The organism is Klebsiella sp. HMSC25G12, assembly GCF_001807705.1.
Classification (GTDB): Bacteria; Pseudomonadota; Gammaproteobacteria; order Enterobacterales; family Enterobacteriaceae; genus Klebsiella; species Klebsiella variicola.
In genome coordinates, this window is record NZ_KV789891.1 from 173,015 (window position 1) to 220,169 (window position 47,155).

38 protein-coding genes and 1 pseudogene (1 of these 39 only partly in view) are annotated in these 47,155 nt (G+C 58.4%); 19 read left to right on the forward strand and 20 right to left on the reverse strand.

From position 1 onward, the window contains the following. Positions 1-370: the 3' portion of a thiamine ABC transporter ATP-binding protein ThiQ gene (gene thiQ / locus HMPREF3096_RS14120; protein WP_032731611.1), read on the forward strand. The gene continues 332 nt to the left of window position 1, outside the view; only the last 370 of its 702 coding nucleotides appear in the window; its start codon lies beyond the left edge, outside the window; it ends in the stop codon at positions 368-370. Here thiQ and HMPREF3096_RS14125 read toward each other — a convergent pair. Together HMPREF3096_RS14125 and araC are read right to left on the reverse strand one after the other, a co-directional pair. Further along, positions 357-1,124 (reverse strand): DedA family protein, encoded by a 768-nt coding sequence (locus HMPREF3096_RS14125; RefSeq protein ID WP_008807458.1) that lies wholly within the window; start codon positions 1,122-1,124, stop codon positions 357-359. The genes thiQ and HMPREF3096_RS14125 overlap by 14 nt on opposite strands. A gap of 128 nt (positions 1,125-1,252) precedes the next feature. Continuing rightward, complete coding sequence (gene araC / locus HMPREF3096_RS14130; protein WP_004204301.1) at positions 1,253-2,098, reverse strand: arabinose operon transcriptional regulator AraC; 846 nt, start codon at positions 2,096-2,098, stop codon at positions 1,253-1,255. Between the two features lie 336 nt (positions 2,099-2,434). Between araC and araB the strand changes: the two genes are divergently transcribed. The 6 genes from araB to rluA all read left to right on the forward strand — a co-directional run bounded on the left by araB (position 2,435) and on the right by rluA (position 12,761). Next, a complete protein-coding gene (gene araB, locus HMPREF3096_RS14135) occupies positions 2,435-4,144 on the forward strand; it encodes a ribulokinase (RefSeq protein ID WP_012968947.1) in 1,710 nt (569 codons plus the stop codon). Positions 4,145-4,154: 10 nt separating this feature from the next. Beyond that, positions 4,155-5,657, forward strand: a complete 1,503-nt coding sequence (araA, locus tag HMPREF3096_RS14140) for an L-arabinose isomerase (RefSeq protein ID WP_008807461.1) — start codon at positions 4,155-4,157, stop codon at positions 5,655-5,657. 137 nt (positions 5,658-5,794) lie between these two features. Then, positions 5,795-6,490, forward strand: a complete 696-nt coding sequence (gene araD, locus HMPREF3096_RS14145) for an L-ribulose-5-phosphate 4-epimerase (protein ID WP_012968949.1) — start codon at positions 5,795-5,797, stop codon at positions 6,488-6,490. Between the two features lie 148 nt (positions 6,491-6,638). Next, complete coding sequence (gene polB / locus HMPREF3096_RS14150) at positions 6,639-8,996, forward strand: DNA polymerase II (RefSeq protein WP_032731610.1); 2,358 nt, start codon at positions 6,639-6,641, stop codon at positions 8,994-8,996. A 186-nt stretch (positions 8,997-9,182) separates the two neighbouring features. Next, complete coding sequence (rapA, locus tag HMPREF3096_RS14160; RefSeq protein ID WP_008807464.1) at positions 9,183-12,089, forward strand: RNA polymerase-associated protein RapA; 2,907 nt, start codon at positions 9,183-9,185, stop codon at positions 12,087-12,089. A 12-nt stretch (positions 12,090-12,101) separates the two neighbouring features. Further along, positions 12,102-12,761 (forward strand): bifunctional tRNA pseudouridine(32) synthase/23S rRNA pseudouridine(746) synthase RluA, encoded by a 660-nt coding sequence (gene rluA, locus HMPREF3096_RS14165; RefSeq protein WP_032731609.1) that lies wholly within the window; start codon positions 12,102-12,104, stop codon positions 12,759-12,761. Between the two features lie 42 nt (positions 12,762-12,803). On the opposite strand, the gene citX is transcribed toward rluA, so the two are convergent. Beyond that, positions 12,804-13,343: a citrate lyase holo-[acyl-carrier protein] synthase gene (citX, locus tag HMPREF3096_RS14170; protein WP_008807466.1), complete on the reverse strand. Its 540-nt coding sequence runs from the start codon at positions 13,341-13,343 to the stop codon at positions 12,804-12,806. A gap of 179 nt (positions 13,344-13,522) precedes the next feature. Then, the gene (locus HMPREF3096_RS14175; RefSeq protein WP_008807467.1) at positions 13,523-14,887 is read right to left on the reverse strand and encodes a 2-hydroxycarboxylate transporter family protein; all 1,365 of its coding nucleotides are present in this window, start codon (positions 14,885-14,887) and stop codon (positions 13,523-13,525) included. A gap of 323 nt (positions 14,888-15,210) precedes the next feature. Between HMPREF3096_RS14175 and HMPREF3096_RS14180 the strand changes: the two are divergent. After that, positions 15,211-16,835 (forward strand): annotated as a pseudogene (locus HMPREF3096_RS14180) (ATP-binding protein). Beyond that, positions 16,825-17,523, forward strand: coding sequence for a response regulator (locus HMPREF3096_RS14185; RefSeq protein WP_008807469.1), 699 nt, complete (start codon positions 16,825-16,827; stop codon positions 17,521-17,523). Before HMPREF3096_RS14180 ends, HMPREF3096_RS14185 begins: the two are co-directional and overlap by 11 nt. A gap of 32 nt (positions 17,524-17,555) precedes the next feature. Here the strand turns inward: HMPREF3096_RS14185 and djlA are convergent, their stop codons facing one another. After that, positions 17,556-18,383: a co-chaperone DjlA gene (gene djlA / locus HMPREF3096_RS14190; RefSeq protein WP_008807470.1), complete on the reverse strand. Its 828-nt coding sequence runs from the start codon at positions 18,381-18,383 to the stop codon at positions 17,556-17,558. Between the two features lie 243 nt (positions 18,384-18,626). On the opposite strand from djlA, the gene lptD reads away from it, so the two are divergent. Genes lptD through apaH form a run of 6 tightly spaced genes read left to right on the forward strand, consistent with a single transcriptional unit; the run spans position 18,627 to position 25,362 of the window. Beyond that, positions 18,627-20,975, forward strand: a complete 2,349-nt coding sequence (gene lptD, locus HMPREF3096_RS14195) for an LPS assembly protein LptD (RefSeq protein ID WP_008807471.1) — start codon at positions 18,627-18,629, stop codon at positions 20,973-20,975. A gap of 54 nt (positions 20,976-21,029) precedes the next feature. Further along, on the forward strand, positions 21,030-22,316 hold the full coding sequence (surA, locus tag HMPREF3096_RS14200; RefSeq protein ID WP_008807472.1) for a peptidylprolyl isomerase SurA: 1,287 nt from the start codon (positions 21,030-21,032) through the stop codon (positions 22,314-22,316). A 5-nt stretch (positions 22,317-22,321) separates the two neighbouring features. Beyond that, complete coding sequence (gene pdxA / locus HMPREF3096_RS14205) at positions 22,322-23,311, forward strand: 4-hydroxythreonine-4-phosphate dehydrogenase PdxA (protein WP_032731608.1); 990 nt, start codon at positions 22,322-22,324, stop codon at positions 23,309-23,311. Further along, positions 23,308-24,129 carry a 16S rRNA (adenine(1518)-N(6)/adenine(1519)-N(6))-dimethyltransferase RsmA gene (gene rsmA, locus HMPREF3096_RS14210; protein WP_008807474.1) on the forward strand — a complete coding sequence of 274 codons (822 nt, stop codon included), beginning with the start codon at positions 23,308-23,310 and terminating at the stop codon, positions 24,127-24,129. The genes pdxA and rsmA overlap by 4 nt, the downstream gene beginning before the upstream one ends. 2 nt (positions 24,130-24,131) lie before the next feature. Beyond that, positions 24,132-24,509, forward strand: coding sequence for a Co2+/Mg2+ efflux protein ApaG (gene apaG / locus HMPREF3096_RS14215; protein WP_004204274.1), 378 nt, complete (start codon positions 24,132-24,134; stop codon positions 24,507-24,509). A 4-nt stretch (positions 24,510-24,513) separates the two neighbouring features. Further along, entirely contained in the window at positions 24,514-25,362 is an 849-nt protein-coding gene (gene apaH / locus HMPREF3096_RS14220; protein WP_008807475.1) for a bis(5'-nucleosyl)-tetraphosphatase (symmetrical) ApaH, read from the forward strand. Positions 25,363-25,654: 292 nt separating this feature from the next. On the opposite strand, the gene folA is transcribed toward apaH, so the two are convergent. From folA to HMPREF3096_RS14250, 6 genes are all read right to left on the reverse strand, one after another. Beyond that, on the reverse strand, positions 25,655-26,134 hold the full coding sequence (folA, locus tag HMPREF3096_RS14225; protein WP_008807476.1) for a type 3 dihydrofolate reductase: 480 nt from the start codon (positions 26,132-26,134) through the stop codon (positions 25,655-25,657). A gap of 174 nt (positions 26,135-26,308) precedes the next feature. Next, on the reverse strand, positions 26,309-28,174 hold the full coding sequence (gene kefC / locus HMPREF3096_RS14230; RefSeq protein WP_070544509.1) for a glutathione-regulated potassium-efflux system protein KefC: 1,866 nt from the start codon (positions 28,172-28,174) through the stop codon (positions 26,309-26,311). Then, positions 28,167-28,700 (reverse strand): glutathione-regulated potassium-efflux system oxidoreductase KefF, encoded by a 534-nt coding sequence (kefF, locus tag HMPREF3096_RS14235; protein ID WP_008807478.1) that lies wholly within the window; start codon positions 28,698-28,700, stop codon positions 28,167-28,169. Before kefF ends, kefC begins: the two co-directional genes overlap by 8 nt. 95 nt (positions 28,701-28,795) lie before the next feature. Then, positions 28,796-30,100, reverse strand: coding sequence for an MFS transporter (locus HMPREF3096_RS14240; RefSeq protein WP_008807479.1), 1,305 nt, complete (start codon positions 30,098-30,100; stop codon positions 28,796-28,798). 70 nt (positions 30,101-30,170) lie between these two features. Continuing rightward, complete coding sequence (locus HMPREF3096_RS14245) at positions 30,171-31,121, reverse strand: 2-hydroxyacid dehydrogenase (RefSeq protein WP_022066144.1); 951 nt, start codon at positions 31,119-31,121, stop codon at positions 30,171-30,173. A gap of 210 nt (positions 31,122-31,331) precedes the next feature. Beyond that, positions 31,332-32,324, reverse strand: a complete 993-nt coding sequence (locus HMPREF3096_RS14250; protein WP_012968956.1) for a LacI family DNA-binding transcriptional regulator — start codon at positions 32,322-32,324, stop codon at positions 31,332-31,334. 236 nt (positions 32,325-32,560) lie between these two features. Between HMPREF3096_RS14250 and idnO the strand changes: the two genes are divergently transcribed. The 3 genes from idnO to HMPREF3096_RS14265 are packed head-to-tail and all read left to right on the forward strand — an operon-like array spanning position 32,561 to position 34,335. Next, positions 32,561-33,325: a gluconate 5-dehydrogenase gene (gene idnO / locus HMPREF3096_RS14255; RefSeq protein WP_032731607.1), complete on the forward strand. Its 765-nt coding sequence runs from the start codon at positions 32,561-32,563 to the stop codon at positions 33,323-33,325. A gap of 15 nt (positions 33,326-33,340) precedes the next feature. Then, on the forward strand, positions 33,341-33,871 hold the full coding sequence (locus HMPREF3096_RS14260) for a gluconokinase (RefSeq protein ID WP_008807483.1): 531 nt from the start codon (positions 33,341-33,343) through the stop codon (positions 33,869-33,871). Next, a complete protein-coding gene (locus HMPREF3096_RS14265) occupies positions 33,868-34,335 on the forward strand; it encodes a NanQ anomerase/TabA/YiaL family protein (protein ID WP_008807484.1) in 468 nt (155 codons plus the stop codon). Before HMPREF3096_RS14260 ends, HMPREF3096_RS14265 begins: the two co-directional genes overlap by 4 nt. Positions 34,336-34,382: 47 nt before the next feature. Here the strand turns inward: HMPREF3096_RS14265 and HMPREF3096_RS14270 are convergent, their stop codons facing one another. The 9 genes from HMPREF3096_RS14270 to citC form a co-directional block, all read right to left on the reverse strand. Further along, on the reverse strand, positions 34,383-34,616 hold the full coding sequence (locus HMPREF3096_RS14270) for a YgdI/YgdR family lipoprotein (RefSeq protein WP_002888059.1): 234 nt from the start codon (positions 34,614-34,616) through the stop codon (positions 34,383-34,385). A 167-nt stretch (positions 34,617-34,783) separates the two neighbouring features. Beyond that, positions 34,784-38,008, reverse strand: a complete 3,225-nt coding sequence (carB, locus tag HMPREF3096_RS14275) for a carbamoyl-phosphate synthase large subunit (RefSeq protein ID WP_008807485.1) — start codon at positions 38,006-38,008, stop codon at positions 34,784-34,786. A gap of 17 nt (positions 38,009-38,025) precedes the next feature. Beyond that, positions 38,026-39,174, reverse strand: a complete 1,149-nt coding sequence (gene carA / locus HMPREF3096_RS14280) for a glutamine-hydrolyzing carbamoyl-phosphate synthase small subunit (protein ID WP_012542883.1) — start codon at positions 39,172-39,174, stop codon at positions 38,026-38,028. Positions 39,175-39,631: 457 nt separating this feature from the next. Then, the gene (gene dapB / locus HMPREF3096_RS14285) at positions 39,632-40,453 is read right to left on the reverse strand and encodes a 4-hydroxy-tetrahydrodipicolinate reductase (RefSeq protein WP_008807487.1); all 822 of its coding nucleotides are present in this window, start codon (positions 40,451-40,453) and stop codon (positions 39,632-39,634) included. A 228-nt stretch (positions 40,454-40,681) separates the two neighbouring features. Beyond that, a complete protein-coding gene (gene citG, locus HMPREF3096_RS14290; RefSeq protein WP_032731606.1) occupies positions 40,682-41,590 on the reverse strand; it encodes a triphosphoribosyl-dephospho-CoA synthase CitG in 909 nt (302 codons plus the stop codon). Between the two features lie 18 nt (positions 41,591-41,608). Then, positions 41,609-43,135 carry a citrate lyase subunit alpha gene (gene citF, locus HMPREF3096_RS14295; protein WP_023339578.1) on the reverse strand — a complete coding sequence of 509 codons (1,527 nt, stop codon included), beginning with the start codon at positions 43,133-43,135 and terminating at the stop codon, positions 41,609-41,611. Positions 43,136-43,145: 10 nt separating this feature from the next. Then, positions 43,146-44,015 (reverse strand): citrate (pro-3S)-lyase subunit beta, encoded by an 870-nt coding sequence (citE, locus tag HMPREF3096_RS14300; RefSeq protein WP_012968960.1) that lies wholly within the window; start codon positions 44,013-44,015, stop codon positions 43,146-43,148. Then, positions 44,012-44,305 carry a citrate lyase acyl carrier protein gene (gene citD, locus HMPREF3096_RS14305; protein WP_012542888.1) on the reverse strand — a complete coding sequence of 98 codons (294 nt, stop codon included), beginning with the start codon at positions 44,303-44,305 and terminating at the stop codon, positions 44,012-44,014. Before citD ends, citE begins: the two co-directional genes overlap by 4 nt. Before the next feature lie 30 nt (positions 44,306-44,335). Further along, positions 44,336-45,364, reverse strand: a complete 1,029-nt coding sequence (gene citC, locus HMPREF3096_RS14310; protein ID WP_022066148.1) for a [citrate (pro-3S)-lyase] ligase — start codon at positions 45,362-45,364, stop codon at positions 44,336-44,338. Positions 45,365-45,620: 256 nt separating this feature from the next. Between citC and citS the strand changes: the two genes are divergently transcribed. Continuing rightward, a complete protein-coding gene (gene citS, locus HMPREF3096_RS14315) occupies positions 45,621-46,961 on the forward strand; it encodes a citrate/sodium symporter CitS (RefSeq protein WP_023297053.1) in 1,341 nt (446 codons plus the stop codon). The last annotated feature ends 194 nt before the right edge of the window (positions 46,962-47,155 follow it).

Consider the following 47,155-nt stretch of genomic DNA (forward strand, 5'->3'; position numbering starts at 1 on the left):
GGCGATGGCCGGACAGATGGGAATTGATGCGCTGCTGGAACGCCTGCCGGGCGAGCTTTCCGGCGGTCAGCGGCAGCGCGCGGCGCTGGCCCGCTGTCTGGTGCGCCAGCAGCCGGTGCTGTTACTGGATGAACCCTTCTCAGCGCTTGACCCGGCGCTGCGTCAGGAGATGCTGTCCCTGGTCGCCGATGTCTGCGAGCAGCAGCAGCTCACTCTGCTGATGGTCTCCCACAGCGTGGAAGATGCCGCGCGCATCGCGCCGCGCTCGATAGTGGTCGCCGAAGGGCGGATTGTCTGGGATGGCGCCACCGCCGAGCTGTTAAGCGGCAACAGCAGCGCCTCGCATCTGATGGGCATCAGCGCGCAATAACCTTGTGCAGGATCGCCAGATAGACCGGCATCAGCGGATGGCGGCAGACCAGAGTCAGCGCCGTCGCGGCGACCACCACCATCAGCGGTGACAGCCACAGTAGTCGGCCGCGCGGCAGCCAGCGGGTCAGGCGATCGCCTGAGGTTTTCGCGCTCCGCCACAGCCGCCAGCACAGCCACCCTGCCAGCCAGGCCAGCAGCGCCGCCCCCAACAGCAGCCATTTAAAGCTGGCGCTGTTTTCATCGGCCGGAATATCAATCGCCGCCCCGGCGAGAATGCCGGGCAGGAAATAGAGCGGCGGCCAGAGCAGGCAGCCGATAATATTCGGTAGCACAAACTTCGCCACCGGCAGATCGAGCATCCCGGCGACCATCGGCACCAGCGGTCGCGTCGGCCCAACAAAGCGGCCGATCAGAATGGTGATCATGCTGTGCTGATGCAACGCATGCTCGGTCTTCTCCAGCAGGGCACGGTTTTTCTTCATAAACGACCAGCGGTGCAGCGGCTTTTTAAAGCGCCAGCCGAGCCAGAATGAGATCCAGTCGCCCAGCAGACAGCCGACAATCCCCGCCAGCCACGCCTGCCAGAAGTTAACCTCACCGCTGCCGATAAGCGCCCCAAGGCCGGCCATCATCACCGTTCCGGGTAAGATAAGCCCCACCAGCGCCAGCGACTCGAGAAAGGCCACCAGCATCACGGCTAACAACGAGTAGACCGTGGATTGGGTGATAAAGTGTTCCAGCAATGCTTGCATAATGTACCCGGTTAAAAAACGAAGCCCGGATTCTCCGGAGCCATCGCGCCCTCGTCAAGCCATCAATTGTCTTAATAGTTTACTGGCTGTGATATTTAAGCGGGTCATCATTTCACTTTCTTTACTTTTTATTCACATCCTGCACGGAATTCGCTCGGGCTGGCGCCGGTGCATTTTTTAAATACGCGCGAAAAATAGAGCTGATCTTCAAAGCCAACGTTGCGCCCGACGGTGGCGATCGGCATCCGTGTCGTGCTCAGCAGCAGTTTGGCCTGGCTGATGCGCTGATCTTCCCGCCAGCCGAGCACACTGATCCCCAACTGCTGGCGGAACAGGTGCGACAGACGCGAGGGCGACAGGCAGACGTGCTGGGCGACGCTGGCAATATCAAAATGGCTGTCCGCCAGATGGTCGCTGATGTACTGGCAGGCGTCGCGCACCCGGTTATCCAGCGGCGGATGCAGCGATTCGTTGATCGCCTCCATGCGCCGCAGCAGCAGCTGTTCCAGCAGATTTATCGCCAGCAGTTCGGAATAGCGCCCCGCCCCCTGCCCGGCATCGACGATCTGGCCGAACAGTTCGCCAAAGCGCGCCTGCCACTGTTCATCCGGACGGAAAAAGCCGGTCTGGGCGAAGATCGTCGGCCAGTTGAGCCACTCGTGCCAGTAGGCGCGTGGCCGGAAGTAGACCCACTGGTGATACCACTCGCTGGCGTCGGGATGGCGGCCGTAGTGATGGATTTCCCCTGGCGGGAACAGCAACATATCACCCGGCCGGCAGACGAACTGCTCGCCGTGGTTGTTGATAACACCCTCGCCGCGGATCGTCAGGTTGAGAATATAGCCTTTCATGCCCAGCGGGCGGTCGATAAAGAAATCCAGGTATCCCTGCGCCTCAATCGGCGTGAGGCCGGTGACCAGATGAGCGTTAAAAGAGTAGCCCGGCAGCAGCGGATCGTTTTGCGTTTCGGCCATACGCGTGGTTCTCCCCGAAGGTATTAATGACACCAATTGTCCATATTCATCATTTTATCGCTCTCGGCCCTGTCGCGACTGCGACGGCGGTGGGAATTTCGCTAAAAAGCCGCACGGTAAGCGAAAAAGCGCCAGCAGCGTGCATTCCACCGTGATATACCGGGTAACAAAAGTGTCTATAAATACGGCAGGAAAGTCCACATCGAATATTTGCACGGCGTCACACTTTGCGAGGTGACAGCAAAATAATCCATAAGATTAGCGAATCCGGCCTGACGGATTTTGCCGGGGATATCTACTGTTGCTGCATGAATGATTTCTGCATGGAGTAACAAGATGGCAATTGCGATTGGCCTCGACTTTGGTAGTGACTCAGTCCGCGCCCTGGCGGTGGAATGCGCGTCCGGCGCAGAGCTGGCGGCAAGCGTAGAGTGGTATCCGCGCTGGCGGGAAGGACAGTATTGCGATGGGGCTAACAACCGGTTCCGCCACCACCCGCGAGATTACATCGAGTCCATGGAAGCGGCGCTGAAAAGCGTGCTCGCTTCGCTGAGCGCCGAACAGCGCGCCGACGTCGTGGGCATTGGCGTCGACAGCACCGGCTCAACCCCGGCTCCCGTTGATGCCGAGGGCAACGTGCTGGCGCTGCGCGAAGAATTCGCTGACAACCCTAACGCCATGTTTGTCCTGTGGAAGGATCACACCGCGGTCGAGGAAGCCGAGGCGATCACCCGCCTGTGTCACCAGCCGGGCAAAGAGGATTACTCGCGCTATATCGGCGGTATCTACTCCAGCGAATGGTTCTGGGCCAAAATCCTTCACGTCACCCGCGAAGATAGCGCCGTCGCCCAGGCAGCCGCCTCGTGGGTAGAACTTTGCGACTGGGTGCCCGCCCTCCTCTCCGGCACCACCCGTCCGCAGGATCTGCGCCGCGGCCGCTGCAGCGCCGGACATAAATCGCTGTGGCACGAAAGCTGGGGCGGTCTGCCGCCGGCCAGCTTCTTCGATGAGCTTGATCCCATCATTAACCAGCATCTGGCCTGGCCGCTGTTCACCGATACCTGGACGGCCGATGTGCCGGTCGGCACGCTGAGCGCAGAGTGGGCCCAGCGTCTGGGTCTGTCGCAGACCGTGGCCATCTCCGGCGGCGCCTTCGACTGCCATATGGGCGCCGTTGGCGCCGGGGCGCAACCTAACGCGCTGGTGAAAGTCATCGGCACCTCCACCTGCGACATCCTGATTGCCGATAAAGAGAGCGTCGGCGAGCGCACGGTAAAAGGCATCTGCGGGCAGGTTGACGGCAGCGTGGTTCCGCACTTTATCGGCATGGAGGCAGGCCAGTCCGCCTTCGGCGATATTTACGCCTGGTTTGGCCGCATTCTCGGCTGGCCGCTGGAACAACTGGCTCAGCAGCAGCCGGCGTTGCGCGAGCAAATCAAAGCCAGCCAAAAACAGTTACTGCCGGCGCTCACCGAAGCCTGGGCCAATAATCCGTCCCTCGATCACCTGCCGGTGGTGCTCGACTGGTTCAACGGCCGCCGCACGCCGAATGCCAACCAGCGTCTGAAAGGGGTGATCACCGATCTTAACCTGGCGACCGACGCGCCGGCGCTGTTCGGTGGCCTCATCGCCGCCACCGCCTTTGGCGCCCGCGCCATTATGGAGTGCTTCACCGAGCAGGGGATCCCGGTTAACAACGTGATGGCCCTCGGCGGTATCGCACGGAAAAACCAGGTCATCATGCAGGCCTGCTGCGATGTGCTGAACCGCCCGCTGCAGATTGTCGCCTCCGATCAGTGCTGTGCGCTGGGGGCGGCTATCTTCGCCGCCGTCGCCGCCGGCGTCTATGACGATATTCCCGCCGCCCAGCAGCGGATGGCAAGCCAGGTGGAAACCACCCTGCAGCCACGCCCGGCGCAGGCGCAACGTTTCGAACAACTCTATCAGCGCTACCAGCAGTGGTCGGTCAGCGCTGAACAACACTATCTCCCTTCGGCTGCAAAGGCGGAAAAAGCCCCGCAATCTCAGGCAGCGCTCACCCATTAAGGATACGAAAATGACGATTTTTGATAACTATGAAGTATGGTTCGTTATTGGCAGCCAACATCTGTACGGCCCGGAAGCCCTGCGCCAGGTGACGAAGCATGCCGAACATGTGGTGAACAGCCTGAATGCGGAAGCCAAACTGCCGTGCAAACTGGTCCTTAAGCCGCTGGGCACCACCCCGGACGAGATCACCCATATCTGCCGCGACGCCAACTACGATGACAAATGCGCCGGGTTAGTGGTCTGGTTGCATACCTTCTCGCCGGCAAAAATGTGGATCAACGGCCTGACCATCCTCAACAAGCCGCTGCTGCAGTTCCATACGCAATACAATGCCGCGCTGCCGTGGGACAGCATCGATATGGACTTTATGAACCTGAACCAGACCGCGCACGGCGGCCGCGAGTTCGGTTTCATCGGCGCCCGTATGCGCCAGCAACACAGCGTGGTCACCGGCCACTGGCAGGATAAAGAAGCCCACCAGCGCATCGGCGGCTGGATGCGCCAGGCGGTCTCCAAACAGGATACTCGCCATCTGAAAGTGTGCCGTTTCGGCGATAACATGCGCGAAGTGGCGGTGACCGACGGCGATAAAGTCGCGGCGCAGATCAAGTTTGGCTTCTCAGTGAACACCTGGGCGGTCGGCGATCTGGTGCAGGTGGTCAACAGCATCAGCGACGGCGATATCAGCGCGCTGGTCGATGAATATGAAAGCAGCTACCGTCTGACCCCGGCGGCGCAGGTTCACGGCGAGAAGCGCCAGAACGTGCTGGACGCCGCGCGCATTGAGCTGGGGATGAAACGCTTTCTCGAGCAGGGCGGGTTCCACGCCTTTACCACCACCTTTGAAGATCTCCACGGCCTGAAACAGCTTCCGGGTCTCGCCGTGCAGCGCCTGATGCAGCAGGGCTACGGCTTTGCCGGTGAAGGCGACTGGAAAACCGCCGCTCTGCTTCGCATCATGAAGGTGATGTCAACCGGTCTGCAGGGCGGCACCTCCTTTATGGAGGATTACACCTACCACTTCGACAACGGCAACGATCTGGTGCTCGGTTCGCATATGCTGGAAGTGTGCCCGACGATCGCTACCGCCGAGAAACCGATCCTCGACGTCCAGCCGCTGGGTATCGGCGGCAAAGCGGATCCGGCGCGTTTGATCTTCAATACCCAGACCGGCCCGGCGATTGTCGCCAGCCTGATCGATCTGGGAGATCGCTTCCGTCTACTGGTCAATACCATTGAAACCGTCCCAACGCCGCACGATCTGCCGAAGCTGCCGGTGGCCAACGCTCTGTGGAAAGCGCAGCCGGATCTGCGTACCGCTTCGGAAGCCTGGATCATCGCCGGTGGCGCGCACCATACCGTCTTCAGCCATGCGCTGAACCTCGACGATATGCGCCAGTTCGCCGAGCTGCACAATATCGAGCTGACGGTCATCGACAACGATACCCGTCTGCCGTCCTTCAAGGACGCGCTGCGCTGGAATGAAGTGTATTACGGTTCAAAACGCTAAGAGGCCGTCCCCTCACCCTTTCCCTCTCCCCGTTGGGGAGAGGATACCGTCAGGGCGCCATGCCGCCTTTTTCCCTCTCCCGCCGGGAGAGGGTCGGGGTGAGGGATACCCGACTCGCCTGCTATTCGGAGCACACTATGTTAGAAGATCTTAAACGCCAGGTTCTGGAAGCCAACTTAGCGCTGCCGCAGCATAATCTGGTGACCTTAACCTGGGGCAACGTCAGCGCCGTCGACCGCGACCAGGGCGTTCTGGTTATCAAACCCTCCGGCGTGGATTACCGCGTGATGACCGCCGACGATATGGTGGTGGTCAGTCTGGAGACTGGCGAGGTGGTGGAAGGCAACAAGAAGCCCTCGTCGGATACCCCTACTCATCGCCTGCTGTATCAGGCCTTCCCGACGCTGGGCGGTATTGTGCATACCCATTCGCGCCACGCCACCATCTGGGCGCAGGCCGGGCAATCCATTCCAGCGACCGGCACCACCCACGCTGACTATTTCTATGGCCCGGTTCCCTGCACCCGGTTGATGACCGATGCGGAGATCAACGGCGAATATGAGTGGGAAACCGGCAACGTGATTGTCGAAACTTTCCGTCAGCAGGGAATCGACCCCGCGCAGATGCCCGGCGTGCTGGTGCACTCCCACGGCCCGTTTGCCTGGGGTAAGAATGCCGAAGACGCGGTGCATAACGCCATCGTGCTGGAAGAGATCGCCTATATGGGCATCTTCTGTCGCCAGCTGGCGCCACAGCTGCCGGATATGCAGCAGACGCTGCTAGATAAGCATTATCTGCGTAAGCACGGGGCCAAAGCCTACTACGGCCAATAATCACCCTGCTCGCCACCGTCTGGTAGCCCGGATAAGGCGCAAGCCGCAATCCGGGGCCACCTTAGCGCCGAATACCTGTATAAAATCCCAGCATCCATCATGAAACCAGGCTATAATCAGGCCTGGTTTTTTATCGGCGAGAATACCCGTGACCCAGCCACGAGCAGGTTTTTTACTCACCCGTCACTGGCGGGACACCCCGCAGGGCAGCGAGCTCTCCTTCTGGCTGGCCACCGACGACGGCCCGCTGCAGGTCACGCTGCCGCCGCAGGAGTCCGTTGCCTTTATCCCCGAAGCGCAGCAGGCGCAGGCTGAACAGCTGCTGCAGGGGGAGAAAGGCTTCCGCTTCGCTCCACTGACCCTGAGAGATTTCCACCGGCAGCCGGTTGTCGGCCTTTACTGTCGCGCCCATCGTCAATTGATGCGTCTGGAGAAGATGCTCCGCGACAGCGGCGTCACCGTCTACGAGGGTGATATCCGTCCGCCGGAGCGCTACCTGATGGAGCGCTTTATTACCGCCCCGGTGTGGGTGGAAGGCGAAACGCGCGGCTCGCAGCTGGTCAACGCGCGCATGAAACCGAACCCTGACTATCGCCCGCCGCTGAAATGGGTGTCGCTGGATATCGAAACCAGCCGCCACGGCGAGCTGTACTGCATCGGTCTGGAAGGCTGCGGCCAGCGGGTGGTCTACATGCTGGGCCCCGAACCGGAAACGCCGCCAGACGTCGACTTCGAGCTGGTCTTCATCGCCAGCCGTCCCCTGCTGCTGGAAAAGCTCAACGCCTGGTTTGCCGAACACGACCCTGACGTGCTGATCGGCTGGAACGTGGTGCAGTTCGATCTGCGGGTCCTGCAAAAGCACGCCGAGCGCTATCGTATCCCGCTGCGTCTCGGCCGCGGCAACAGCGAGCTGGAGTGGCGTGAGCACGGTTTTAAGAACGGCGTCTTTTTCGCCCAGGCCAACGGGCGGCTAATTATCGACGGCATCGACGCGCTAAAATCCGCGTTCTGGAACTTCTCCTCCTTTTCACTGGAGGCCGTGGCCCGCGAACTGCTGGGTGAAGGTAAAGCCATTGACAACCCGTGGGATCGGATGGACGAGATCGATCGCCGCTTCCATGAAGACAAACCGGCGCTGGCGATCTATAACCTGCAGGATTGCGAGCTGGTCACGCGGATCTTCCACAAAACGGAGATCATGCCGTTTCTGCTCGAACGGGCGACGGTTAACGGTCTGCCCGCCGATCGCCACGGCGGATCGGTGGCCGCCTTCAGCCATCTCTATTTCCCACGTATGCACCGCCTGGGCTACGTGGCGCCGAACCTCGGCGACGTCCCCCCGCAGGCCAGCCCCGGCGGCTACGTGATGGACTCCCGCCCCGGTCTGTATGACTCGGTGCTGGTGCTGGACTATAAAAGCCTGTATCCGTCGATTATTCGTACCTTTCTAATCGATCCGGTCGGCCTGGTGGAAGGCCTGGCGCAGCCCGATGATCAGCACAGCATCGAGGGCTTCCTCGGCGCCCGCTTTTCACGCGACAAACACTGCCTGCCCGGCATTGTCAGCCAGATCTGGCACGGCCGCGATGAAGCCAAACGCCAGCATAATAAGCCGCTCTCCCAGGCGCTGAAGATTATCATGAACGCCTTCTACGGCGTGCTGGGCACCAGCGCCTGCCGCTTCTTCGACCCGCGTCTCGCCTCGTCGATTACCATGCGCGGTCACGCGATCATGCGCCAGACCAAAGCGCTAATTGAAGCCAAAGGCTACGACGTTATCTACGGCGATACCGATTCCACCTTCGTCTGGCTGAAACGCCCGCATAGCGAAGCACAGGCAGCGGAGATCGGCCGCGAGCTGGTCAGCGACGTCAATGCCTGGTGGGCGCAGGAGCTTGGTAAAAGCCAGCTGACCAGCGCCCTGGAGCTGGAGTATGAAACCCACTTCTGCCGCTTTTTAATGCCGACGATCCGCGGCGCCGATACCGGCAGCAAGAAGCGCTATGCCGGGATGATTCAGGAGGGCGATGCCCAGCGCATGGTGTTCAAGGGGCTGGAGACGGTACGCACCGACTGGACGCCGCTAGCCCAGCAGTTTCAACAGGAGTTATACCTGCGCATCTTCCGCAACCAGCCGTATCAGGATTATGTGCGGGAGACTATCGCCAGGCTGATGAATGGCGAACTCGACAAGCAGCTGGTTTATCGCAAGCGCCTGCGCCGACCGCTGGCCGAGTATCAACGTAAAGTGCCGCCGCACGTGCGCGCCGCGAGGCTGGCGGATGAACACAACGTGAAGCTTGGGCGGGCGCAGCAGTATCAGCAGCGCGGCACCATCAAATACGTCTGGACCACCAGCGGCCCGGAGCCGGTGGATTACCAGCAGTCGCCGCTCGATTACGATCACTATTTAACAAAGCAGTTGCAGCCGGTGGCGGAAGGGATCCTGCCCTTCGTCAACGATGACTTTGCTACAATAGTGACAGGACAGCTGGGGCTATTTTAATTTTTTCTCACTCATTCCGCAGGCACAAAAGCCGAAAAATGAAGGGTGCGGAGGAGGTGACGAACGTTCCTCCATCCAGTAATATAGCGCCCTTTCCATTCCTGGCCCCAATTTTGACGCATCTCCGATTATTCATGGAGATGATCAACTATTGCCTGCAATTAAAGAACAAAGAGCCGAACACATATGCCTTTTACACTTGGTCAACGCTGGATTAGCGACACAGAGAGCGAACTAGGATTAGGGACGGTGGTAGCGCTGGATGCGCGCATGGTCACTCTCCTTTTCCCCGCCATCGGCGAAAACCGTCTGTACTCTCGCAACGATTCCCCGATCACCCGCGTGATGTTTAACCCGGGCGACACCATTACCAGCCATGAAGGCTGGCAGCTCCACGTTGACAAAGTGAATGAAGAGAACGGGCTGCTGTCCTACACCGGCACTCGCCTGGACACCCAGGAAGCGAACGTGACTCTGCGTGAAGTGCTGCTCGACAGCAAACTGGTGTTCAGCAAGCCGCAGGACCGCCTGTTTGCCGGTCAAATTGACCGTATGGACCGCTTTGCCCTGCGCTACCGTGCGCGTAAGTTCCAGAGCGAGCAGTACCGCATGCCGTGGAGCGGCCTGCGCGGCCAGCGCACCAGCCTGATCCCGCATCAGCTGAACATCGCCCACGACGTGGGCCGTCGTCACGCGCCGCGCGTCCTGCTGGCCGATGAAGTGGGCTTAGGTAAAACCATCGAAGCCGGGATGATCCTCCACCAGCAGCTGCTCTCCGGCGCCGCCGAGCGCGTGCTGATTGTGGTCCCGGAAACCCTCCAGCACCAGTGGCTGGTGGAAATGCTGCGCCGTTTCAACCTGCGTTTCTCACTGTTCGACGACGAACGTTACGCCGAAGCGCAGCACGATGCCTACAACCCGTTCGAAACCGAACAGCTGGTGATCTGCTCTTTAGACTTCGTGCGCCGCAGCAAACAGCGCCTGGAGCATCTGTGCGACGCCGAATGGGACCTGATGGTGGTCGACGAAGCGCACCACCTGGTGTGGAGCGAAGAGGCGCCGAGCCGTGAATATCAGGCCATTGAACAGCTGGCCGAGCGCGTGCCGGGCATCCTGCTGCTGACCGCGACGCCGGAACAGTTGGGGATGGAGAGCCACTTTGCGCGCCTGCGTCTGCTGGATCCAAACCGCTTCCACGATTTTGCCCAGTTTGTTGAAGAACAACAAAACTACCGCCCGGTCGCCGATGCCGTCGCCCTGCTGCTGGCGGGCAACACGCTGAGCGATAGCGAACTCAATACCCTTGGCGATCTGATCGGCGAGCAGGATATCGAGCCGCTGCTGCAGGCTGCCAACAGCGACCGCGAAGACGCTCAGGCCGCGCGCCAGGAGCTGGTCTCGATGCTGATGGACCGCCACGGCACCAGCCGCGTGCTGTTCCGAAACACCCGTAACGGCGTGAAAGGCTTCCCGAAGCGCGAGCTGCACACCATTCGTCTGCCGCTGCCGACCCAGTACCAGACGGCCATCAAGGTCTCTGGCATCATGGGCGCCCGCAAAACCGCGGAAGAGCGCGCGCGCGACATGCTCTATCCGGAGCAGATCTATCAGGAATTTGAAGGCGATACCGGCACCTGGTGGAACTTCGACCCGCGCGTCGAGTGGCTGATGGGCTATCTGACCAGCCATCGCTCGCAGAAGGTCCTGGTGATTTGCGCCAAAGCCGCCACCGCGCTACAGCTGGAGCAGGTGCTGCGCGAGCGCGAAGGCATCCGCGCCGCGGTGTTCCATGAAGGGATGTCGATTATCGAACGCGACCGCGCCGCGGCGTGGTTTGCCGAAGAAGACACCGGCGCGCAGGTGTTGCTGTGCTCCGAAATCGGCTCCGAAGGACGTAACTTCCAGTTCGCCAGCAACCTGGTGATGTTCGACCTGCCATTTAACCCGGATCTGCTGGAGCAGCGTATCGGCCGTCTCGACCGTATCGGTCAGGCGCACGATATCCAGATCCACGTTCCATACCTGGAAAAGACCGCGCAGTCGGTGCTGGTGCGCTGGTATCACGAAGGGCTCGATGCCTTCGAACATACCTGCCCGACCGGCCGCACCGTCTACGACAGCGTCCATGATGAACTGATCAACTATCTTGCAGCGCCAGAATCCACCGACGGCTTTGACGATCTGATCAAATCCTGCCGCCAACAGCATGACGCCCTGAAGGCGCAGCTGGAGCAGGGCCGCGACCGTCTGCTGGAGATCCACTCCAACGGCGGCGAGAAAGCGCAGGCGCTGGCGGAGAGCATCGAAGAGCAGGATGACGACACCAGTCTGATCGCCTTCTCGATGAACCTGTTCGATATCGTCGGCATCAACCAGGACGACCGCGGTGAAAACCTGATCGTCCTCACCCCGTCCGACCATATGCTGGTCCCGGATTTCCCGGGCCTGCCGGAAGACGGCTGCACCATCACCTTCGAGCGTGACGTGGCGCTGTCGCGTGAAGATGCGCAGTTCATCACCTGGGAACATCCGCTGATCCGCAACGGTCTGGATCTGATCCTCTCCGGCGATACCGGCAGCAGCACCATTTCCCTGCTGAAGAATAAGGCGCTGCCGGTCGGCACCCTGCTGCTGGAGCTGATCTACGTCGTCGAAGCGCAGGCGCCGAAGCAGCTGCAGCTTAACCGCTTCCTGCCGGCGACCCCGGTTCGCCTGCTGCTGGATAAAAACGGCAACAACCTCGCCGGCCAGGTGGAATTTGAAAGCTTCAACCGCCAGCTGAGCGCGGTCAACCGCCACACCGGCAGCAAACTGGTCAACGCGGTGCAGCAGGACGTTCACGCCATTCTGCAACAGGGCGAAGCGCAGATCGCCAAAGCGGCGCAGGGGCTGATCGACGCAGCGCGTAACGAAGCCGATGAAAAGCTGACGGCGGAGCTGTCGCGTCTGGAAGCGCTGAAGGCGGTGAACCCGAACATCCGTGACGACGAACTGGCGGCGATCGAAAGCAACCGTCAGCAGGTGATGGATGCGCTGGCGCAGGCCGGATGGCGTCTGGACGCGCTGCGTCTGATCGTCGTCACCCACCAGTAACGGAACGCGAACATGGCGATGGAAAACTACAATCCGCCGCAGGATCCCTGGCTGGTGATCCTGTATCAGGATGAGCACATCATGGTGGTCAACAAGCCGAACGGCTTGTTGTCCGTACCCGGTCGTCTTGAGGAGCATAAAGACAGCGTGATGACGCGCATTCAGCGCGACTTCCCGCAGGCCGAATCGGTGCATCGCCTTGATATGGCCACCAGCGGCGTGATTGTGGTGGCACTGAATAAAGCCGCGGAGCGTGAGCTGAAACGTCAGTTCCGCGAGCGCGAGCCGAAAAAACAGTACGTCGCCCGCGTCTGGGGCCATCCGCAGCCGGCGGAAGGTCTGGTGGATTTACCGCTGATTTGCGACTGGCCGAACCGGCCAAAGCAGAAGGTGTGCTACGAAACCGGCAAAGCGGCGCAAACCGAGTATGAGGTGCTGGAGTACGCGGAGGACAACACCGCCCGCGTGCGCCTGAAGCCGATTACCGGGCGCTCGCATCAGCTGCGCGTGCATATGCTGGCGCTGGGGCATCCGATCCTTGGCGACCGCTTTTACGCCACGCCGGAGGCGCTGGCGATGGCCCCGCGTCTGCTGCTGCACGCCGAGACGCTCACCATCACCCACCCTGCCTACGGCAACGCGATGACCTTTCGCGCGCCGGTCGACTTTTAGGATGTCCCCGGTAGCGCCTTGCCGCCGGGGAATACTGACCCGTTAGTCGCGGGCAAACCACGCATCAATCATCTGCTCAACGCGCGCCACGACGAGATCGGTGTCGTGGCGACGGCTGCGCGCGCAGGCGTGCGCCGGCTCATCACACAGCAGACAGCGGCGCTGCGACTCACCCAGCGACTGACGTCCCACCTGCCCGTTCTGTGGGCAGATCACATCGATATCCCACAGGCGTCCCAGCGGATGGCTCTGCTCCAGCGTGCTGCACATCGCTTTGATTTCGCTGGCCGGGTGCGCCACGCACCACAGCGCTTCGGGCCCGGTCGGCAACCACAGCACCTGACGATCCAGCGCTTGCCAGCGGTGCTTCCACAGCAGCTGGTCGCAGGCCTGGAGGGCAACGCCCATCATGTTGCGATAGCGAATGCTGTCTTTCACCGCCCCCGGGGTCACCAGGGTCAGGGAAATAACAGGCTGCTGATAATGGGCCAGCCAGTCAGCCTGGCGGGCTGCACGCTGCTCTTTCGCCGCCAGCAATGCATCGATGCTGACGCCCGCCTGGGCGGGAGTATCCACTGACATTAATTCCTCTCCTACATATGATAAATGCGACAGCGCCTGGGCTGTCATGATGATGGATGCGATAGCCGATCGCGCGCTGATTGTAACGCTAAATGCGGAGCATTTAGGATACAGAACGCAGATATTTTCTGCGTTCTGTAGCGGAAAATGGCAGATTTATCGCTTAGCGCAGCGTTTAATCACGCCAGATAGTGGCTGAGGAACAGCAGTCCCAGCGAGACATTTATCGCCCCGCCGATGCGGGTAGCGATCTGCGCGAACGGCATCAGGCTCATGCGGTTACCGGCGGTCAGGATCGCCACATCGCCGGTGCCGCCCTGCCCGCTCTGGCAGCAGGAGACAATCGCCACATCGATCGGGTGCATCCCTATTTTTTTACCCACAAAGAACCCGGTCGCCACCAGCGCCGAGACGGTACTGACGATCACCAGAAGGTTGGTCAGCGTGAAGGCGTTTACCAGTTCCTGCCACGGGGTGATCGCCACGCCGACGGCAAAGAGGATCGGGTAAGTCACCGCGGTGCGGAAGAATTTATACACCATCTGCGATCCCTCCTGCAGGCGTGGAGAAACCACGTTAGCCAGCTTTAACAGCACCGCGAGGAACAGCATGCCCACCGGCGCCGGCAGGCCAATCAGTTTGTGGCCAAGCATCCCCATCATATACAGCAGCACCGCCAGCAGCGCGCCGGAGGCCAGGGTCCCGACGTCGGTTTTGCCGCTCACGCCTTCGCTCTCGCCGAGGCTACGGGTTTCATTGCTGCGGTTCGGCATCAGTTGCCCTTCACCGGTGAGATGCGGGGAGCGCTTGCCGAGCTGGTTGAGGCAGCCGGAGATAACGATCGCCGTCAGACTGCCGAGCATCACCATCGGCAATATCCGGCCCAGCGCCACGCCCTGCTCCATATGCATCAGCGCGGCGTAACCCATTGACAGCGGGATCGCCCCTTCCCCCACGCCACCGGCCATGATCGGCAGCACGATAAAGAAGAACACCTGGAACGGCTCCATGCCCAGCAGCGTGCCGACGCCGATGCCCACCAGCATGCCAACCACTTCGCCACACAGCATCGGGAAGAAGATCTTCAGAAAGCCCTGAATCAGCGTGGTGCGGTTCATACTCATGATGCTGCCGACGATGATGCAGCAGATGTAGAGATAGAGGATATTGGTGGATTTATAGAATTTGGTGGTGGATTCCACGACCACATCCGGCAGCAGACCGTAGTGGACCAGCGCGGAAGGAATAAAAGTGGCGCAGATCGCCGCCGCGCCGAGTTTTCCCAGCACCGGCAGGCGCTTACCAAACTCGCCGCAGGCGAAGCCAAAGAAAGCCAGGGTGGCCACCATCACCACGATATCGCTCGGCAGTTTACCGCCAAGGCAGTCGAGGGCAATCAGCCCCCCGGCCAGCAAAAATAGCGGCAGCGGGACGATCCCTACCTTCCAGTTATCCATGATGTGCCACCAGCGCTGCTTCAGCGTGGTTTTCGGCGTATTGATCGGTTCAAGGGTTGCAGAGAATGCATTGTCTGTGGTGCTCATAAATTCAGCCCTGTCGTTATTATTCATTTTCAGCGTAAAGGGACAGCGGCGTCGTTAATGTGAAGCTCCCCAGATTAAAAAAGAAGTTTTAATGGTCACTATGGTTTTTATGGTTTCTATTCACGGAACCGCTAAGGGGTGATATATCTCTGATTTATTATTGTGGTTTTTATGGTTTTTATTCTCCCTGACGCGTTATTTCCACTGAGTCCCCCGCCGACAGCCAGCGCCTGCGCAGGCGATCACAACTTCTTCTTAACATTTACGTCACGTGACAGAAAAATGATAGAGTGCCGGTATGGTGAATACGCAGTACGGGACCTATGAAGCTCTCTTTTCAATATAAGCTGTTTATTTCGCTGGTCGCCTTTTTCTCGGTCCTCTTTATAGCGCTGGGCATTTATTATTATTTTGACGCCAGCCGCCAGCTGTATCAGGAGATGAGTGGCCGGGCCAAAATTCAGGCTGAAGAGATAGCCCTGATGCCAAATTTGCGTCAGCAGGTCAGCCAGCACGATCCGCAGGCGATCCGGGCGTTTATGCAGCAAATCGCCGCCCATAGCGACGCCAGTTTTATCGTCATCGGCGATCGGCAGGGCGTGCATCTGTTTCACTCCGTCCATCCGGAGTGGGTTGGTACGCGGCTGGTCGGCGGCGACAATCAGGCGGTGCTGGAGGGGCACTCCATCACCACCATTCGCAAAGGCGGCCTCGGCGTCTCACTGCGCAGCAAAACGCCCATCGTCGATGACGAGGGGCAGGTGATCGGCATTGTCTCCGTTGGCTACCTCACCAGCTATCTCGACAGCATCACGCTGACCAAAGTGATCAATATTTTTATCGCCGCCATCCTGCTGCTCATCGCCCTGTTTATCTTCTCCTGGTACTTTACCCGCAGCATCAAGAAGCAGATTTTTTCGCTCGAGCCGCGGGAGATAGGCCTGCTGGTACGTCAGCAAAAGGCAATGATGGAGTCGATCTTTGAAGGGGTGATCGTCATCGATCACCAGCGGCGCATTGAGGTGATTAACCATGCCGCCCGCAGCCTGCTGGGGCTCAGCCAGCCTGCCCGTCAGCTGCGCGGCCAGTCAATCGACAGCGTCATTTCGCCGCAGCCGTTTTTCGCCAGCGGCGACATGCTCGAGCGTGACACTCATGACGAGCTGTGCCGCTTCAACCAGCTGACCGTGCTCGCCAGCCGGGTGCGCATTATGCTGGAGAATACGCTGCAGGGCTGGGTGATCACCTTCCGCGACCGCAACGAAATCAATGCCCTCACCGCCCAGCTCAGCCAGGTGAAGCCTATGTCGACAACCTGCGCATCATGCGCCACGAGCAGCTCAACCGGATGACCACCCTCTCCGGTCTGCTGCATATGGGTCACTATGACGAAGCGATCCGCTATATTCAGGCCCAGTCGGAGCATGCCCAGGAGCTGCTGGACTTCATCTCCTCGCACTTCCACTCGCCGACACTGTGCGGCCTGCTGTTGGGCAAAGCGACCCGCGCCCGCGAAAAAGGCGTGGTCCTGAGCTTCGACCCGGCCTGTCGTATCGATCGTCCGCTGCCGTCGCTAAAGGAATCCGAACTGATCTCCATCATCGGCAACCTGCTGGATAACGCCATCGAAGCCACGCAGCGCGCCGAGCTGCCGCACGAGCCGGTGGAAGTGCTGATTCAGCTCAACGCCCGGGAACTGATCATCGAAGTGGCTGACCGCGGCGTCGGCATTCGTCCCGATATTCGCGACCGCATTTTTGAACGCGGCGTGACCACCAAAACCCGTGGCGATCACGGCATTGGTTTGTATCTTATTGAACATTATGTCACTCAGGCGGGCGGCACCATCGAAGTCGCCGACAACGCGCCGCGGGGAACCATCTTCACCCTGTTTATCCCGGCCGACGCCCCCGCCTGTCCGCAAACGGAGGCCCACAATGCATCATGACCTGGTCGATGTGCTGATCATTGAAGATGAGAGTGAGCTGGCGCGCCTGCACGCCGAGCTTGTGCAAAAACACCCGCGACTGCGGCTGGCAGGCATGGCGGCCTCCCTCGCTCAGGCGCGGCAGTTGCTCCACGCCAGTCCGCCGCAGCTGGTGCTGCTGGATAACTATTTACCGGACGGCAAAGGCGTCACGCTGATGACCGACCCGGTGCTGGCAACCACCCATTGCTCAGTGATCTTTATCACCGCCGCCAGCGATATGGAAACCTGCAGCCTGGCCATCCGCAACGGCGCCTTCGACTATATCCTTAAGCCCGTCTCCTGGAAGCGGCTGAGCCAGTCGCTTGAGCGCTTTATCCAGTTTTACGATCAGCAGCGGGAATGGAAAATCGTCGATCAGCAGAACGTCGATTCTCTCTACCAACTGCAGGCGAAGAACTTCCGCGTGGATAGCGGCAGTAAGGGCATTGAAGAGAAGACGCTGGCGCTGGTGCAGGGATTGTTTAGCGGCCGGGAAGCACACTGTTTTTCCGTCGATGAGGTGGTCAGCGCCGCCGGGCTCAGCAAAACCACCGCCCGGCGCTATCTGGAACACGGTGTCGAGACCGGCTTTCTGGAAGTGGAGATGCTGTATGGAAAAATCGGCCATCCGCGGCGGCTGTACCGACGCGCACAGCCTAAAAACTAAAACCCCTCGCCGGACGGGAGGGGCGGGAAAACTCAGAAGCCGCGCTGCTCTTTGATCAGCTCCCAGGCCTTCTGGATCTCCTGAGCTTTCTGTTTGGCCATCTCCATCATCTCCGGCGGCAGCCCTTTCGCCACTAGCTTGTCCGGATGATGTTCGTTCATCAGCTTACGATAGGCGCGCTTCACCGTCGCCGCGTCATCGGTCGGTTTCACCCCCAGCACATTGCAGGCATCTTCGAGGGTTGGCCCGCGCTGCGCCTGCTGCCAGCCGGCATTGCCGCCGTGCTGACCATACGATTGCTGCTGCGAACCGCCGCCAAACTGGGCGCCGCCCTGCATCATCCGCAGGAATTGATCGAACTGGGCGCGGGAGATGCCAAGCTCGTCAGCGATGACGAACAGCACTTCACGTTCGTTGGGGTGCAATTCGCCGTCAGCGAACGCCGCCTGCAGCTGAATTTCCAGAAACATCCGAATCAGATCGAAGCGCCCAAAGCAGACGCTGCGCAGCTGACGCATCTTCTCGCGCAGCGGATAGTTGTCGGCCTTGCCGTCGCGAAACGCCTGCTGCGCCGCCGTACGCGATGCGCCGTGCAGGTTCATGCGATCCATCAGCACATTGGCGACATGAATATCAGCTTCGGTGACGCGACCCTTGGATTTGGTCAGATGCCCCATCACTTCAAAGGTGGTGGAAAAGAAGAGCGACTGGCGTTCCTGTTGATTGGCGAAGAGATTCAACCGGCGACTGCGCGCCCGGTCAAACATATGGCCCACCAGGAAGCCGAGCACGACACCCCAAAACCCACCGCCCATCAGCAAAGCCACTGCCACGCCAATCACTTTACCCAAATACTGCATAGACTCCCCAACTGTTTATCGCCGTTAAGCTCGAATATGACCGCACGTTACCCGGCACTCGCGCCTCGGTCAATTGTGGGACATAGCCTATAATTTGCTTTATCATACTCGTCATTCAACAGGGTGCCTAACGCTCGGGCTCGAAACGGGCAGGATTAACACTAGCGTGATAATGTTGAGTAAGTTAGGCTCTGACCGTTTGCAAGCCGCTGCCACAAGATGATGGAACAATAAATACAACGTATGAAAAAACGTATTCCCAGCCTCCTGGCTACGATGATTGCCAGCGCCTTGTATAGCCAACAAGGCCTCGCTGCCGATCTCGCAACGCAATGTATGCTTGGCGTGCCAAGCTTTGATCGTCCGCTCGTGGAAGGGCGGCCTGGCGATCTGCCGGTGACGATTAACGCCGATCATGCGAAGGGCAACTACCCGGATAATGCCGTCTTCACCGGCAACGTCGATATTAACCAGGGGAACAGCCGCCTGCGTGCCGACGAAGTGCAGCTGCATCAGCAGCAGGCCGCGGGCCAGGCGCAACCGGTGCGAACGGTGGATGCGCTGGGCAACGTCCATTACGACGATAACCAGGTGATCCTCAAAGGGCCTAAAGCCTGGTCAAACCTGAACACCAAAGATACCAACGTCTGGCAGGGCGATTATCAAATGGTCGGACGCCAGGGACGCGGCACGGCGGACCTGATGAAACAGCGCGGCGAAAACCGCTATACCATTCTGGAAAACGGCAGCTTTACCTCCTGTCTGCCGGGCTCCGACACCTGGAGCGTCGTGGGCAGCGAAGTCATCCACGACCGTGAAGAGCAGGTTGCCGAGATCTGGAACGCCCGCTTTAAGCTGGGCTCAGTACCGATTTTCTACAGCCCTTACCTGCAGTTGCCGGTGGGCGACAAACGTCGTTCCGGTTTCCTGATCCCGAACGCCAAATACAGTACCAAAAACGGTGTGGAATTCTCCCTGCCGTACTACTGGAACATTGCGCCGAACTTCGATGCCACTATCACCCCGCACTATATGAACAAACGCGGCGGCGTGATGTGGGAAAACGAATTCCGCTACCTGACCCAGCTCGGCAGCGGCTTAACTGAATTCGACTACCTGCCGTCGGATAAAGTCTACGAAGACGATCATTCGAGCGACAGCAACAGCCGCCGCTGGCTGTTCTACTGGAACCACTCCGGGGTTATCGATCAGGTATGGCGTCTGAACGCTGACTACACCAAGGTCAGCGATCCTGACTACTTCAACGATTTCAGCTCGAAATATGGTTCCAGTACCGACGGCTATGCGACGCAGAAATTCAGCGCCGGTTACGTCAATCAGAACTTTGACGCGACGGTATCGACCAAGCAGTTCCAGGTCTTTGACCGGGAATCGAGCAACTCCTACTCGGCTGAGCCGCAGCTCGACATCAACTACTACCAGAACGATGTCGGCCCGTTCGATACCCATCTGTACGGTCAGGTCGCCCATTTTGTTAACTCGAATAACAACATGCCGGAAGCGACCCGCGTTCACCTCGAACCGACGATCAACCTGCCGCTGTCCAACGCCTGGGGCAGTCTGAATACTGAAGCCAAGCTGCTGGCGACCCACTACCAGCAGAGCAACCTCGATAAGTACAACGCCGCCAACGGCACTGACTACAAAGAGTCTGTCAGCCGCGTAATGCCGCAGTTTAAAATCGACGGTAAAATGGTCTTTGAACGCGACCTGCAGGAGGGATTCACCCAAACGCTGGAACCGCGCATGCAGTATCTGTACGTGCCGTACCGCGATCAGAGTGAAATCGGTAGCTACGACTCCACGCTATTGCAGTCGGACTACACCGGCCTGTTCCGCGACCGTACCTATAGCGGTCTGGACCGCATCGCGTCAGCCAACCAGGTCACTACCGGCATCACCTCTCGCGTGTATGATGCCGCCGCCGTGGAACGTTTTAATATTTCCGTTGGTCAAATCTACTATTTCACCGAGTCACGCACCGGTGATGACAACATCAACTGGGAGAACAACGACACCACGGGTTCACTGGTATGGGCCGGCGATACCTACTGGCGCATCGCCGATGACTGGGGTTTACGCGGAGGGATCCAGTACGACACCCGTCTGGATAACGTCGCCACCGGTAACGGCACCATTGAATACCGTCGCGATGAAAACCGCTTAGTCCAGCTTAACTATCGTTACGCCAGCCCGGAATATATTCAGGCTACACTGCCTTCATATTCCACGGCGGCACAATATAAACAGGGTATTTCGCAGGTGGGGATGACCGCCAGTTGGCCGATCGTCGATCGCTGGTCCGTGGTCGGGGCATACTACTTCGATACCAATACCCGGAAAGCAGCAAACCAGATGTTGGGTGTTCAGTATAACTCCTGCTGCTACGCCATCCGTCTTGGCTACGAACGTAAAGTCAACGGCTGGGATAGCAACAACAACGGCGGCGAGAGCAAATACGACAACACCTTCGGAATCAATATTGAATTGCGCGGTCTGAGCTCTAACTACGGCCTCGGCACCCAGCAGATGCTGCGTTCGAACATTTTACCGTACCAGAGCTCCCTGTGATGCGGCTGGTTTACAACATCGTCCGCATTTGCGGTTAATTGAAATGGAAAAAGTATGAAGAACTGGAAAACGCTGCTTCTCGGTATCGCCATGATCGCGAATACCAGTTTCGCTGCCCCTCAGGTGGTCGATAAAGTAGCGGCCGTCGTCAATAATGGCGTCGTGCTGGAAAGCGACGTCGATGGTTTGATGCAATCAGTTAAGCTCAATGCGGGTCAGGCTGGCCAACAGCTGCCGGATGACGCGACACTGCGCCATCAAATCCTCGAAAGACTGATCATGGACCAGATCGTATTGCAGTTGGGGCAGAAGATGGGCGTGAAGGTCTCTGACGACCAGCTCGATCAGGCCATCGCCAACATCGCCAAACAAAACAACATGACCATGGATCAGATGCGCAGCCGTCTGGCCTATGAAGGCATCAACTACAACACCTACCGTAGCCAGATCCGCAAAGAGATGCTGATTTCGGAAGTGCGTAACAATGAAGTGCGTCGCCGTATCACCGTGCTGCCGCAGGAAGTCGAAGCGCTGGCAAAACAGATTGGCGACCAGAACGATGCCAGCACCGAGCTTAACCTGAGCCACATCCTGATCCCGCTGGCGGAAAACCCGACCGCGGATGAAGTTGCCGCAGCTCAGGAGCAAGCAAATGCCATCGTTGAACAAGCGCGCAACGGCGCTAACTTCGGTAAACTGGCCATCACCTACTCCGCTGACCAACAGGCGCTGAAGGGAGGCCAGATGGGCTGGGGTCGTATCCAGGAGCTGCCTGGTATTTTCGCCCAGGCGTTAAGCACCGCCAAAAAAGGGGATATCGTCGGCCCGATCCGCTCTGGCGTCGGCTTCCACATTCTGAAAGTCAACGACCTGCGCGGCGGGACTCAGAACATCTCCGTCACCGAAGTGCATGCCCGTCATATTCTGCTTAAGCCGTCGCCGATCATGAATGATGCCCAGGCCCAGGCCAAGCTGGAACAGATCGCGGCTGACATTAAGAGCGGGAAAACCACCTTCGCCAAAGCGGCGAAAGCGTTCTCTGAAGATCCGGGTTCAGCAAACCAGGGCGGTGATTTAGGTTGGGCGACGCCGGACATCTTCGATCCGGCATTCCGCGATGCGCTGATGCGTCTGAACAAAGGGCAGACCAGCGGACCGGTGCACTCCTCCTTCGGCTGGCATCTGATCGAACTGCTGGATAGCCGTCAGGTCGACAGAACCGACGCCGCGCAGAAAGATCGTGCATACCGCATGCTGATGAACCGCAAATTCTCTGAAGAAGCGGCAACCTGGATGCAGGAACAGCGCGCCAGTGCGTATGTTAAAATTCTGAGCAACTAATATCGATGCCTGAAACCCGTAAAGTTGTCATCACTCCCGGCGAACCCGCCGGGATTGGCCCTGACCTGGTCGTGCAGCTTGCCCAGCGCGACTGGCCAGTTGAGCTGGTGATCTGCGCCGACGGCGCCTTGTTAACTGACCGAGCCCAGCGGCTCGGTCTTCCTTTATCTCTCCTCCCATACGATCCTGCGCAACCGCCCGTTCCGCAGCGCGCCGGTACGCTGACGCTGCTTAATGTACCGCTGAACGTCCCGGCGGAACCCGGCGTGCTGAACGAGCGAAACGGCGCCTATGTCGTGGATACGCTGGCGCGCGCCTGCGACGGCTGCCTTAGCGGCGAATTTGCGGCGTTAGTGACCGGCCCGGTGCACAAAGGCAACATCAACGACGCCGGCATCGCCTTCACCGGTCATACCGAGTTCTTCGAAGAGCGCGCGAAGGCCAGCAAAGTGGTGATGATGCTGGCGACCGAGGAGCTGCGGGTGGCGCTGGTGACGACCCATCTGCCGTTGAAAGCCATCAGCGAAGCGATAACGCCCGAGCTGCTGCGCGAGATCATCACCATTCTCGATCACGACCTGCGCACGAAATTTGGCATTGCCCAGCCGCATGTGCTGGTTTGCGGGCTTAACCCGCACGCTGGCGAAGGCGGCCATATGGGAACAGAAGAGATAGACACCATCATTCCGGTGCTGGAAGAGATGCGTGCTAAGGGGATGAACCTCAGCGGTCCGCTGCCGGCAGACACCCTCTTTCAGCCCAAATACCTTGACCATGCCGATGCGGTACTCGCGATGTACCACGATCAGGGCCTGCCCGTGCTAAAATACCAGGGCTTTGGCCGTGGCGTGAACATTACGCTCGGTTTACCTTTTATTCGTACCTCCGTCGACCACGGCACCGCACTGGAATTAGCGGGTCAGGGAAAAGCGGACGTCGGCAGTTTTATCACGGCGCTTAATCTCGCCATCAAAATGATTGTTAATACCCAATGAATAATCGAGTCCATCAGGGCCATTTAGCCCGTAAACGCTTCGGGCAGAACTTCCTCAACGATCAGTTTGTGATCGACAGCATCGTCTCGGCGATTAATCCGCAGAAAGGCCAGGCGATGGTTGAAATCGGCCCGGGTCTCGCCGCGCTGACCGAACCGGTCGGCGAACGTCTTGACCAGCTGACCGTTATCGAACTGGACCGCGATCTGGCGGCTCGCCTGCAGACGCACCCGTTCCTCGGACCGAAGCTGACCATCTATCAGCAGGATGCGATGACCATGAACTTCGGCGAACTGGCGGAGAAAATGGGCCAGCCGCTGCGCGTCTTCGGCAACCTGCCGTACAATATCTCGACGCCGCTAATGTTCCATCTGTTCAGCTATACTGATGCCATTGCCGATATGCACTTTATGCTGCAGAAAGAAGTGGTCAATCGTCTGGTTGCCGGGCCGAACAGTAAGGCGTATGGTCGGTTAAGCGTGATGGCGCAATATTATTGCCAGGTGATCCCGGTACTCGAAGTGCCGCCGAGCGCGTTTACCCCGCCGCCTAAGGTCGACTCCGCGGTGGTTCGCCTGGTGCCGCACCGCACCATGCCGTATCCGGTAAAAGAGGTCCGGGTACTGAGCCGCATCACCACCGAAGCCTTCAACCAGCGCCGTAAGACCATCCGCAATAGTCTCGGCAATCTGTTTAGCGTTGAAGTGTTGACCGAGCTGGGCGTCGACCCGGCAGTGCGTGCGGAAAATATTTCTGTAGAGCAGTACTGTAAGATGGCCAACTGGTTATCCAACAATCTGCCTTCGAAGGAGAGCTAACCATGATTAATTCGCCTCGTGTTTGCGTTCAGGTGCAAAGCGTCTATATCGAATCGCAGTCTTCTCCGGAAGAAGAGCGTTACGTCTTCGCTTATACCGTCACCATTCGCAATCTGGGGCGGAGTCAGGTTCAGCTGCTTGGCCGCTACTGGCTCATCACTAACGGCCACGGTCGTGAGACTGAAGTTCAGGGTGAAGGGGTGGTCGGCGAGCAACCACATATTCCCGCTGGCGGTGAATATCAATATACCAGCGGCGCGGTCATCGAAACGCCGCTGGGAACCATGCAGGGTCATTATGAGATGATCGATATCGACGGCGCGCCGTTCCGTATCGAGATCCCTGTGTTCCGTCTCGCAGTTCCAACGCTCATTCATTAAAACAATGTCAACATACCTTATTGGCGACGTTCACGGTTGCTACGATGAACTGATCGCATTATTAGCACAGGTTGAATTCGACCCGAGCACCGATACGCTATGGCTGACCGGCGATCTGGTGGCCCGTGGCCCGGGGTCGCTGGAGGTCCTGCGCTATGTCAAATCTCTGGGCGACAGTGTGCGACTGGTGCTGGGCAACCATGATCTCCACCTGCTGGCCGTCTTCGCCGGTATCAGCCGTAACAAGCCGAAGGATCGTCTGAAATCCCTGCTGGAAGCCCCGGATGCCGACGAGCTGCTCAACTGGTTGCGTCGCCAGCCGCTGCTGCAGGTGGATGAAGAGAAAAAGCTGGTGATGGCCCACGCGGGCATCACGCCGCAGTGGGATCTGGAGACCGCCCAGCAGTGCGCGCGCGATGTAGAAGCGGTGCTCTCCAGCGACTCCTACCCTTTCTTCCTCGATGCCATGTATGGCGATATGCCGAATCACTGGAGCAACGAGCTGAGCGGTCTGGCGCGCCTGCGCTTTATCTCTAATGCTTTTACCCGCATGCGCTACTGCTTCCCCAACGGCCAGCTGGATATGTATTCGAAAGAGGCGCCCGAGGACGCCCCGGCGCCGCTGAAGCCGTGGTTTGCCATTCCTGGCCCGGTCAGCAATGCCTACAGCATTGCCTTTGGCCACTGGGCTTCACTGGAGGGACGCGGTACGCCGGAGGGGATTTACGCCCTGGATACGGGCTGCTGCTGGGGCGGGGAACTCACCTGCCTGCGCTGGGAAGATAAGCAGTACTTCACCCAGCCGTCGAACCGCCAGAAAAGCCTCGACGAAGGCGAAGCCGTCGCGTCCTGAGTCTTCCCGGATGGCGGCGCGTTGCGCCTTATCCGGGCTACATTGCCTTGCGATTTGTCGCACCGGGCAAGAACGGCGGGCGCGGAGCCACTTTTGTGTCGGGTGGCGGCTAACGCCTTACCCGACCTACATTTCCTTGCGATTTGTCGCCCGGACAGCGCTCCCGAAAGACGAGGCCCGCGACGGGGAACATGACGAGATACTGAGTGCGCCTTCGTCGCGGAATTCACGCAAAAGAAAACCCCGGTCACGCCAGGCGCGACCGGGGTTTTTTCATTGCTATCCTTCCCGCTTAACGGCGTTCGAGGATCTCAAAGCAGTAGCTGTGGGAGTTCTGCGCGTCAGCGTCATGAAACTCGCTGAACACCGACTCCCACTCGTCCGGGTCGTAATCCGGGAAATGGGTATCGCCTTCCACTTCCGCATCAATGTGGGTCAGATAGAGCTTATGCGCTTTCGGCAGGAACTGCTCATAAACGCGGCCGCCGCCAATCACCATAATCTCTTCCACATCGCCGCAGGCAGCAATCGCTTCCTCCACTGAGGAGACCCACTGCACGCGATCGTCGCTGCCGGGTTTGCTGCTGATCACGATATTTTTACGCCCCGGCAACGGGCGCCCAATGGATTCCCAGGTCAGACGCCCCATCACCACCGGCTTATTTAACGTGTTGCGTTTGAACCAGGCGAGATCGGCAGGCAGGTTCCATGGCATGGCGTTTTCCATACCAATGACGCGATCTACCGCTAACGCCGCAATCAGACTGATCATTCATTCATTCCCGAGTGCAAAAAATTGTCGCCACTATACGGAAAGCGTACTACTTCGTCGACTGGCCGGAAGGTAAAGAATAAGAAAATTTTCTGATTTGCTGGCAAGCCCACGTTCACACCGTGGGCCGCCAGAACCGGTTCTAAACGGAAAACAAAATGTTACTGACGAGCGTCAGGCTGAGGGCTTATTTTCCGGCTCATCGGCAATATCCCCGGTGTGCCTGCCCTCTTCCGTCCCCTGCCAGCCGTGACGCTGCACCAGCGACAGATGATGACGATCTTCGTTGATGATGCCGGTGAGCATATCGCTGGTCCGCTTGAAGACCGCCACCCGCGACGCCGCGTCGTTTTCCGCCATCGCCACCATCTCTTCGACCATCTGCAGGTTGAAGCGACGGAACAGATCGGCCCGCTCGCGGGCTTCATAGGCGCCGAGTCCCAGCGCCTCCAGCGTCATTCGGCCGGACTTCAGCGCCGCCTCGAAGGTTTCACGCTCCGGCGCCTCGACGCCAGCCTGGCGCAGCTTGATGTAATGATCGACATCGCGGGCGCGGGAGATGATCTGCAGATGCGGAAAATGCTCTTTTACCCTTTCCACCAGCTCAAGGCTGACGTGCGGATCGTCTATGGCATTGATCAGTACTTCCGCCTTTTCGGCGCCGGCCGATTCCAGCAGGTCGACCCGGGTGGCATCGCCGTAGAAAACCTTCATATCAAATTTGCGCAAGGTATCAACATGATCCGGGTCGTGATCGAGGATAACCATCTTCACCCCGCTGGAGAGCAACAGTCGCCCGGCAATCTGCCCGAAGCGGCCAAAGCCGGCAACAATCACCCGCGGCTGCTCTTCATCAATCTCGTCAGCATCCCGCGCCTGGCCGCTGGCCGATTTCTCCACACGGGTCAGCAGGACCAGCAAGACCGGCGTTGCCGCCATCGACAGCGCCACCGCCAGGGTCAGCGCCTTAGCCCATTCGCCGTCCAGCACATCCGCCATCCGCGCGGCGCCAAAGACCACAAACGCGAACTCGCTTCCCTGCCCCAGCAGCACCGCAAACCAGCGGCGCTGGGCGCGTGGCACGCCCAGCGGCCTGGCGATAAGCCACAGCATCAGCATTTTTATCGCCAGGAAACCGACCAGCAAAATAACGATACGCAGCGGATGGGTCACGAGAGTGCCGAAGTCAATCGACATGCCGACGCCGATAAAGAACAGCCCCAGCAGCAGCCCTTTAAACGGCTCGATATCGCTCTCCAGCGCATGACGATACTCGGAGCTGGCCAGCAGCACCCCGGCGAGAAACGCCCCCATCGCCATCGACAGCCCGACTTCCTCCAGCAGCAATCCAAAGCCGAAGACCAGGAACAGCGCCACGGCGCTGAACACTTCGCGCAGGCCGGAACGGGCGACAAAGCGCAGCAGCGGACGGGTCAGATAGCGCCCCAGGGCCACCACCAGCGCCAGCGCCGCGGCCACCTTCAGCGCGGAGAGGGCAAACGCCACCAGCGAGGTGGCGCCGCCGCTGGCCGCCAGCAGGGGGATCATCGCCACCAATGGGATCGCCGCGATATCCTGGAACAGCAGCACCGCGAAGGCGCTCCGCCCCATCTGCGACACCGTCAGATTGCGCTCATTCATCGCCTGCATCGCAATGGCTGTGGAAGAGAGCGCCAGGGTCATGCCTATCAGCTCGGCCACCTGCCAGCGCAGGCCCAGCAGCATGCAGAACAGACCGATCAATACCCCGCAGGCCACCATCTGCAGCGCGCCGCCGCCGAACACCGAGGCGCGTAGCTTCCACAGCCGCTGCGGATCCAGCTCCAGACCAATCACGAACAGCATCAGCACCACGCCGATCTCGGCAAAGTGCAGAATCGCCTCGGCGTCAGTCACCAGCCGCAGCCCCCACGGGCCGATAATACAGCCAGCGATCAGATAGCCCAGCACCGACCCCAGCCCCAGGCGGACGGCGATGGGCACAATCAGCGCCGCGGCGCCCAGGTAAATCAGCGCTTGTATCAGCGTATGGCTATCCATTCTGGTGTGCCTCCTGCCAGTCGATTAAGCGTTGACGATAATGGCGGGCTTGCGCCTGCAGCGTTTCGTCATCGCAGATAAAAGTGCAGTGCATGGCGAACGGCGGCAGCCATTTCATTCCGCAGTAAAGCGCGGTTGCCTGCAACGGCTGCGCCAGCACCGGAAAACCGGGGAATGAGCCGATGTCGAAGTGGCTTTCACCGCCGCCGGTGGTCACCGCCCACATCAGCGATTTACCGCGCAGGGCAATACCGTTGTGACCATAGGCCCAGCCGTGCGCCAACACTTTGTCCATCCACAGCTTGAGCAGCGGCGGTACGCTATACCATTGCATAGGGTGCTGCCAGATAACCAGATCGGCACGGGCCAGCGCCGCCTGCTCGGCGGCGACATCGATATTAAAGTCGGGATAGAGTTGATAGAGGGAGCGTATCTCTACGCCTTCAAGCGTCCCTGCCTGTTCAAGCATTCGCTTATTCGCATGAGAATGCTGCGGATAAGGATGCGCATAAATTATCAGAATCATTGATTGGCCTGCGTTTGCTCTTGTCGTAATCAGCAAGAGTGTAGACAGTTAAGCCAACCGCTTACAATGATAACTGTGATTTATGTCGCAGTGGGTTACGCATTTCGGGGTTGCTTCTTGATCGCCACATCAGAATCGCTGTCGACCAGATCGCATTGCTTCGGTAGCAGAAAGGTCATTGTGCCGGCGATAATCAACGAACCGGCCAGGGCGCAGACCGCCACATTCTGGCCGTAGAGATACATCATCACGCCCACCAGATAGGGGCCACAGAATCCGCCGAGATTGCCCAGACCATTGATCACCCCGCGTGCGCTGCCCGCCACCTCCGGCGAAGCGATACGCCCCGGCATCGACCAGAACGGACTGGTAGCCGATTTGAGAAAGAAGCCGCAGATCACCAGCGCGATATAGGCCGCCACCATGTGGTCGCGCAGCACCACCGACGCCACCAGCGCTGCCGCAAAACTGTAGAGCGAGAAGCGAACCCACAGACGACGCTTACCGCTGTGGTCGCTGAACAACGAAATCACATAGATCCCGGCCAGCGTGGCGACAAACGGCAGCACCGCCAGGAAGCCAACGCTGGCCATGTTGCCGCCGGTTAACCCCTTCAGAATGGTCGGCAGCCACAACGTGTAGCCATAATCCCCGGTCTGGTAGAAAAAATTGAGGATCACCAGCTTCATCAGTCCGGCATTACCAAACACATCCTTCACCGGGGCCTTGCTGACTGGGGCTTCGGCCTGCTTCGCCGCACGCTCGGCGGCCAGGGTGGTCACCAGATAGTCACGCTCGCGGGCGGGCAACCAGTGGGCCTCTTGCGGACGGTCGCTGATCATAAACCACCACACGACCAGCACCACCAGCGACAACAGCCCTTCGATGATAAACAGCCAGCGCCAGTCAAGCGCCGCAATAATGGCGCCGGAGACCGGCGCGGTGAGCATGCCGCCGAGCGGGGCAAACATCATCACAAACGCGTTCGCGCGACCCAGCTCTTTTTCCGGAAACCAATTGCTGACCATGGTCAGCACTACCGGCAGCATTCCCCCTTCCGAAACCCCGAGAATAAATCGCAGCACCAGCAGTTGATATTGATGAGTCACAAACCCTGTCGCCACGGAAACGATAGCCCAGGCTACCAGCGACCAGGCAATAAATTTTTTACCGCTGCCGTTAACCGCAATTCGCCCACCGGGAATTTGCAAAAATAAATAACCAATAAAAAAGATACCGCTGGCCACGCCGGCCATTTGGCTGGTAATGCCTAAATCGGCCTCCATGCCGCCTGGCAGGGCAAAGCTAATATTAACCCGGTCCATAAATGACATAATGCAGGCAATTAACACCGGCACAATGATACGCAGCCAACGGGTGCTGGGAATTTTCTCGTTCATATATTTGCACTCTCTATGCAGAGGTTATTGTTTTGATTGAGATCGCGCGGGTACAGAAATAAAAAGCTAATTAATCGATAGCGTTTGGCAGCGCTGCGCCGGCAAACCAGGCGGCGACGTTAGCAAAAACCACTTCGCTCATTTTCTGTCGTGTTTCCTGCGTGGCGCTGGCGACATGCGGCTGCAGCACCACGTTATCGAGGGCGATCAGCGCCGCCGGGACCTGGGGTTCCTGTTCGAAAACATCGAGCCCGGCCCCGGCGATAACGCCGTTTTGTAACGCGTGGATCAACGCCTTTTCATCCACCAACGAACCGCGGGCAATATTGATAAGCCAGGCATGCGCCGGCATCACGTTAAACACCGAGGCGTCGATGATGCCGCGGTTCGCCTCGCCGCCGGATGCGGCAATCACCAGAAAATCGCTCTCATGCGCCAGGGTATGCAGGTCGGCACACCACTGATAATCGAGGCCCGCTATCTTTTTACGGTCGGTATACAGCACCTGCATATCAAAACCCCGCGCCCGGCGGGCGATCGCCTGGCCAATATTCCCCATACCCAGCAGGCCGATACGCTTCCCGCTGACCTGAGTCGCCAACGGCATACCACCGCTCAGCCAGCGTCCCTCGCGGACAAAGCGATCGCCCTGACAGAGCTGACGGGAACCGGCCAGCAGCAGCCCCATCGCCAGGTCAGCGACATCATTCGTCAACACCCCGGAGGTGATGGTGACGGCAATTTGCCGCGAGCGGGCATACGCCAGATCCACCGCATCGGTACCGACGCCGAAGATGGCAATCAGCCCAGCCTGAGGCAGCAACTCAAGGACGCTGTTTGCTACGCCGACGTCGCCGCGAGTGACCACGACGGCAATGTTCTCTCCTTGCTCACGCAGAAAGGCGATCGGATCGTCCTGCTCGTAGAGACGCAGCAGCGGGAAATGCTCCGCCAGCTGCCGCTGCAGGGTTTCAATTACGGGGGCCACTAAAAGGACGGCGCGGGGAATAACACTCTTCATCAGATCACCTGTTTGACGTTTGGTTACGACGGTAGCCACTATCAAACGGGTTTTTATCGGGGGATTTTGCGATCTGTATCACGCTGAATCGTGTTAAAAATGCGTGTTACCGGACGCGTGATCGTGAAGACAAAACGGCGACCAGACAGGCGATGGACCGCGCGCGCATTAACCTTTCGCTAACACACGACAGGCGCTGGCTGGTGGCCGTTAAATCGTTTCGCCCATCGACAGGCGGTAGTGGAGGTCCACTTTTTCAATGGTGGGCAGTCCTTTGATTTTCTTTATTAAAATCTCTGTCGCCACCTTACCCATCTCGAAGCGCGGCGTCAGGACGCTGGCCAGCCGGGGAGAGACGATCTGGCCGATCTCCAGGCCATGAAAGCCCGCGATAGCCAGCTCCTGGGGCACGCTGATACCGGATGCCAGGCACTCCTGTAACACGCCCACCGCCAGGTCGTCATTAGTGCACAGGATACCGTCCATATCGGCGTACATTTGCCGCGCCAGGGTCATCATGCCGGTGCCAATGGAAACCGACGAGACTTTATTCGGCGCAATGCGCCCCACCGCCAGCCCGGCACTCTCCATCGCCCGACAGTAGCCCAGATAACGCTGCTCGTCGCGGACGTCGGACATCGAGCCGAAGTAGATGATCCGTCGTTTACCGCTGGCCAGCAGCATGGTGGTCATATCGAAGCCGGCCTGGAAGTTATCGAATCCGACGTTGATGCGTCCTGGATTCTCCGCCAGCCCCATCACTTCGGCGATTGGGATCTTCGCGGCATTCAGATACTTGTCCGCCCGCAGGGAGTGCACCGACTCGGTCAGCAGCAGTCCTTTCACATTAAACGCCAGCACGGCGGCAATCTGCTCCTCTTCACGCTGGCGATCGTAGTCGTAATTCACCACCAGCGTCTGGTAACCATGCCCGGCGGCGACAGATTCGATGCCGGCCAGCAGATCGGCAAAAATTTGATTATGAAAGGAGGGAATGAGTACGCCAATCCGCGGCACGGCGACGCTGGTCATCGCCGGATTATCCGGGTCGGGCTGATAGCCGATCTCCGCTATCACGCTGGCAATACGCTCCGCCGTCTCCGGTTTCACCTTTTCCGGGGTGCGCAAATAGCGGCTAACGGTCATCTTGGTTACGCCAGCCAGCTCGGCAATATCATGGAGAGTAATGCGTTGTGCTTTCATCTGTGTGTCCGCCAAATACCTGACTGCTTCAGGCCATTATGCCTGTCGGGGGGGCAAAAGAGAATGCCAGTCCGTAGCCGTTAACCTGTTGAGTCAGCGAGATTTACCGGCAGCGTCACGTTTAAAGTAACCCCTTTTTGTAACACGGTTCCGAGTGATCTTCATCACAGTTTCCCCCGGTAAAAATCCGTGAGATAGGGCACAGGTTTTCTTCAGCCGCTAATCAGGATATCGAGATGAACGATCTTTTCAGCTTACAAGGTAAACGCATTTTAATTACGGGCGCAGGACAGGGGATCGGTTTTGTCATGGCTCAGGGTCTGGCGCAATATGGCGCAGAAATCATTATTAATGACCTTTCTGCCCCGCGAGCGGACGATGCGGTGATGAAGCTCCGCGACGAAGGCGCCACCGCCCATGCTGCGGTATTTAACGTGACCGATGCCGGGGCCGTTGAAGAAGCCATTGCCAATATCGAAGCGCATCTTGGCCCGATTGACGTGTTATTCAATAACGCCGGGATCCAGCGCCGCCACCCGTTTACCGAATTCCCGGTGCAGGAATGGAATGACGTGATTTCAGTTAACCAGACGGCGGTATTTCTCGTCTCTCAGGCCGTCGCGAAGCGCATGGTTGACCGCCAGCAGGGAAAAATCATCAATATCTGCTCCATGCAGAGCGAGCTGGGGCGCGACACCATCACCCCCTACGCCGCCGCCAAAGGCGCGGTGAAGATGCTAACCCGCGGAATGTGCGTTGAGCTGGCGCGGCACAACATTCAGGTCAACGGCATTGCCCCGGGCTACTTTAATACGGCGATGACCCGGACGCTGGTTGAGGATAAGGCGTTTACCGACTGGTTATGCAAACGCACCCCTGCCGCCCGCTGGGGCGATCCGCAGGAGCTGGTCGGCGCTGCCGTCTTTTTATCGTCAAACGCGTCGAATTTCGTCAACGGCCATCTGCTGTTCGTTGACGGCGGCATGCTGGTCGCGGTCTGAGAGAAGGAGCGCATGATGGCAGGACAATGCATTATTTTGATGGGCGTCTCCGGAACCGGCAAATCCACCGTCGGTCAGGCATTGGCCCACGCGCTGGGAGCGAAATTTATCGACGGCGACGACCTTCATCCACGCAACAATATCGTCAAAATGGCCACCAGCCAGCCGCTGAATGATGAGGATCGTCAGCCGTGGCTGACGCGTATCGCCGACGTCATTTTCAGTCTTGAGCAGAAAAACGAGTCAGGTGTATTGGTCTGTTCCGCATTAAAAAAGCGCTATCGCGACCGCCTGCGTGAGGGGAACGCGAAGCTACGCTTCCTGTGGTTGACCGGGGATTATGACTGCATTTTGCAGCGAATGCGCCAGCGTAAAGGCCATTTTATGCCAGAAGCGTTACTGCGTAGCCAGTTTGCCGCCCTGGAGACGCCAGACGCCAGTGAAAGCGATGTTCTGGCCGTCGATATTACCCCCGACGTCGCCAGTATTGTCGCTCACTCATTAACGTTACTTCATTCGCAACAACCGCAGAGGATCCCGGCATGATTATCGATACCTTAACCGCCGCCGCCGAAAATGAGCTCTATCCGCCGGTGATCCGCCAGGCGCTGCAGGCCGTGTTACAGCAACAACCGCACGCGCTGCCGCCGGGGAAATATACCGTCGAGAGTGATAATGTGTTTTTTACCGTCGTCGAAGGCCATACCCGGCCGCTGAGCGAGCAACGCCCGGAATATCATCGTCAATATCTCGACATTCACATTGTGCTGAAAGGTGAAGAGATCATCGGTGCCGGGAATAAAGGGCTGCCGGTCGTTGAAGATGGTCACTTCAACACGACGCAGGATATCGGTTTCTGTCAGGCTATCGACAGCGAAACGCTGATTCATCTCTACCCGGAAGAGCTGGCGATCCTCTTCCCTGGCGAATTACACCGCCCGATGGCCTGCCTCGAACAAGGCGCAGCGTTGCGTAAAATCGTGGTTAAAATCGATCGCGCGCTACTGTAACGCGCTCGTTCGGCCCCGCACACTCCCCGCGGGGCCTGGGATAACCATTAGTTATCCAGCTCATCCATGGACTTCACCTGGTCGCGGTTAATCTGCTCCACGCGGCCGGTTTCGGCATTTTTGTATGAGACGAGGCCGGTGTCATCATCCACCTGCGGTTTGCCGCTGGTGACAATGGTCTTGCCATCGGTGGTTTTGATCGACTGATTCGATGAGCAGCCGGCCACGAACATGATTGCCGTCGCTGCCAGTGCGGATGCCACCAGAATATTGTTCCGCATTGTATCCTCCTGTCTTTTCATCAATAGGTATCGTTATGGTGCTCACTATAGTTAGCCTGACCCGACAGGTGGTTAAAAGCAGAACTCTCCGAAGATGACTGCAGCCAAAAAAAGGGCTGACGATGTCGTCAGCCCTGGTTTGTTGCTCTCCGGCCAGGCCGGCGCGCTTATTTGGTGATTTGCGCGTGCATTTCCTGAACCGAAATCACCTTCTCGGTGGCGTCAGCGTTCAGCGCCATCGCGGTGGCAAAGCCGCCGTTCAGGGTGGTGTCGTAATGCACCTTGTACTGCAGCGCGCTGCGGCGAATCAGCTTGGAGTCTTCAATCGCCTGGCGACCTGCGGTGGTGTTGATGATGTAGGTGTATTCGCCATTCTTGATACGGTCCTGAATGTGCGGACGACCTTCATGCACCTTGTTCACCAGACGCGGGTTGATACCGGCTTCGCCCAGCACAATCGCCGTACCGTGGGTCGCATCCAGCTCAAAGCCAAACTTCAGCAGCTTCGCCGCCAGGTCGACCACGCGCTCTTTGTCGCCTTCGCGAACGGAGAGCAGTGCACGGCCCTGTTTCTTCATGGTCGAGTTGCTGCCCAGCTGCGCTTTGGCGAATGCTTCCGCGAAGGTACGGCCCACGCCCATCACTTCCCCGGTAGAGCGCATTTCTGGCCCTAACAGCGGGTCAACGCCCGGGAATTTGTTGAACGGCAGAACCACCTCTTTCACCGAGTAGTACGGCGGGATGATCTCTTTGGTCACGCCCTGCTGCGCCAGCGTCTTACCGGCCATTACGCGCGCCGCGACTTTCGCCAGCGGGACACCGGTGGCTTTGGAGACGAACGGCACGGTACGCGCCGCACGCGGGTTCACTTCAATCAGATAAACTTCGTTATCTTTCACCGCGAACTGGACGTTCATCAGACCACGAACCTGCAGCTCGAAAGCCAGCTTCTGCACCTGCTCGCGCATCACATCCTGAATTTCCTGGCTCAGCGTATACGCTGGCAGGGAACAGGCTGAGTCGCCGGAGTGTACGCCCGCCTGCTCGATATGCTCCATGATGCCGCCAATCAGCACCATTTCGCCGTCGCAGATGGCATCGACATCCACTTCAATCGCGTCGTCGAGGAAGCGATCCAGCAGTACCGGTGCATCGTTGGAGACGCTAACCGCGGTCTGGAAGTAGCGGCGCAGATCCTGCTCGTCGTAAACAATTTCCATCGCCCGGCCGCCGAGCACGTAAGACGGACGAACCACCAGCGGGTAGCCAATCTCTTTCGCTCTCTCTACCGCCTGCTCAATGGCAGTGACGGTGGCGTTCGCCGGCTGCTTCAGCTTCAGACGGTCAACCGCATGCTGGAAGCGTTCACGGTCTTCCGCGCGGTCGATAGCGTCCGGGCTGGTGCCGATAACCGGTACGCCTGCGGCTTCCAGGGCGCGCGCCAGCTTCAGCGGCGTCTGGCCGCCGTACTGGACGATAACGCCCTTCGGCTTCTCGATGCGCACGATTTCCAGCACGTCTTCCAGGGTCACCGGCTCGAAGTACAGACGGTCGGAGGTGTCATAGTCGGTAGACACGGTTTCCGGGTTACAGTTGACCATGATGGTCTCGTAACCGTCTTCGCGCAGCGCCAGAGAGGCGTGTACGCAGCAGTAGTCAAATTCGATACCCTGGCCGATACGGTTCGGGCCGCCGCCGAGGACCATGATTTTATCGCGGTCAACGGACGGGTTGGACTCACACTCTTCTTCATAAGTGGAGTACATGTAGGCGGTATCGGTGGCGAATTCGGCGGCGCAGGTGTCCACGCGCTTGTAGACCGGATGCAGGTCATACTGGTCGCGCAGCTTGCGAATTTCCGCTTCCCGCACGCCCGCCAGTTTCGCCAGACGCGCATCGGCAAAGCCTTTACGCTTCAGGGTACGCAGGAAGTCGGCGTCGAGGCCGTTGATGCCCACTTCCACCACTTTCTCTTCCAGACGCACCAGCTCTTCAATCTGCACCAGGAACCAGCGGTCGATATTGGTCAGGTTGAAGACGCCGTCTACCGAGAGGCCGGCGCGGAAGGCATCCGCGATGTACCAGATACGCTCGGCGCCAGCGTCTTTCAGCTCGCGGCGAATTTTAGTCAGCGCTTCCGGGTCGTCGAGGCTCACTTTCGGGTCGAAGCCGGTGGCGCCCACTTCCAGGCCGCGCAGCGCTTTCTGCAGCGATTCCTGCTGGGTGCGGCCAATGGCCATCACTTCGCCGACGGATTTCATCTGGGTGGTCAGACGGTCGTTCGCGCCAGCGAATTTTTCGAAGTTGAAGCGTGGAATTTTGGTGACCACGTAGTCGATGGACGGCTCGAAGGAAGCCGGAGTGCGGCCGCCGGTGATGTCGTTCATCAGCTCGTCAAGGGTGTAGCCCACTGCCAGCTTGGCCGCCACTTTAGCAATCGGGAAGCCGGTGGCTTTCGAGGCCAGCGCCGAAGAGCGGGAGACGCGCGGGTTCATTTCGATAACGATCAGGCGACCGTCTTTCGGGTTCACCGAGAACTGCACGTTAGAGCCGCCGGTTTCCACACCGATTTCACGCAGGACCGCCATCGAGGCGTTACGCATGATTTGGTATTCTTTGTCGGTCAGGGTCTGCGCCGGGGCAACGGTGATGGAGTCGCCGGTATGGATCCCCATGGCATCGAAGTTTTCAATCGAGCAGACGATGATGCAGTTGTCGTTCTTATCGCGCACCACTTCCATCTCGTACTCTTTCCAGCCGATCAGCGATTCATCGATCAGCAGTTCGTTGGTCGGAGAGAGATCCAGGCCGCGTTCGCAGATTTCTTCGAACTCTTCGCGGTTATAGGCGATACCGCCGCCGGTGCCGCCCATGGTGAAGGACGGACGGATGATGCACGGGAAGCCAACGTCGGCGGCAACCGCCAGCGCTTCTTCCATGGTGTGGGCGATGCCGGAGCGCGCGGTGTCGAGGCCGATTTTCTTCATCGCCACGTCGAAGCGACGACGGTCTTCCGCTTTATCAATCGCGTCGGCAGTGGCGCCGATCATGGTCACGCCGAACTCTGCCAGCACGCCCTGACGTTCCAGCTCCAGCGCACAGTTCAGCGCCGTCTGGCCGCCCATGGTCGGCAGCACCGCATCCGGGCGCTCTTTTTCGATAATTTTACGTACCACTTCCCAGTGAATCGGCTCGATGTAGGTCGCATCGGCCATTTCCGGGTCGGTCATGATGGTCGCCGGGTTGGAGTTCACCAGGATAACGCGGTAGCCCTCTTCTCGCAGGGCTTTACAGGCCTGCGCGCCGGAGTAGTCAAACTCACACGCCTGACCGATAACAATCGGGCCCGCGCCCAGAATCAGGATACTTTTTATGTCTGTACGTTTTGGCATTGCTCTTTTACTCCTGATTATTTCGCGGACTGACGGTAGAGCTCAATTAACTCGATAAAGTGGTCGAACAGCGGCGCGGCATCATGCGGCCCCGGGCTCGCTTCAGGGTGCCCCTGGAAGCTAAACGCCGGTTTGTCGGTACGATGAATGCCCTGCAGGGTGCCGTCGAACAGCGACTTGTGGGTCACGCGCAGGTTGGCCGGCAAGGTGGCTTCGTCAACCGCAAAACCATGGTTCTGCGCGGTGATCATCACCACATTATTATCAATATCTTTCACCGGATGGTTGCCGCCGTGGTGGCCGAACTTCATCTTAATGGTCTTCGCACCACTCGCCAGCGCCAGCAGCTGATGGCCAAGGCAGATACCGAATACCGGAATATCGGTCTCAAGGAATTTTTCAATCGCGTCGATAGCGTAATCGCACGGCGCCGGGTCGCCTGGGCCGTTAGAGAGGAAAATACCGTCCGGATTCATTTTCAGCACGTCTTCGGCAGAGGTCTGCGCCGGCACCACCGTCAGGCGGCAGCCGCGGTCCACCAGCATGCGCAGGATGTTGCGTTTCGCGCCGAAGTCATACGCCACAACGTGGAACGGCAGCTCGCTTTCCGCTTTCGCTTCCGGCAGGTCGCCCGCCAGAGTCCAGCTGCCCTGCGTCCAGCTGTAGGTTTCTGCGGTGGTCACTTCCTTCGCCAGATCCATGCCGTTCAGACCCGGGAACGCTTTCGCTTTCTCCAGCGCCAGCTGAGCATCCGGGCTGTCGCCCGCGATGATGCAGCCGTTCTGCGCCCCTTTCTCACGCAGCAGACGCGTCAGCTTGCGGGTATCGATATCGGCAATCGCCACGATGTTATGGCGCTTCAGATAAGAAGAAAGATCTTCAGTATTGCGGAAGTTGCTGGCAATCAGCGGCAGATCGCGGATCACCAGACCCTGCGCGTGTACCTGAGAAGATTCTTCATCGGCGGCGTTGGTGCCGACATTACCAATATGAGGATAAGTAAGAGTGACGATTTGGCGGGAATAGGAAGGATCAGTGAGGATTTCTTGATAACCGGTCATTGAAGTATTGAAAACGACTTCCCCAACCGCCGTGCCGGTTGCCCCGATGGCCCGACCGTGAAACTGGGTTCCGTCTTCCAGAACCAATAGCGCTGACTTAATCAAAACACCCTCCAGAGAATATCCACTCACTTTATTTGCATATTAATTCATAAACACGATCTGAATCAATGCAAATCTGTTGCCCGCAGATTTTTGGCAAACGGCGGCATTCTGGAGAGATGTCGGATAAAAGTCAACTTAAAGCGGAGATTTTTAATGTCATTTTACGCCACTGGCGCATAACATGTGATTTTTACGCCAAAAAGATCAACAAACCTGGCTGAGAAAACGCTTGCGGACGGGAAAGAGTGTAAAACCTGGCGACGAAGCGCTAAAAAGTGGACCAAATGGTCAAAATTTACATTTCATTCACCAAAAACAGCATGAATATTATTATTTATAGCTATCACAACGTAAAAAACACACCAAACCCATAAAAATAAAAAAGGGCAACAATATATTGCCCCTTGCATCAATAACTTATTGATTGCAATAACCACATCACGATGGGTAATAATCGTTATAAACTGTTCAAATCCAGCACATCACGCATGTCAAACAGACCATTTTTCTTGTCTTTCAGCCATAATGCAGAGCGAACCGCGCCATTAGCAAAGGTCATCCGGCTGGAGGCTTTATGGGTGATTTCAATACGCTCACCGATATCAGCAAACATCGCCGTATGTTCGCCGACGATATCGCCCGCACGGACGGTGGCGAAGCCAATGGTGCCCGGAACGCGTTCGCCGGTATGACCTTCACGACTGTAGACGGCGCATTCCTTCAGATCTTTGTTCAATGCTCCGGCGATCGCTTCGCCCATCGCCAGCGCGGTGCCTGACGGCGCATCCACTTTATGCCGGTGGTGCGCTTCGATAATTTCGATGTCGGTGTAGTCGCCCATCACCTTTGCCGCCTTCTCCAGCAGCTTTAACAGGACGTTGACGCCGACGCTAAAGTTAGCGGCGAAGACAATGGCAATCTCCTGCGCGGCGTCGCGAATCGCCTGCTTGCCAGCGTCGTCAAAACCGGTGGTGCCGATGACCATCCCTTTGCCGTGCTCGCGGCAAAACGCCAGATGATTCAGCGTGCCTTCCGGGCGGGTAAAATCGATCAACACGTCGAAATCATCTTTTACCGCCGTCAGGCTGCTCTGCACCGCGACGCCCGCTTTGCCGGCGCCCGCCAGCTCCCCGGCGTCGCTGCCCACCAGGCTTGACCCTTCGCGCTCCAGCGCCGCGCCCAGCGCCACGCCTTCCATCTGCAATGCAGCCTGAATTAACTGGCGTCCCATCCGGCCGCCCGCGCCGGCGATGGCCACGCGGATTTGTGCATCATGCATAGCTATTCTCTTTTGTTAACATTACGTAAATTGTTTTCAGAGTAACCAGCCCGTCAGCGGGCCGCTACTCAAAAACGCCGATAATTAGAAATTTATGACAAACGGCGGACGATATCAGTAAAAACTATACGATTGTGCCGCAATTCCATGTTTACGTAGTGACAACCGGGAAGACTAATGATGGCGCCTTCGCCCGTACAGTGCGGGCGAAGGCGGTGTTGCAGTGGGTTACAGCGGGAAAAGCGCGCCGGCGGGAAACGTGGATAAAAACCAGGTCACCGCCAGCAGATCGGCGCTGCCGCCGGGGCTGAGATGGCGGGCAATCAGCTCATCGTCAAACTGGCGCAGCGCCTCCAGCCCGCCGTCCGCCAGCACGCCGCCCTGCCACAGCAGTCGCTGCGCCTCCTGCTGGACAAAGTTCAGCCCGGCAAGCCCGCCGCGCGAGACCAGGTTGGTGTCATCATTCCACGCCATCAGATGCAGCAGGGTTTGCAGCAGCGCCAGATTGCTGTCGCCGGTCTCTTCCATCATGCGGGTAAAGACTGGCAAGGCCTGGGCACGCACCGTCAGGAAACCGCTCTCCGCCTCGCCGCGGGCCCCGGAGAGACCATAACGCAGAAAATGAGCCTCGCCTTTACTGAGCCGTTCCCCGCCAGCAGAAGACAATTCCTGCATAACCATGCCGCGACAGAAGCGCGCCACCTGGTCGCAAAGCCGGTGCTGCTCTATCGGCTCACCTTTCGACACCAGCCTGCCCGCCGCCGCGCTGAGCAGGCCAAAAGCGAAGATCGCCCCGCGATGGGTATTCACCCCGCCGGTGGCCTCCAGCATATCGTTCTCACAGGCCATCCCCACCGGGCGCAGCATCATCAATACCTGCTCCGGCGCGACCGCCGCAGTATCGTGGCCCATGATGAAAAATTTCTCCATCCATGGCGCCACCACCGCGGTGCTGGCCTCAAACGAGGCCAGATCCATATCCCGGTGCGCGCCAGCGTTACGAATATCCACCAACCCGGGCTTAGGGGTCAGGCGAACTTCGGTCAACAGCGCGCGCTCTACCGCGCTGACCACCTCTTCGGCACTCAGTGGCTTCACGCGCCGCACACGCGCCGGATTCATTAACACGTCGCTCATGGCCTTTCCCCTCTGCGTTTAGTCGCTGTTTTTCACCTGACGAATCACATCGATGACCGAACCGTCGCGATAGCGCACCACCGCCACCACCCGATCGGTAAATTCGATCGGCTGCGGCTTGCCGGTTAGCAGTTCCGCACGCTGCTGCAGCTCCTCAATGGTCATCAGCGGAATGCCTGCGCTGCGCAAATTGTCGATCAGGTCCTGACGTGCCGGGTTGACCGCTATGCCGTGGTCAGTGACCAGCACATCCACGCTGGCTCCCGGCGTCACGCGGGTCAGCACTTTTTCCACGACGCAGGGAATTCGCCCGCGAACTAACGGCGCGGTAATGATGGTCAGATCCGCGCCGGCGGCGGTATCGCTATGTCCGCCGGAAGCGCCGCGCAGCACGCCGTTAGAGCCGGTCATCACGTTGACGTTAAAGTCGGTATCGATTTCCAGCGCGCTGAGCATTACCACGTTTAAGCGCTCGCAGGAGGCGCCTTTAGAGCCTGGGCTGGCATACTGATTGGTGGAGATCTCGACGTGGTTCGGGTTCTGCGCCAGCGAACGCGCGGCGTCGCCATCGAACGACTGGGTATCGAGCAGCGTTTTGATCAGCCCCTTTTCGTGCAGATCGACCATCGTGCCGGTGATGCCGCCGAGGCCGAAGCTGGCGGTGATGCCGTTACGGCGCATTTTGTCTTCGAGGAAGCGGCTGACAGCCAGCGAGGCGCCGCCGGTGCCGGTCTGCAGCGAGAAACCGTCTTTAAAGTAACCGGAATGCTCGACCACCTTCGCCGCCTGGCGGGCAATCAGCAGTTCGCGCGGGTTGCTGGTCAGACGGATCGCCCCAGCGGTAATTTTTTGCGGATCGCCGACTTCGTCCACCTGGACGATCAGATCCACCTGATCCTGGGCAATGCTGGCCGGATAGTTTGGGTAATCCACCCACGCTTCGGTCAACAGCACCACGCATTTGGCATGTTCCGCATCAACGCGCGCATAGCCCAGCGAACCGCAGCGCGACTTACCGCTAAAGCCGTTGGCATTGCCAAACTCATCGCAGCAAGGGACGCCGAGAAACGCCACATCAATCGACAGTTCGCCGCTTTGGATCAGCTGTACGCGACCGCCGTGGGAGTGGATCTGCACCGGGTTTTCCATCAGGCCGGCGGAGATCTCCTCGCCCAGCTTGCCGCGCAGACCGGAGGTGTAGATCTGGCGGATCACGCCATTTTTAATATGCTCGATCAGCGGCCAGTGGGCGTCGATCAGCGAACTGGATGCCAGGGTCAGATCGCGAAAGCCCATTTCCGCCAGCGTTGCCATGACCATGTTGACCACTTTGTCACCGCCGCGAAACGCGTGGTGGAACGAAATGGTCATGCCGTTTTGCAGGCCGGAGCGACGGATTGCCGTTTCCAGCGAGTCGCAAATTTTACGCTGGCGCTTTTCTGTTTCACTGGCCAGCCACGGACTTTTCGCCGTCACGCCCGCATAAGGGGTCAGTCCTTCCGGCATCACGTACTGCTGATTAAGCATTGCTACTGTCTCTTTCATCTTGTTCCCCTTAATCACGAATCCCGGAAGCCGAGAGCGCCACCACTTTGCGAGCGTGGTCGATAATCGGTCCATCGATCATCTTGCCGTTGAGCGACACCACGCCCAGACCGCGCGACTCTGCCTCTTCCGCGGCGGCAATCACCTCCAGCGCATGGTCGACCTCTTTGCGCGTCGGGGCATAGACCTGATGCAGGAGTTCAATTTGTCGTGGGTTGACCAGCGATTTGCCATTGAAGCCGAGGTTTTTCGCCAGATTCGCTTCCGCGAGGAACCCCTCTTCGTTGTTGATATCCGACCACACCACGTCATAGGCGGCGATGCCGGCAACGCGCGCGGCATGCAGTACCGCACAGCGGGCATAGAACAGTTCAGTGCCGTCGCCGCGGGAGGTGCCCATATCCATAACGTAATCGAAGGCCGCCAGCGCGATCGCCGCCAGACGCGGGCTGGCGCGCGCAATCTCCACCGCATTCACCACCCCCAGCGCCGACTCGATGGCCGCCATGAGCTTGGTGCTGCCCACTTCCCGGCCGCACTCGCGTTCAATCCGCTCAACGTGCGCTTCCAGTTCATGGATATCTTCTTTGCTGTCGGTTTTCGGCAGACGTACCATGTCCACACCCGCGCGTACCACCGCTTCAAGGTCGGCAAGACCAAACGGCGTATTCAGTGGGTTAATGCGCACCACGGTTTCGATATCCTGATACAGCGGATGCTGCAGCGCCTGATACACCAGCAGACGAGCGGTATCTTTCTCGCGCAGCGAAACGGCATCTTCCAGGTCGAACATCACCGCATCGGCGCCGTAGACGAATGACGTGCTTAACATGGCGGCATTGGCGCCAGGGATGAACAGCATACTGCGACGTGGTTTCATAATTGGCTCCATTGCAATTGAGACTGTTGCGCCGCGCGCAGCGCCGCAGCCTGTACGCGGGCGCGCAGTACGCACTCCAGGGCGCCTTTATCATCGACCACCACGTTGGCCTGCTTCACGCCAAGCTGCGCCAGCGTTTCTCTGACCACCTGCTCAATCGCAGCGCCAAACTGTTGTTTCACAATGCTGTCGATTTCCAGCTGAATGCCCGGCTGCGCCGCCGGTCCAATCCTGACCATCACATCGCTGGACTCCAGCGTGCCGGCCAGGGCGTCAATCTTCATTTCCATAGGGGAAAATCCTTAGTTAGGGCGTATAAATCAGGCGGTTTGATGTTCGCTCTCCGCCAGTTGCATCAGAAAAGAGAGGGTGCCCGGCGGCACCAGCGCCGCGACGGCTTGCCAGTTGCGCTGTCGGTACAGCTCGCGCACGCGGGAAGCGGATATCGGCCCGCCGTTTTTTTCGATGCGCGCCAGCTCAACCACTTCAACAGGCGGTGCGTCACCGGGCGCTTCCAGCAACGCTTTCATGCGCTGGTTGTAGCTGCGGGTCAGCGGGCATAGCGGCTCGGTGCCGACAAAGCGATGGGTTATCTGCAGCGCCGGGGCCAGGCGTTCACGGAATATCTGCAGGTCAATCTGGCTGTGGCAGTCATCGACCACGCCCTGTTCTTTGAGGAAGTAGCCGGGAAACGTCGCCCGCGAGATGAGGTATGCCGAGCCGGGATGCAGCGTCACTTTGTCGATGCCGGCGATACCTTTTTCGATAAGCGTAAAGCGATCGTGATAGGAAAAGCAGGAGGCATCTTCCTTCACGACAAACAGATGTAACCAGTCGCACTGGCGTGCCGCCTGCTCCACCAGCCAACGGTGGCCGAGAGTGAAGGGATTGGCATTCATCACAATGGCGCCGATTTTGCGCCCCGGCTGACGGTACATCGCCAGCTGTCGGCAATAGCGCGTCAGCCGTTCGCGGCTGTTTTCCATTAATACGGCGCGATCGCCCGCCTGGGCAATTGGCCAGAAGCCTGCCCCGGAAAATAGCGCAGCGTTACTGGGTTTAGTGAATAAAAACAGCTCGCTGCGCCTCAGCTCATAGGCCAGCGTCAGGAGCTCGGTCAGTAATTTAAGGCTCAGCCCCTCCCCCTGCAGCGAGGGATCGATGGCGATGCATTTCAGCACATTGCCGGCGATAGCACCGCAGCCGACCAGCCGCTGCTGATACTCGGCGATAATCGCCATTTCGCAGTCGGCCTCTAACGACAGTTGATGCTGGCGGAGAAACCGATCGATCGCCTCTCGCCGCGGTTTATCTTTTAATAGCTGAACGCGTTTTAATATCAGTGTCATTTTTTAGCGCTTCGTCATTTCAAAACGAACTGTATTTCGCCAGCGTTCGGCTATGGATTCTTGTATTTAAGTCACAGTTTTTCTCGTGGCTTAATTGGCTTTATGGTTTTTATGTTGTTAATTAATTCAGAACCATAAAAACAATTAAATTAATAAAAAACACGAGTATTCAGTGAAGATAATCACACCTTACCCCTGGGGCTATTTATTACTATGCGCCGGTCTTACTACTCCATCAATAAACAGGATAACGTTTATGACTAACATGAGTCAGGCTCCGGCAGCGGAGAAGAAGGGCGTTAACGACCTGCTGGGATTTAAAATCTTCGGCATGCCGCTACCCCTTTATGCGTTTGCGTTAATTACGCTATTACTTTCACATTTCTATAACGCTTTACCCACCGACATCGTCGGCGGATTCGCCATCATGTTTATTATCGGTGCCATATTCGGTGAAATTGGCAAACGCCTGCCAATATTCAACAAATATATCGGTGGCGCTCCGGTGATGATTTTCCTGGTGGCAGCTTATTTCGTCTATGCCGGTATTTTCACGCAGAAAGAGATAGATGCTATCAGCAACGTGATGGATAAAAGTAACTTCCTTAACTTATTTATCGCAGTATTAATTACCGGTGCGATTCTGTCGGTGAACCGCCGCCTGCTGCTGAAATCACTGCTCGGCTATATTCCAACCATCCTGATGGGCATTGTCGGCGCGTCGATTTTCGGCATCGCTATCGGTCTGGTGTTCGGGATCCCAGTGGATCGCATCATGATGCTCTACGTCCTGCCGATCATGGGTGGCGGCAACGGCGCGGGCGCGGTCCCCCTGTCGGAGATTTACCACTCCGTCACTGGTCGTTCTCGCGAAGAATATTACTCTACTGCCATCGCTATCCTGACCATCGCCAACATCTTCGCCATCGTCTTTGCCGCGATACTCGATATCATCGGTAAAAAGCACACCTGGCTGAGCGGCGAAGGCGAACTGGTGCGTAAAGCCTCATTCAAAGTGGAAGAAGATGAAAAAGCGGGACAAATCACCCATCGTGAAACCGCCGTCGGCCTGGTGCTGTCCACTACCTGTTTCCTGCTGGCCTACGTCGTCGCCAAGAAAATCCTGCCCAGCATTGGCGGCGTTTCGATTCACTACTTCGCGTGGATGGTACTGATCGTTGCGGCGCTAAACGCCTCCGGCCTGTGCTCACCAGAAATCAAAGCCGGCGCCAAGCGTCTGTCTGATTTCTTCTCTAAACAGTTGCTGTGGGTACTGATGGTCGGCGTCGGCGTCTGCTACACCGACCTGCAGGAAATCATCAATGCCATTACTGTCTATAACGTTGTTATCGCCGCCGTAATCGTTATCGGCGCAGTGCTCGGCGCGGCGATCGGCGGCTGGCTGATGGGCTTCTTCCCAATTGAATCGGCGATCACGGCGGGCCTGTGTATGGCCAACCGCGGCGGCTCCGGCGACCTGGAAGTTCTCTCTGCTTGTAACCGTATGAACCTTATCTCTTATGCGCAAATCTCCTCCCGTTTGGGCGGGGGTATTGTGTTGGTCATCGCCAGCATCGTGTTCGGCATGATGGTTTAACCCATTTGCACGATGGCACGTTGAACTGACAGGTGAAGAACGTATCAGGGTCCTATGCCGGGAGCGGCAGAGGGAAATCCACCCTGCTCATTAGCCGGAAACGCCAGAAACCTTGTCAGACAGCGCGTCATCGTGCCCCTATTTGAGATGTACCAATGACTGACAATGCCGTCCTGTTAGGCGAAGGCTTCACC

What these genes read in the sequence shown, in the direction of transcription:
- HMPREF3096_RS14245 (WP_022066144.1), bottom strand. Translation starts at nt 31,121, where the DNA reads ATGAAGAGTGTTATTCCCCGCGCCGTCCTTTTAGTGGCCCCCGTAATT.
- djlA (WP_008807470.1), bottom strand. Translation starts at nt 18,383, where the DNA reads ATGCAGTATTTGGGTAAAGTGATTGGCGTGGCAGTGGCTTTGCTGATG.
- rsmA (WP_008807474.1), top strand. Translation starts at nt 23,308, where the DNA reads ATGAATAATCGAGTCCATCAGGGCCATTTAGCCCGTAAACGCTTCGGG.
- HMPREF3096_RS14270 (WP_002888059.1), bottom strand. Translation starts at nt 34,616, where the DNA reads ATGCGGAACAATATTCTGGTGGCATCCGCACTGGCAGCGACGGCAATC.
- apaG (WP_004204274.1), top strand. Translation starts at nt 24,132, where the DNA reads ATGATTAATTCGCCTCGTGTTTGCGTTCAGGTGCAAAGCGTCTATATC.
- HMPREF3096_RS14260 (WP_008807483.1), top strand. Translation starts at nt 33,341, where the DNA reads ATGGCAGGACAATGCATTATTTTGATGGGCGTCTCCGGAACCGGCAAA.
- citC (WP_022066148.1), bottom strand. Translation starts at nt 45,364, where the DNA reads ATGACACTGATATTAAAACGCGTTCAGCTATTAAAAGATAAACCGCGG.
- HMPREF3096_RS14175 (WP_008807467.1), bottom strand. Translation starts at nt 14,887, where the DNA reads ATGAGCACCACAGACAATGCATTCTCTGCAACCCTTGAACCGATCAAT.
- HMPREF3096_RS14240 (WP_008807479.1), bottom strand. Translation starts at nt 30,100, where the DNA reads ATGAACGAGAAAATTCCCAGCACCCGTTGGCTGCGTATCATTGTGCCG.
- citF (WP_023339578.1), bottom strand. Translation starts at nt 43,135, where the DNA reads ATGAAAGAGACAGTAGCAATGCTTAATCAGCAGTACGTGATGCCGGAA.
- citG (WP_032731606.1), bottom strand. Translation starts at nt 41,590, where the DNA reads ATGAGCGACGTGTTAATGAATCCGGCGCGTGTGCGGCGCGTGAAGCCA.
- HMPREF3096_RS14265 (WP_008807484.1), top strand. Translation starts at nt 33,868, where the DNA reads ATGATTATCGATACCTTAACCGCCGCCGCCGAAAATGAGCTCTATCCG.
- folA (WP_008807476.1), bottom strand. Translation starts at nt 26,134, where the DNA reads ATGATCAGTCTGATTGCGGCGTTAGCGGTAGATCGCGTCATTGGTATG.
- citE (WP_012968960.1), bottom strand. Translation starts at nt 44,015, where the DNA reads ATGAAACCACGTCGCAGTATGCTGTTCATCCCTGGCGCCAATGCCGCC.
- idnO (WP_032731607.1), top strand. Translation starts at nt 32,561, where the DNA reads ATGAACGATCTTTTCAGCTTACAAGGTAAACGCATTTTAATTACGGGC.
- apaH (WP_008807475.1), top strand. Translation starts at nt 24,514, where the DNA reads ATGTCAACATACCTTATTGGCGACGTTCACGGTTGCTACGATGAACTG.
- araA (WP_008807461.1), top strand. Translation starts at nt 4,155, where the DNA reads ATGACGATTTTTGATAACTATGAAGTATGGTTCGTTATTGGCAGCCAA.
- kefF (WP_008807478.1), bottom strand. Translation starts at nt 28,700, where the DNA reads ATGATTCTGATAATTTATGCGCATCCTTATCCGCAGCATTCTCATGCG.
- citX (WP_008807466.1), bottom strand. Translation starts at nt 13,343, where the DNA reads ATGTCAGTGGATACTCCCGCCCAGGCGGGCGTCAGCATCGATGCATTG.
- carB (WP_008807485.1), bottom strand. Translation starts at nt 38,008, where the DNA reads ATGCCAAAACGTACAGACATAAAAAGTATCCTGATTCTGGGCGCGGGC.
- araD (WP_012968949.1), top strand. Translation starts at nt 5,795, where the DNA reads ATGTTAGAAGATCTTAAACGCCAGGTTCTGGAAGCCAACTTAGCGCTG.
- araC (WP_004204301.1), bottom strand. Translation starts at nt 2,098, where the DNA reads ATGGCCGAAACGCAAAACGATCCGCTGCTGCCGGGCTACTCTTTTAAC.
- surA (WP_008807472.1), top strand. Translation starts at nt 21,030, where the DNA reads ATGAAGAACTGGAAAACGCTGCTTCTCGGTATCGCCATGATCGCGAAT.
- rluA (WP_032731609.1), top strand. Translation starts at nt 12,102, where the DNA reads ATGGCGATGGAAAACTACAATCCGCCGCAGGATCCCTGGCTGGTGATC.
- HMPREF3096_RS14185 (WP_008807469.1), top strand. Translation starts at nt 16,825, where the DNA reads ATGCATCATGACCTGGTCGATGTGCTGATCATTGAAGATGAGAGTGAG.
- dapB (WP_008807487.1), bottom strand. Translation starts at nt 40,453, where the DNA reads ATGCATGATGCACAAATCCGCGTGGCCATCGCCGGCGCGGGCGGCCGG.
- pdxA (WP_032731608.1), top strand. Translation starts at nt 22,322, where the DNA reads ATGCCTGAAACCCGTAAAGTTGTCATCACTCCCGGCGAACCCGCCGGG.
- HMPREF3096_RS14250 (WP_012968956.1), bottom strand. Translation starts at nt 32,324, where the DNA reads ATGAAAGCACAACGCATTACTCTCCATGATATTGCCGAGCTGGCTGGC.
- araB (WP_012968947.1), top strand. Translation starts at nt 2,435, where the DNA reads ATGGCAATTGCGATTGGCCTCGACTTTGGTAGTGACTCAGTCCGCGCC.
- HMPREF3096_RS14125 (WP_008807458.1), bottom strand. Translation starts at nt 1,124, where the DNA reads ATGCAAGCATTGCTGGAACACTTTATCACCCAATCCACGGTCTACTCG.
- kefC (WP_070544509.1), bottom strand. Translation starts at nt 28,174, where the DNA reads ATGGATAGCCATACGCTGATACAAGCGCTGATTTACCTGGGCGCCGCG.
- citS (WP_023297053.1), top strand. Translation starts at nt 45,621, where the DNA reads ATGACTAACATGAGTCAGGCTCCGGCAGCGGAGAAGAAGGGCGTTAAC.
- citD (WP_012542888.1), bottom strand. Translation starts at nt 44,305, where the DNA reads ATGGAAATGAAGATTGACGCCCTGGCCGGCACGCTGGAGTCCAGCGAT.
- lptD (WP_008807471.1), top strand. Translation starts at nt 18,627, where the DNA reads ATGAAAAAACGTATTCCCAGCCTCCTGGCTACGATGATTGCCAGCGCC.
- rapA (WP_008807464.1), top strand. Translation starts at nt 9,183, where the DNA reads ATGCCTTTTACACTTGGTCAACGCTGGATTAGCGACACAGAGAGCGAA.